This is a genomic window from Pseudomonas sp. USHLN015, from assembly GCF_037153275.1.
In the GTDB taxonomy this organism is placed as follows: domain Bacteria; phylum Pseudomonadota; class Gammaproteobacteria; order Pseudomonadales; family Pseudomonadaceae; genus Metapseudomonas; species Metapseudomonas tohonis.
Genome location: NZ_JBBCKP010000006.1, coordinates 225795 through 281711 on the forward strand (window position 1 = coordinate 225795; position 55917 = coordinate 281711).

The following is a 55917-nucleotide window of genomic DNA, read 5'->3' on the forward strand; positions in this document are numbered from 1 at the left end:
AAGGTCTTCGGCGCCATGCTCGACCCCAGCGCCGCCGACATCGACACCGACGCCCTGCACCAGGGTTACCTGCGTGGCATCCGCCGCAACTGCGGCAGCGTGCACACCGGCCATGAAGTGCGGGCCATCAGCCGCGAGGCGGACCTGTGGCGCGTCACCACCAGCCAGGGCGAGTTCACCGCGCCCGTGCTGGTCAACGCCGCCGGGGCCTGGTGCGACGGCCTCGCCACCCTCGCCGGCGTGCGCCCGCTGGGCCTGCAACCGAAACGCCGCGCAGCCTTCATCTTCGCCGCGCCGGAAGGCCTCGACAGCCATGCCTGGCCGGCGCTGGTGAGCCTGGACGAATCCTTCTACTTCAAGCCCGACGCCGGCATGCTGCTGGGCTCGCCGGCCAACGCCGACCCGGTGGACGCCCACGACGTGCAGCCCGAGGAGCTGGACATCGCCCTGGGCATCTACCAGATCGAGGAGCACACCCACATGAGCATCCGCCGCCCCGCCCGGACCTGGGCCGGGCTGCGCTCGTTCTTCGCCGACGGCGACCTGGTGGCCGGCTACGACGACCAGGCGCCGGGCTTCTTCTGGGTCGCAGGCCAGGGCGGCTACGGCATCCAGACCTCGGCCGCCATGGGCGAGGCCAGTGCCAGCCTGATCCTGCGCCAGCCGCTGCCGGAACACCTGGGCCGCTTCGGCCTGAGTGCGGCGATGCTCTCCCCGGCCCGCCTCAGGTGACGCCTGGCGCGCTTTGCGCCACACTCGCCCGGCCGCGCCAAGGGGGCGCGGCCAAGCCTTTGCGGAGCCTTCCATGACGCCTCGTCCCGATCCGGCATTCGACAACTTCCGGGCCATAGCCGACGGCATCGCCACCCTGTTCTTCCCCCACGCCGAGGTGGTGGTGCATGACCTGCGCACGCAGAAGGTCGCCTACATCGCCAACAACATCTCCAAGCGCAGCATCGGCGACGACGCAGCCCTGGAAGACATGCTCGAGGATGGCGGCGAGGAGCGGAACATCGGCCCCTACGAGAAGCTCAACTGGGACGGGCAGAAGATCCGCTCCGTCAGCACCGTGCTGCAGGACGCCAGGGGCAAGCCGCTGGCAGTGCTGTGCATCAACCTCAACATCTCGCTGTTCGAGAGCGCCAAGGCGGCCCTGGACCTGTTCCTCGCCCCGGGCAAGCTGATCCCCCAGCCCGACGCGCTGTTCCGCGACGACTGGCAGGAACGCATCAACACCTTCCTGCACAACTGGATGCGCCAGCGCCAGCTCGGCCTCAACCTGCTCAGCCGCGAGCACAAGCGCGAGCTGGTCCTGGCCCTGCACGCCGAGGGCGCCTTCAAGGGCAAGAGCGCGGCCAACTACGTCGCCAACGTCCTCAACATGGGCCGCGCCACCGTCTACAAGCACCTGCGCGAACTGAAGGAAGAACCCGAAAACGAGATGTAGGGGGGGCGAATTCATTCGCCCAGCGGTGCCGCGCACCGCCCACTCCAGGCGATCTCGAAACTGCCGGGTTGCACCCGACCTACGGCCCACACCCTGTGGGAGCGAATTCATTCGCGATCGGGCTCACCGGCAAACGTTGGGCCTCGCTGCGCTCGGCGCCAACCTACGGGCGCTCCTCACGCCGGAAACCCGGGCGGCACATCGCACCGCCCCGCTCCACCTCAATCCCCGTAGATGTCGAAGTCGAAGTACTTGGCCTGGATCTTCTGGTAGGTGCCATTGGCGCGCAGGGCGGTGATGGCCGCATCCAGCTTGTCGCGCAGCTCGGTATCGCCCTTGCGCACGGCGATGCCGGCGCCCTCGCCGAAGTAGTGCGGGTCCTTCAGCACCGGGCCGACGAACTCGTAGTCCTTGCCGTTATCCGTCTTGAGGAAGCCCTCGTTGAGCGGGAAGGCGTCGGCCAGCACGGCATCCAGGCGCCCGGAGAGCAGGTCCAGGTAGATCTCGTTCTGGGTGCTGTAGCGCACCACCTTCACGCCCTTGGGCTCGAGCACCTCGGTGGCGAAACGGTCGGTGGTGGTGGAACGCTGGGTGCCGACGGTCTTGCCCACCAGCTGGGCGAAGTCATCGCTCACTGCACTGCCCTTCTTCATCGCCAGGCGCGCGGGGCTGTAATAGTACTTGTGGGTGAAATCCACCGACTTGCGACGCTCGTCGGTGATGGTCATGGACGACAGGATGGCATCCACCTTCTTCACCTTCAGCGAGGGGATCAGGCCATCGAACTCCTGTTCGATCCACTGGCACTTGACCTTCATCTCCTCGCACAGCGCATTGCCGATGTCGTAGTCGAACCCCTCGATCTGCCCTGCCGGGGTCTTGTAGGCGAACGGCGGATAGGCGGCCTCGATCCCCAGGCGCAGGGGCTTGTCGGCGGCGAACAGGCTGGATGCCACGAGGCTCAAGGCGATACCGCCGAGCAGTACGATTTTCTTCATGGTGCGACTCCCGCGATGCATAGCTGGGCCCGCCAGGACGGTGGGCCGGTTCGTGTGGGCGTTGATGGAGGGCAGAGAAGCGCAGCCGGAAGGACTCCAGCCGCCGAGTGGACCGCGATCGAGAAAGGTAGCGTGCATGGCGCAGCCCTGTTTTGTACTTATTTGTCCACTCTGGACTTATCCGTACAAATCGTCAATCGCCGTCCAGCTCATTTCCACGCCCAGAAGGCCGCGCCGATCCAACGCAAATGACCCGCGTCAGCACGCGGGAGCGCAGCGGCAACTAGTCTGGAATCAGGCCCCGGACGCAATGGAGAACGGCATGGACAACGTGCACATCATGATCGGCCTGCTCGTCGCGGGCTTCCTCATGCTCGGCATCGGCTTCAGCAACCGCGAGAGGGAATGGGGGGTCTGGTTGACAGGCCTGGGCACGGCCTCGATGTTCGCGCCCATCCTGTTGAAGATGTACATCGAGCTGGGCTGAGCCCTCGGGCTACGACCAACGAAAGCATGTAGTAACATATCTACATTTCTTCGGAGGACGATTCCCATGCCTACCACCCTCTCCAGCCGCGAGTTCAACCAAGACACCAGCGGCGCCAAGAAGGCAGCCCTGTCCGGCCCGGTATTCATAACGGATCGCGGCAGGCCCTCCCACGTACTGATGAGCATCGAGGACTACCAGGCCCTCGCCGGTCATCAGGCGAGCATCGTCGAGTTGCTGGCCATGCCCGCCGACGCCGAGGTGGAGTTCGACCCGCCCCGCGCCCAGATCAATCACAAGCCGGCGGACCTCGACTGATGTTCCTGCTCGATACCAATGTCGTCTCCGAGCTGCGCAAGGCCCGCCAGGGCCGTGCCGATCCCGGCGTGATCACCTGGTCCGGTTCGGTGAACGCCAAGACGCTCTACCTTTCGGCCATCAGCCTGATGGAACTGGAAACCGGTGTGCTGGGCATCGAGCGCAAGGATGCCACCCAGGGTGCGCTGCTGCGTACCTGGCTGAACCAGCAGGTGCTGCCCGGTTTCGCCGGCCGGGTACTCGCAGTGGACGCCACCGTCGCGCTGGCCTGTGCGCGCCTGCATGTGCCGGACCGGAAAAGCGAGCGGGATGCGCTGATCGCCGCCACCGCCCTGGTCCATGGACTGACAGTGGTGACGCGCAACCTTGCGGACTTCGAAGGCACCGGCGTGCCGTTGATCAATCCCTGGAGCCAGGGCTGATGTAACTCAGCCTTCCCAGCGCCTCGCCGCCGCCTGGTCGCTGCAGCGCCCTTCGACCCAGCGCGGGCCTTCGGCGGTGTCTTCCTTCTTCCAGAAGGGGGCGCGGGTCTTGAGGTAGTCCATGATGAAGTTGCAGGCGTCGAACGCCGCCTGGCGGTGGGCGCTGGCGGTGCCGACGAAGACGATCGGCTCGCCCGGTTCCAGGCGTCCGATGCGGTGGAGGATGTCGACCTTGAGCAGCGGCCAGCGCTGCCGCGCCTCCGTGGCGATCTTCTCCAGGGCCTTCTCGGTCATGCCCGGGTAGTGTTCGAGGAACATCCCGGAAACATCCTGGCCCTCGTTGAAGTCGCGCACATAGCCGACGAAGCCGACCACCGCGCCGACGCCGACGTTGGCCGCATGCAGGGCGTTCAGCTCGGTGCCGGGGTCGAAGGCCGCGACCTGTACGCGAATGCCCATGCTCAGCCCCCGGTCACGGTGGGGAAGAAGGCGACCTCGTCGCCATCGGCCAGCGCCTCGTCGAGGCTGCACAGCTCCTGGTTGCGGGCGCACATCAGGTTCTGCTCGTCGAGCACCTCCCACACGCCGCCACGGCCCAGCAGGCGGCGGCGCAGGTCATCCAGCTTCGCGAACGCCGGGTCCCAGGCGAGCTGCTCGCCATCGAGGCCGAGCGCTTCACGGTAACGGGCGAAATACTGCACGCGAATCATCTTCACTCCCCGGCCTGGTAATGGCCGCTCTTGCCGCCGAGCTTTTCCAGCAGGCGGACGCTTTCGATGGTCATGCCGCGATCCACCGCCTTGCACATGTCGTAGAGGGTCAGGGCGGCGACGCTGGCGGCGGTCAGCGCTTCCATTTCCACCCCGGTCTGCCCGGCCAGCTTGCAGCGGGCGACGATGCGCACCGCGTCGTCGCCCTCGGCGCTGAGTTCGACCTTGACGCTGGTGAGCATCAGCGGGTGGCACAGGGGGATCAGGTCCGAGGTCTTCTTCGCCGCCTGGATGCCGGCGATGCGCGCCACGGCGAACACGTCGCCCTTGGGGTGGCCGCCGGACTGGATCATGGCGAGGGTTTCGGGGCGCATGCGCACCCGCGCTTCGGCCGTCGCCTCACGGGCGGTCACCGCTTTTTCGGTGACGTCGACCATGCTGGCGCGGCCTTGGGAATCGAGATGGGTCAACACGGCTTGGCTCCTCTGGCGGGCACCACGAAAGGGCCCGCAGGAAGCGGATTGTATACAAATCCCAGGATTATCGAAGGCCTTTCGCCGGGCGGATCGCTCCGCCCGGCGGCCGTTCGTCACATGTGGGTTTCGGCGTATTCCGCCAGCACCGAGCGGGGCACGCCCTGCAGGGTGATGTGCACGCCATGGGGGAAGTCCTTGAAGCGCTCGGTGAGGTAGGTCAGGCCGGAGCTGGGTGCGGACAGGTAGGGGGTGTCGATCTGCGCCAGGTTGCCCAGGCAGATCACCTTCGAGCCGGTGCCGGCACGGGTGATGATGGTCTTCATCTGGTGCGGCGTGAGGTTCTGGCACTCGTCGATCAGGATCAGGCTCTGCTGGAAGCTGCGCCCGCGTATGTAGTTGAGGGATTTGAACTGCAGCGGCACCTTGCTGAGGATGTAGTCGACGCTGCCGTGGGTGCTCTCGTCGTCCATGTGCAGGGCTTCGAGGTTGTCGGTGATGGCGCCCAGCCAGGGCTCCATCTTCTCGGCCTCGGTGCCGGGCAGGAAGCCGATCTCCTGGTCCAGCCCCTGCACGCTGCGGGTGGCGATGATGCGCCGGTAGCGCTTGCTGACCATGGTCTGCTCGATGGCCGCCGCCAGCGCCAGGATGGTCTTGCCGGAACCCGCCGCGCCCGAGAGGTTGACCAGGTGGATGTCCGGGTCGAGCAAGGCGAACAGCGCCAGGGCCTGGTAGATGTCACGCGGGCGCAGGCCCCAGGCTTCCTGGTGCAGCAAGGGTTCCTGGTGCAGGTCGAGGATCAGCAGCTCATCGGCCTTGATGCCCTTGATCCAGCCGACGAAACCCTGCTCGTCGACGATGAACTCGTTGACGTGGACCGCCGGCAGGTTGTCGGTGAGTTGCACGCGATGCCAGGTGCGGCCGTGGTCCTGGCGGGTCTCCACCTTGCTCACGCGGTCCCAGAAGGAGCCCGGCATGGTGTGGTAGCCACGGGAGAGCAGTGAGACATCATCGACCAGTTGGTCGGTGTGGTAATCCTCCGAATCGATGCCACAGGCACGCGCCTTCAGGCGCATGTTGATGTCCTTGGTCACCAGCACCACGGCCATGCCCGGGCGGCGTGTCTTCAATTCCACCAGTTGGTTGATGATCTTGTTGTCGTTCAGGTCTTCGGGCAGCCAGGTGATGGGGGCTGCGCTCTTGCTCATGAGTATCGAGAGGAAGCCGCAGGGGCCGCTCTTTTCCCGCTGGATAGGTACGCCGTGCTCCACCTGCTCGGGCGTCGCTCCGCCCAGGATCTTGTCGATCAGCCGGATGGCCTGGCGGCATTCGGCGGCTACGCCTTGCTTGCCCGTCTTCAGCTTGTCGAGTTCCTCCAGCACGGTCATGGGGATGGCCACGTGGTGTTCTTCGAAGTTCAGGAGGGCGTTGGGATCGTGGATCAGAACGTTGGTATCGAGGGCGTAGAGGGTTGGAGCGGTGGGGCGGGCGCGTCCGTGATCATCCATACTCGGTCACCTTCTTGTCGGTCCGGGCGACGGAATGCCATGACGGCTCTCCGCCGAGGAAGGACCACCGTCCCCATCTGGCCGGGTCATGCCGGTCGCCAAGGGAGCCCGAGAAGCAGAGGTGAGGGCCTGGGGCCGCCACCTGTCTTCAGGATTCGGCGGTCTGATTCGTTAATAACCCAATACGGATGACAGAAAAAAGTACTTTTTCACCGCCGGCCGCTTTTTTTTCCAGGCGACGAAAAACCCTTGGCGCCATCCCTGGCCGTCGCTAAAGTCGAAAGTCCTGTCACCGCTCTTCCCGCGTTCCGACCGCCCCGGTCACCCTTCCCTACCGATACGCCCGACAATCTTCCCAGGTCAGCCCCGCCGCGCCGGTTTGCGCGTGCAGCCAGGGCACCGCCGTCTGCGCCTTGGCGTGGATGTCGTGGAAGAGGATGACGCCACGCCGCCACAGCAGCATCAGGCTGAGCACGCGCTGGCCGGCCACGTCGCCGCTGATGCGGGCGTTCCAGTCCTGGGAATCGATGTTCCACAGCGCCACGCGCAGCCCCTGCCCGGCGAAGAAGGCGCCGCTGTCGGCCTGGCGCTGGCCATAGGGCGGGCGGAACAGTGGAACGGCCTTGTCCGGCAGCGCCTTGCCCAGCAGCGCCTGCACGCGTGTCACCGAGTCCTGCCACTGATCCCAGCTGGCGTGGGACTTGTGCTCCCAACCGTGGGAGGCTACGCACTGGCCGGCATAGAGCGCGTTCAGCGCCTCGGGCGAGGTCTTCTGCAGGCGCGCCTGCAGGCTCTGGCCGAGGACGAAGAAGGTGCCGTTGACGCCGTTCTCCCGCAGCCAGGTGGTGATGCGGTCGCTGTGGCCGCCCACCGGCGCCGGGCCATCGTCGAAGGTCAGCAGGAAGTGCCGGTCCGCCAGCTCCTCGCCGTTGCGCTCCTGCGCGGAGAACAGGCCGATCTCGCTGCTGATCCGGGGGAACAGCGCGGCCAGGCGCATCTCCTCGTCGAGGTAGACCTGGTGGAAGCGGCGACTGGCCTCGGCCCAGGCGAAGAAAGGCGAATCCGGCGCCACATCGAAGTGCTTCGCCTGCTCGCGCAGCGCAGCCTCGTCGCTCGCCGGCGGGCAGAAGGGGCTGGCCGCCGAGCAGCCCTGGCTGGCCAGCCGATAGTTATCCACAAGGCGCGCCCAGAAATGCCTGCGCACCGTATCGATCCCGTCGAGGTTGACCGCCTTCAGGTCCAGGCGCCGCTGCCAGGCGCCGGCATCCAGCGTCTCGCTCTGCAGCAGGGCCTGGGCGAACACCAGGATCTCCGCCCGCGAGGCATCGTCGAAGGCCGCCGGGCTGTCCAGCGCGGCGGGCCAGGTGCTGCGGTCGAGGGTGGCGACCGCCCGAGGGCCGGCGGCCTGCGCCACGCCTGCGCCAAGGGCCAGGACGAGCCCCAGGGAAATGACTCTGAACATGAACCTGCACTCCAATGAAAAACGCGCCCCGGAGGGCGCGCTGGTGTCGGGGAAGATCAGTGGCGATCCTGGACCCGCTGGATCGCCTTGTCGTACACCGGGTTGGCCTTCTGCTCCTTGGCCAGGTGGTAATGGCGCAGGGCGTCGTCGAACTGCTCGGCCTCTTCATAGATGCGCGCGATGTTGTAGTAGGAGCTGGCACGCACGGTGGCCGCGCTGGCACCGCTGGCCAGGGCGATGGCCTTGCGGTTGGCCCAGATGGCCTCGGCGGTGCGGCCGGCCTTCTGGTAGGCCAGGCCCAGGTTGCTATAGGCCTGGCCGAAGTTGGCATTGAGCTCGATGGCCTGGCGATAGAGGTCGATGGCCTGGTCCAGCTTGCCGTCGTGGTAGGCGGCTTCGCCCTGCTTGTTCAGCGCCTTCGCGTCGCCCTGGGCGGCCTGGGTCACGGCCTGGGCGGCCACGTCCTGGCCATTGCCCAGCAGCGGCTCGATGTCGCCGAGCACGTAGTTGGCGTCCTCGGCCTTGCTGCCTTCGAGGGTGTTGATGTCCTGGAAGTCGCCGTTTCCGGACAGGCGGAACACCTTCCACAGGTTGCCGCGCTGGTCCTTCGGCACGTAGTAGGTGCGCACCAGGGACTGGCCGACATAGACGAAGACCTTGGCCTGGCTGGCCGACAGCGCCTTGGACGACGGGTTGTTGATGTTGGTGAAGTCATGCACCGCGTACACATAGCTCTCGCCAAAGCGCTTCTTGTGCAGGGTGATGGTTTCCGGGCCGAAGCTGTCGGTGTCGTCCACGTCCAGGTCGGCGTCGGTGCCCTCCTTGGCGTCGAAATAGATGTGGTTGCCGGGGAAGGCGATGTGCGAATCGAGGTCCGCCGGGGTCTCGCCCCAGCTCAGCACGATGCGCATGCCGTCCAGGTCCTGCATCACCGGGCTCACCGCATAGGTCATGCCCTTGCACGGGCACTTGGCGACGAGGTTGGAATAACCGGGCTTCTTGATGATCAGCAGGCTGTCGGCGTCGTCGGCGAAGGCGCTGTCCAGCGTCACCTGGCCCTGGGCGTTTGTCTTGCCGCTAGCGGTCTGCGCGCCGTTCTTCTGCACCAGCACCTCGGCGCCTTCGATCTTCTGGTCCTTGACCACGGCGCTGAGCACTTCGATGGGCAACTGCTCGGCCTGGGCCAGGACGGCACCGGAACCCAGCAGCAGGGATAGGGCGATTCTCGAGAGGGTCTTCACTGCGACCTCCTTGTCAAAGTGGATGAGAGGGGACCGGCGCACATGCCGGGCGCCGCACTATAGCGCAACGCCCCGGGCGCCGGATGTGATGCGTGGCAACCGGGCGAGGGAAATGGCTCGGACAGCGGAGGGCTTGAAGCCCCCCTGCGGCAGAGCCGCCTGTCTATGCCGCGGCCCCCTACAGAAAGCCTGCGCGCAGCGAGACACCGCCCCCTGCGGGACGCACCGACAGCGTCAATCGTCCCCATAGGTGGAGCCCACCGCTGCAAATCCCTAGAATCGCCGCATTCCCGTAGGAGACGATTCGATGCTACTGGTGATTTCCCCCGCCAAGACCCTGGACTACGAAACCCCGCCGGTGACCCCGCGCCACACCCTGCCCCAGCACCTGGACCACGCCCAGGAGCTGATCCAGCAACTGCGCGCCCTGGCCCCGAGCGACATCGCCGAGCTCATGCATCTTTCCGACAAGCTCGCCGGCCTCAACGCCGCGCGCTATGGCAGCTGGCACCCGGCGTTCACCCCCGAGAACGCCAAGCAGGCGCTGCTGGCCTTCAAGGGCGACGTCTATACCGGGCTCGACGCCGAGAGCTTCGCCGAGGCGGACTTCGATTTCGCCCAGCGCCACCTGCGCATGCTCTCCGGCCTCTACGGCCTGCTGCGCCCACTGGACCTGATGCAGCCCTACCGCCTGGAGATGGGCACCAAGCTGGCCAACGCCCGGGGCAAGGACCTCTACGCCTTCTGGGGCGATCGCATCAGCACCTGGCTCAACCAGGCACTGGCCGAACAGGGCGACGACATCCTGCTCAACCTCGCCTCCAACGAATACTTCAGCTCGGTGAAGCGCAAGGCCCTCGATGCCCGCATCATCGACACCGAATTCAAGGACCTGAAGAACGGCCAGTACAAGATCATCAGCTTCTACGCCAAGAAGGCCCGCGGCCTCATGGCCCGCTACGTGATCAAGGAACGCCTGACCGACCCGCAAGGCCTGAAGGACTTCGACTACCAGGGCTATCGATACAGCGCCGAAGCCTCCTCGCCGGACAAGCTGGTATTCCTCCGCGACACCCCGCAGGACTGATTTCCCCGCCTCGTTTACCACCACAACCTGCCATTGGTTGGGCGGCTCCGCTGCGAGTCGTCCAATCGGCGAAGTTTCCTCCTCCCGCCACTTCTGCGCGCCGGCCCGGTGCCATCACCTTTGATCGCCGCTGGAACTAACGTACCGCCTGCCTCACAACGGGCCAGGGAACTTCCGCGCCGTTGTGTAAACAGCGCGCAGGCTCTAGCACGGGCGATAGGGAACTACCGCTGCACTTGCACCCATTAAATACAGGGAACTTTTTCGGCGCGTTGAAACACCCGAAGTTTGCCATCAAGGTGCAATTACAAATGCCCGTAGTCGATGAATTGCAACAAATCAAATTGATGACGAACGGTAGGAACTATCCGAAAACCCGAACACTCATAACCCCGACGCTTAATTCTTCACGCAATATTTCAGCGTGATTCCAAACTGCCCCCATGTATCGGAATGCTCCGAGGGGGAAGTTGTGCGCCAGAAACGAAACAGGCGAACTAAGAGGAGAAGTTGGACACAGGATCGACTGACAAGAACCAGGGACAAGAGCCAGTAAGGTAATCAGTCCAGGAAACCTTGGAGCCAGCGAATTCACAGGCTCCGCTTCAGGTACCCGCAGTTTCGGTGCCAGGTGTTTGTCATGCCTGCACGCAGCTGAAAGTTACGAATTGAATGTAACGGCTGCAAAACGGAAGTGGCGATTATGCCACCAATTAACAGCGTGCTAAATGGATGAGGTGAATGCGATGCGTATCAGCATCTTTGGTTTGGGCTATGTCGGTGCAGTATGTGCCGGTTGCCTGTCGGCTCGTGGTCATGAAGTTGTCGGTGTAGACGTCTCCACCACCAAGATCGACCTGATCAACAACGGGAAGTCCCCCATCGTCGAACCCGGGCTCGAAGAGCTCCTGCAGCAAGGCCGCAAGACCGGCCGCCTGCGCGGCACCACCGATGTCGCCGCCGCGGTCCGCGACACCGAAGTCTCCTTCATCTGCGTCGGCACCCCGAGCAAGAAGAACGGCGACCTGGAACTGGACTACATCGAAGGCGTCTGCCGCGAGATCGGTTTCGCCCTGCGCGACAAGTCCGAGCGCCACACCGTCGTCGTCCGCAGCACCGTGCTGCCGGGCACCGTGATGAACGTGGTCATCCCGATCATCGAGGACTGCTCCGGCAAGAAGGCCGGTGAAGACTTCGGCGTCGCGGTGAACCCCGAGTTCCTGCGCGAAAGCACCGCGATCAAGGACTACGACTTCCCGCCCATGACCGTCATCGGCGAACTGGACAAGGCCTCCGGCGACCTGCTGGAAACCCTGTACCGCGAACTCGACGCACCGATCATCCGCAAGGAAGTCCAGGTCGCCGAGATGATCAAGTACACCTGCAACGTCTGGCACGCCGCCAAGGTCACCTTCGCCAACGAGATCGGCAACATCGCCAAGGCGGTGGGTGTCGACGGCCGCGAAGTGATGGACGTGATCTGCCAGGACCACAAGCTCAACCTCTCCAAGTACTACATGCGCCCCGGCTTCGCCTTCGGCGGCTCCTGCCTGCCCAAGGACGTGCGCGCCCTGAACTACCGCGCCAGCTCCCTGGACGTCGAGGCCCCGCTGATCGGCTCGCTGATGCGCAGCAACGCCTACCAGGTGCAGAAGGCCTTCGACATCATCGCCGCCCAGGACAAGCGCAAGGTCGCCCTGCTCGGCCTGTCCTTCAAGGCCGGCACCGACGACCTGCGCGAGAGCCCCCTGGTCGAACTGGCCGAGATGCTCATCGGCAAGGGCTTCGACCTGCGCATCTACGACCGCAACGTCGAGTACGCACGCGTGCACGGCGCCAACAAGGACTACATCGAATCGAAGATTCCCCATGTGTCCTCCCTGCTCGATAGCGATTTCGACGGCGTGGTCGGCGATGCCGACGTCATCGTCCTCGGCAACCGTGACGAGCTCTTCGCTCCGCTGGCGCAACGGGCGCCCGAAGGCAAGCGCGTGATCGACCTGGTGGGCTTCATGCCCAAGGCGACCAACGCACAGGCCGAAGGCATCTGCTGGTAATCCCGGACACCAGCTTCTAAGCGCAACGCAAGTGATGAACCTCGGGTCGGCGAACAACAAGAAGCCGCGCCCACGCCCGGGGTTTGTCCGGCGCCAACGACGGAATGGATAAACGTATGGACAAGCTCAAGCTAAGCCTCAACGAGGCGGCGGGTTGGCTTTTCTACCTGACGGGCCTGGGGCTGCTCGCACTGGCCCTGCCCAAGTCGGTCTTCGACCCCGACTCCAAGCATTTCCTGCTGCTGATCGGCCTGGTCGGCATCTGGCGCTACTCCATGGGCGGCCTGCATTTCATCCGCGGCATGCTGTTCCTCTATGTGGTCTACCCGCACTACCGGCGCAAGGTCCGCAAGCTGGGCGAAGCGGCGGACCCGTCCCACGTGTTCCTGCTGGTGACGAGCTTTCGCATCGACGCGCTGACCACCGCCATGGTCTACCGCTCGGTGATCCAGGAAGCGATCGACTGCGGCTACCCCACCACCGTGGTGTGCTCGATCGTCGAGCTGTCCGATGAACTCCTGGTCAAGGGCCTGTGGGCGAAGATGAACCCGCCCCAGCACGTCACCCTCGACTTCGTGCGCATCCCCGGCACCGGCAAGCGCGATGGCCTGGCCTATGGCTTCCGTGCCATCTCCCGGCGCCTGCCGGACGAGAACGCCGTGGTCGCCGTGGTCGACGGCGACACCGTGCTCGCCGAAGGCGTGGTGAAGAAGACCGTGCCCTGGTTCAAGCTCTTCCCCAATGTCGGCGGCCTCACCACCAACGAGTTCTGCGAGGTGCGTGGCAGCTACATCATGTCCGAGTGGCACAAGCTGCGCTTCGCCCAGCGCCACATCAACATGTGCTCCATGGCGCTCTCCAAGCGGGTGCTGACCATGACCGGGCGCATGTCGGTGTTCCGCGCCAAGGTCGTGACCGACCCGGACTTCATCGCCGACGTGGAAAGCGACCACCTGGACCACTGGCGCCTCGGCCGCTTCCAGTTCCTCACCGGTGACGACAAGTCCAGCTGGTACAGCCTGATGCGCCTGGGCTACGACACCTTCTACGTGCCGGACGCGGCGATCAACACCGTCGAGCACCCGCCGGAGAAGAGCTTCATCAAGGCCAGCCGCAAGCTGATGTTCCGCTGGTACGGCAACAACCTGCGGCAGAACTCCCGGGCCCTGCGCCTGGGGCCGAGCCGCCTGGGCTGGTTTACCACCCTGGTGCTCAGCGACCAGCGCGTATCGATGTGGACCTGCCTGCTGGGCCTGGCCGTCGCCATCATCGCCAGCATCAAGTACAGCATCGCCTACCTGCTCGTGTACCTGCTGTGGATCGGTCTCACCCGCTTCATCCTCACCCTGCTGCTGAGCGTTTCAGGGCACCACATAGGGCCGGCCTACCCGCTGATCCTCTATTACAACCAGATCGTCGGCGCCCTGGTGAAGATCTACGTCTTCTTCCGCCTGGACCAGCAGTCCTGGACGCGCCAGAACACCAAGCTCAACCGTGATCTCGCCAGCTTCACGCGCTGGTTCAACACCTGGTCCTCACGCGCCATGACCTTCACCGCAACCAGCGTATTCGTCGCCACGCTGATGGCGTTCGTGTGACAGAACTTGAATAGGAAATCCAAGCCATGAATACAGCCGTCAACGTCAATGTGGTGCACGAATCCGAAGCCCAGCGCCAGCACGCCCGGGTCAAGATACCGGCCAAGATCCGCTACCTGGCCAACAACGAACGGGTCGAGCACCGCCTGCTCGACCTCTCCGCCGGTGGCTTCTCCTTCCAGACCGGGCCCAAGCACCGCGCTCAGGTCGGCGACTACCACCAGGGCCGCATGCTGTTCCAGCTGGACAGCCTGACCCTGGGCCTGGACGTCGAATTCCAGGTGCGCACCGTGGACCTGGACAGCGGCCGCGCCGGCTGCCAGTTCCACAGCCTCAAGCCGCGCGACATCGCCACCCTGCGCTACCTGATCAGCGCCCACCTGTCCGGTGAGGTGATCAGCGCCGGCGACATGCTCAACACCCTGCAGCGCGAGAACTTCACCAAGCCGCGCAAGAACGGTGGCAACGGTGGCGGCATGGGCGTGTTCGGCCGCCTCAAGGCGGTGACCTTCAGCGCCGGCCTGTTCCTCGTCGGCCTGGCCGCCTTCGGCTTCATCTTCAAGTCCCTGTACGGCCTGTACTTCGTGACCCACGCCGAGTCCGGCATGGTCGCCGTGCCCAGCATGCAGGTCACCATGCCCCGCGAAGGCACCGTGCAGAGCCTGATCGGCGGCGAAGGCACCACCGTGGACAAGGGCGCCCCCATCGCCTCCTTCTCCGCCACCATGCTGGAGATGCTCAAGGGCCACCTGACCGACGACCAGCTCACCCCGGCCAACGTCGAGGAACTGTTCGGCAAGCAGATGAAAGGCACCCTGACCAGCCCCTGCAACTGCAAGGTGGCGCGCCAGCTGGTCGCCGACGGCCAGTTCGCCGGCAAGGGCGACGTCATCTTCGAACTGGTGCCCCAGGACTTCGAAGCCACCGTCAGCGCCCGCTTCCCCTACCGCAACTTCGCCCAGGCCAAGCCCGGCGCCAGCGTCACCTTCCAGGTGGCCGGCGAAGACAGCCCGCGCCACGGCAAGATCATCAGCAGCAGCCTGATCGACAGCGGCCTGTCCTCCGACATCCGCGTGGTGATCCAGCCCGACCAGACCCTGGACAGCAAGCTCGCCGGCCAGCCGGTGGAAGTCAGCATCGATCGTGGCCCGTCCTTCGACTGGATGATCGACCGCGCCCTGGCGGCCGGTTTCTGAGGAGGGACCCGCAGTGGCGACATTCCCATCCCGTTACCTGATGCTCGGCGCCGCGGTCGCGCTGGCCGGCTGTGCCGGCCTGCCCGACCAACGCCTGGCCAACGAAGCGCTCAAGCGTGGCGACACCGCCACCGCCGAGCGCAACTACCGCCAGCTGGCGGACCTGGGCTACGTCAGTGCCCAGGTCGGCCTCGCCGACCTGCAGGTCAACAGCGGTGACCCGGAGCAGATGCGCCAGGCCGAGCAGATCTACCGCCAGGCCATGGACGAGTCCCCGCGCGCCAAGGCCCGCCTCGGCAAGCTGCTGGCGCGCAAGCCCGACGCCACCCCGGCCGAGCGCCAGGAAGCGGCCAAGCTGCTGGATGAAGCCTTCAAGGCCGGCGAGCCGAGCAGCCTGCTGCCCCTGGTGATGCTCTACCTGACCTTCCCGCAGGACTTCCCGGGCGTGAACGTGCAGCAGCGCATCGCCCAGTGGCGCGCCGACGGCCAGCCCGAAGCCGAGCTGGCGCAGATCCTCTTCTATCGGAGCCAGGGCACCTACGACCAGCACCTGGGCGAGATCGAGGACATCTGCAAGCGCACCCTGGGCCAGGCCGACGTCTGCTACGTCGAGCTCGCCACCGTGTACCAGAAGCAGGGCAAGGCCGAGGAACAGAAGGCCCTGGTCGCCCAGCTGATGAACGGCTACCACGCAGGCGTCATTCCCGCCCAGCGCGTGGACTCGGTGGCCCAGGTGCTGGCCGACGCCGAGCTCGGCGGCAAGCCCGACGAAGGCAAGGCCCAGGAAATGCTCGAAGAGATCGCCCCGGCCTACCCCGCCGCCTGGGTCAGCCTCGCCAAGCTGCTCTACGAGTACCCGGGCCTGGGCGACATCGACAAGATGATGGAGTACCTCGACCACGGCCGCGAAGCCGCACTGCCGCGCGCCGAGCTGCTGCTGGGCCGCCTCTACTACGAAGGCAAGCTGCTGCCGCAGGACCCGCGCAAGGCCGAGGAACACCTGATGAAGGCCGCGCCCACCGAGCCGGCCGCCAACTACCTGCTGGGGCAGATCTACGTCCGCGGCTACCTCGGCGACATCTACCCGGACAAGGCGCTGGACTACCTGCTGAGCGCCGCGCGCAGCGGCCAGATCAACGCCGACTTCGCCCTCGGCCAGATGTTCGCCCAGGGCAAGGGCATCCAGCCCAACCTGGTCAACGCCTACGTCTTCAGCCAGCTCGCGCTGCCCAAGAACACACCCCAGGCCACCGAACTGGCCCAGGCGGTGGAACAACAACTGCAGCCTGCGGAACGCGCCCGGGCCGAGCAGCTGCTGCGCGAGGAGCGTCAGCTCCGAGGCGCGGCCCTGCAGGACGCCGCCCAGATGCAAGCCATGCAGACCCCTTGAAGGAACCGCTATGAAATTCAATCTCTGGACGAACGCCAGCCTGGGCCTGGGCGTCACGCTGATCACCGCGAGCAGCGCCTTCGCCGTGCAGATGAGTGACAAGAACTTCGGCCTCGACATCAAGATCACCGCGCAGTCCGAAGACGACCGCGACCTCGGCACCCAGAAGGGCGGCGACGTCAACGGCATCGGTCTCGACCTGCGTCCCTGGGTCTACGGCCAGCGCGGCGAGTGGAGCGCCTTCGCCATGGGCCAGGCGGTGACCGCGACCGACATCGTCGAGACCGACACTATCGAATCCAGCGACATCGACAGCGAATCCAGCCAGAACAGCGACGGCCGCGAACCCGACAAGAGCTACCTCGCCCTGCGCGAATTCTGGGTCGACTACGCCGGCCTCACCGCCTACCCGGGCGAGCACCTGCGCTTCGGCCGCCAGCGCGTGCGCAGCGAAGAAGGCACCTGGTGGGACACCAACATCGAGGCCCTGCGCTGGACCTTCGACACCACCCTGCTGACCGCCAACGTCGGCGTCGCCGAGCGCTTCAGCGAGTACCGCACCGACATCGACGAACTGGCCCCCGAGGACAAGGACCGCCAGCACTTCTTCGGCGACGTCGCCACCCAGTGGATGCCCAACCACTGGGTCGGCCTCAAGCTCCACCACAGCCGTGACAACGGCAGCCTGCCCGACAACGGCGAAGTGGTGGACCCGCTGGACAAGCGCTACACCGGCGACCTCACCTGGCTCGGCATCAATGCCGACAACGGCTTCTTCGACCGCCGCTCGCCCGAGACCCTCAACTACTGGGCCCAGGCCACCTGGCTCACCGGCGACATCGACGAACTGAACCAGACCGTGGTCGGCAACGACCGACTCGCCAACGGCTCGCGCAACGTCGACGTCGACGCCTGGGCGCTGGATCTCGGCCTGCGCTGGAACATCAACGACCAGTGGAAGGTCGGCGGTGCCTACGCCCGTGGCAGCGGCGGTGGCGACGACGACAGCTCCGAGCAGTTCCGCCAGACCGGCATGGAGAGCAACCGCTCCAACTTCACCGGCACCAACTCGCGCATGCACCGCTTCGGCGAAGCCTTCCGCGGCGAGCTGAGCAACCTCCAGGTGGGCACCGCCTTCGCCTCCTGGCAGCTGCGCGAAGACTACGACGCCAGTGTCGTCTACCACCGCTTCTGGCGTGTCGACGACAACCAGGACGTCGGCCAGGCCGGGATCATCGCCCCCCTGGAGGACGGCGAGAAGGACGTCGGCCAGGAGCTCGACTTCGTCGTCACCAAGTACTTCAAGCAGGGCCTGCTGCCGGCCTCGATGGCCGAGCACATGGACGACGCCTCCGCGCTGGTGCGTTTCCGTGGTGGCGTGTTCAAGCCGGGCGATGCCTATGGCAGCGGCACCGACTCGCTGATGCATCGCGCCTTCGTCGACTTCATCTGGCGCTTCTGAGGCCGCCATGCGCGAAGGGAGAACAGCCATGAGAAACCCCATCGGAACCCCACTGCCGCTCAGCGGAGTGGTACTTGGCGCGCTGCTCATCGCAGCGCCCTGGGCCCAGGCCGCCGAACCGGCCAAGGAGCTCAAGGAAACCAAGAACTACACCGTCACCAGCGCGCCGGTGGACCAGCTGCACCTGGACGCGCCCACGCTGCCCGACCTCTCCGGCTATACCGCCCAGGCGGTGGAAGCGAAGATCGACCGCTCGAAACAGGGCAAGGTCGTGGTGCGGCGCATGCTGCAACAGGACGCCCTGAAGGACTTCATCGGCGGCAACGAGCGCATGCGCGAATGGGTCACCCGCCAGCGCGGCATGCCCCAGGCGATCTTCATCGAGGGCGGCCACGTCACCCCCGCCGACATCGCCAGGGCCCTGCCCGACAGCCAGTTCAGCGAGACCGAGCCGGGCGTGTACATCGCCCGCCTGCCCGTGGTGGTGGCCCAGGACGCGAACCTCGAGATCGGCAAGGACACCAAGGACTTCCGCCTCTCCCAGGAGCGCGGCGCCTTCCTGGTCAACGACGGCAAGCTGTTCATCACCGGCACCCGGCTGACCGCCTGGCGCGAGCAGGACAAGACGCCGGCGACCTTCCGCACGCCCGACGAATTCCGCCCCTTCCTGGTCTCCTGGGGCGGCAGCGAGCTGTACATCGTCGGCAGCACCGTCACCAGCCTCGGCTACAACAACTCCAAGTCCTACGGCGTCTCCATCACCCAGTACACCCCCGGCATGCACGCGCGCCTCAAGCGCCCGGAACCCACCGGCTGGCTGGTGGATTCGGAGTTCGTCGACCACTGGTACGGCTTCTACTGCTACGAGGCCCGCGATGTGGTGATCAAGGGCAACACCTACCGCGACAACATCGTCTACGGCATCGACCCGCACGACCGTTCCCACGGCCTGATCATCGCCGAGAACACCGTGTTCGGGACCAAGAAGAAGCACGGAATCATCATCTCCCGCGAGGTGGACGACAGCTGGATCATCAACAACAAGACCTACGACAACAAACTCTCGGGCATCGTCATCGACCGTAACTCGGTCAACAACCTGGTGGCCTACAACGAGGTCTACCAGAACCATGCCGACGGCATCACCCTGTACGAGAGCTCCAACAACCTGTTGTGGGGCAACAAGATCGTCAACAACCAGCGCCACGGCATCCGCCTGCGCAACAGCGTGAACATCCGCCTGTACGAGAACCTCGCCATCGCCAACGGGCTGACCGGCGTGTACGGGCACATCAAGGACCTGTCCGATACCGACCGCGACATCGAGCTCGACCCCTTCGACACCAAGGTCTCGATGATCGTGGTCGGCGGCAAGCTCGCCGGTAACGGCTCCAGCCCGCTGTCCATCGACTCGCCGCTCTCCGTGGAGCTCTACCGCGTGGAGATGCTCGCCCCGAGCAAGTCCACCGGCATCAGCTTCGCCGGCGTGCTGGGCGAGAAACAGGAAGAAATCCTCGACCTCATGGTGCGTCGCAAGAAAGCGGTGCTCATCGACCCCGTCGAAAGCCAGGCCGAACTCCAGGATTGAGGCAACAGATCATGCACAAGAACAGCACCCGTTGGTTCGCCCCCTCCGCCCTGGCCGCCGCCCTGCTGGCCGGCGCCCACACCGCCCAGGCGGCCGAACCGCAGTACAGCGTGCAGCGCACCGGTCCGCTGTGCGCCACGGCGCAGAACCCGAACACCTACAACACCAAGTACCTGAGCTTCTTCACCGCCCTGGTGCAGGCCAAGGACGACTGGTTGTTCCGCTCGCGCAACGACCTGCGCACCGACTTCGGCACCACCCCCTACGGCTACAGCGAGTTCAAGCGCCTGCGTGACGCGCTCAAGGCCAAGGGCATCGAGCTGATGGTGGTCTACCAACCCACCCGCGGGCTGATCAACCGCGAGAAGCTGACCGATGAAGAAAAGGCCCGCTTCGACTTCGAGCTGGCGAAGAAGAACTACCTCAAGACGGTGGAAGACTTCCGCAAGACCGGCATCTGGGTCACCGACCTCTCGCCGCTGTTCGACGAGAAGGGCGTGGACACCGACTACTACTTCAAGGCCGACCACCACTGGACCCCCGCCGGCGCCGACCGCACCGCCAAGCTGGTGGCCGAGACGCTGAAGGAGATGCCCGGCTTCGCCGACATCCCCAAGAAGGAGTTCTCCAGCAAGGTCGTCGGCCTGCTGCCCAAGGCCGGCACCCTGCACAAGACCGCCGGCCAGCTGTGCGGCACCACCTACGCCACCCAGTACGTCGACCGCTACGAGACCGAAGCCTCGGGCGAGGCCGGCGGCGACAGCCTGTTCGGCGACGAGTCGAACCCGCAGATCGTCCTGGTGGGCACCAGTAACAGCGGCCCGGCGTACAACTTCGGCGGCTTCCTGCAGCAGCACAGCGGCGCCGAGGTGCTCAACATGGCGGTCAGCGGCGGCGGCTTCGACAGCGCCCTGCTGCAGTACATGAGCAGCAAGGAATTCCACGAGAACCCGCCGAAGATCATCGTCTGGGAATTCGCCACCCACTACGACATGGCGCAGAAGAGCTTCTACCGCCAGGCCGTGCCGCTGGTTGACAACGGCTGCGAAGGCCGGAAGGCGGTGATGCACAACAAGGTGAAGATGAAGCCCGGCGCCAACGAAGTCTTCGTCAACGGCCAGAACGCGCCGGTGAAAGACATCCGTAGTGGCGACTACCAGGTCGACCTGACCTTCAGCGACCCGTCCGTGCACGAGTCCAAGGCCACCATCTGGTACCTCAACGGCCGCCGCGAGAACTTCAAGATCGAGCAGAGCGACCGCGTCGACACCGGTGGTCGCTATGTCTTCGAACTGCGCGACGACCCCGATTGGCGGGACCTGAACGTCCTCGCCCTGGAAATCCACAGCCCCGAAGAGATGCCGGAGAACCTCAGCGTCGACGTGACCCTGTGCAAGCGACCCGGCAACGGCGGCGACACCCTCACGGCCAAGGCCGAGTGAGGAAGGAGGCCCCCATGAAGCATCCACTCAGCCTGCTCGCACCCTGCCTGCTCGGCGGCTGCCTGCTCGTCGGCCAGGCGAGTGCCGCCGACCTGGTGCCGCCACGCGGCTACTACGCACCGGTGGATATCGACGACAAGAAGCCCGAGGCCTGCAAGGCGCCGCCGCAGCCGTACACGGCCAAGCTCGACTTCCGCAGCAAGTACGAAGGCTCGGACAAGGCCCGCGCGACCCTCAACCCGGAAGCCGAGAAGGCCTTCCGCGAGAAGACCGCCGACATCACCGAGATGGAGCGCGGCGTCAACAAGATGGTCATGGTCTACATGCGCGAAGGGCAGCGTCCGCAGCTCGAATGCGCCCTGCAGTGGATGACCAGCTGGGCCCAGGCCAACGCCCTGCTCAGCACCGAGTACAACCACACCGGCAAGTCGATCCGCAAATGGGCGCTGGGCAGCCTGTCCTCCGCCTACCTGCGGCTGAAGTTCTCCGACAGCCACCCGCTGGACGCCTACAAGAGCCAGACCCAGGTCATCGAATCCTGGTTCTCGCGCCTGGCCGACCAGACGGTGCACGACTGGAGCGGCCTGCCGCTGAAGAAGATCAACAACCACTCCTACTGGGCCGCCTGGTCGGTGATGGCCACCGCCGTCGCCACCAACCGCCGCGACCTGTTCGACTGGTCGGTGGACCAGTTCCGCGTCGCCGCCAGCCAGGTCGACCAGGACGGCTTCCTGCCCAACGAGCTCAAGCGCCGGCAACGCGCCCTCGCCTACCACAACTACAGCCTGCCGCCGCTGGCGATGATCGCCGCGTTCGCCCAGGCCAACGGCGTGGACCTGCGCGAGGAGAACAACGGTGCCCTGCGCCGCCTCGGCGAGAAGGTCATCGCCGGCGTCGACGACCAGGAGCCCTTCGACGACAGGACCGGCGAGGACCAGGACATGGACGAACTGGGGAAACACGCCAAGTTCGCCTGGCTCGAGCCCTGGTGCGCCCTCTACGGCTGCAAGCCCGACACCGTGCAGTGGAAGGACTCCATGGGCCCCTACAAGACCTTCCGCCTGGGCGGCGACATCACCCAGGTCTTCCACCCGAAGAAGGAGGGCGGCAGCGGTAGCTGATGCAGCGCCCTCCCCTTCCGGGGAGCGCCTTGGGGAATCAACCGACCGCGCGGCAGACGCGGCGGCGCAAGGATTTGAACGCCACACCCTGGGGAGGGAATGGCGGGTCGCACACCGGGCTGGAACGTCCGGCGGCGACCCAGAAAGTTGACGTACAAGTGGAGAGACTCGGATGGTCTTTTCTTCAAACGTGTTCCTGTTCCTGTTCCTGCCGATCTTCCTCGGCTTGTACTACCTGGTCGGGACGCGCTATCGAAACCTGCTGCTGCTCGTCGCCAGCTACGTGTTCTACGCCTGGTGGCGGATCGACTTCCTCGCGCTGTTCGCGGCGGTCACGGTGTTCAACTACTGGATCGGCCTGCGCATAGGCGCCGCCGGGGTCCGCACGAAGACGGCGCAGAAATGGCTGATCCTCGGCGTGGTGGTCGACCTGTGCGTGCTGGGCTACTTCAAGTACGCCAACTTCGGTGTCGACAGCCTCAACGCAATCGTCACCTCGTTCGGCATGGAGCCCTTCGTCCTCACCCACATCCTGCTGCCGATCGGTATCTCGTTCTACATCTTCGAGTCCATCAGCTACATCATCGATGTGTACCGTGGCGACACCCCGGCGACCCACAACCTGATCGACTTCGCGGCCTTCGTGGCGATCTTCCCGCACCTGATCGCCGGCCCCGTGCTGCGCTTCCGCGACCTGGTCGACCAGTTCAACCACCGCACCCACACCGTCGACAAGTTCGCCGAGGGCTGCACCCGGTTCATGCAGGGCTTCATCAAGAAGGTCTTCATCGCCGACAGCATCGCGCCCATCGCCGACCACTGCTTCGCCCTCTCCGACCCGACCACGGGGGATGCCTGGCTCGGCGCGCTGGCCTACACCGCGCAGCTGTACTTCGACTTCTCCGGCTACAGCGACATGGCCATCGGCCTCGGCCTGATGATGGGCTTCCGCTTCATGGAGAACTTCAACCAGCCCTACATCAGCCAGTCCATCACCGAGTTCTGGCGGCGCTGGCACATCAGCCTCTCCACCTGGCTGCGCGACTACCTGTACATCAGCCTGGGCGGCAACCGCGGCACCACCTTCCAGACCTACCGCAACCTGTTCCTCACCATGTTGCTGGGCGGCCTGTGGCACGGCGCCAACTTCACCTACATCATCTGGGGCGCCTGGCACGGCATGTGGCTGGCGATCGAACGCGCCCTGGGCGTCGACGCCGCGCCGCGCGTGCTCAACCCGCTGCGCTGGGCCTTCACCTTCCTCCTGGTGGTGATCGGCTGGGTGATCTTCCGCGCCGAGAACCTCGACGTCGCCTGGCGCATGTACGCCGCCATGTTCAGCTTCGGCGAACTGGGCCTCTCCGAGCTCAACCGCGCCCAGCTGACCAGCCTGCAGATCGCCACCCTGGTGCTGGCCTACGTGGTGCTGGCCATCTTCGGCATCCGCCAGTTCTACACCAAGCCCCTGGCCGGTGCGCCCAAGGCCCGTGCCGAGGAACACATCGACGCCAACGGCCCGGCCACCGCCCAGCCGCGCACCCAGCAGGGCGGCGCCAATGACCCGGCGGCCATCGCCTACTCGCCGAGCGGCGGCCTGGTCTGGCAGCAGGCCTGGATGACCCAGCTGCCGATGCTGGCGACCCGCATCGCCCTGCTGGTGCTGTTCGCCGCCTCGATCCTGAAGCTCTCGGCGCAGAGCTTCTCCCCCTTCCTCTACTTCCAGTTCTGAGGAGCGCGACCATGAGCAGAACTGCCAACACCCTCTACATCGTCGTCTTCGCCGGCATGCTGCTGGCCCTGAGCCTGTGGTCCCTGCGCGGCATCGTCGGCTTCAGCGTCGCCAAGGAGACCACCGTGCTCAACGGCAAGCTGGCCCATGCCTTCGAGAAGCACTACGACGACCAATTCCCGATCAAGCAGATCGGCACCAACCTCTGGGCGCTGGTGGACTTCGGCCTGTTCGGCGAAGGCCGCCAGGGCGTGGTCATCGGCAAGGACGGCTGGCTGTTCTCCGACGAGGAGTTCGACCCCGTCGCCGACGGCAACCGCCACCTGCAGGAGAACCTGGCAATGATCCAGGGCGTGCGCGACGAGCTGGCCAACCGGGGCGTGACCCTGGTGCTGGCGATCGTGCCGTCCAAGTCGCGCCTGTACCCCGAGTACACCGGCGATGCCCGCCCCACCGCCCTGCGCCAGGACCTCTACGCCCAGTTCCGCGGTGCCGCGCGCAAGGCCGGGATCATCGCCCCGGACCTGCTCGGCACCCTGGAGCAGGCCAAGAGCGACGGCCAGGTCTTCCTGCGCACCGACACCCACTGGACGCCCCTGGGCGCCGAGGTGGTGGCCAACGCCCTGGGCGAGACCGTGCGCAGTGCGGCGCCGCTCTCGGGCGACGCCCAGGAGTACGTCACCGAGGCGGTGAAGAACGAGGACTACAAGGGCGACCTGACCCGCTTCCTGCCCCTGGACCCGATGTTCGAGAACCTGATGCCGGCCCCCGACAAATTGCAGAAACGCGAGACCCGGGCCGCGGTCGAAGGTGAGGCCAGCGGCGACTCCCTGTTCGCCGACAGCACCGTCCCGGTGGTGCTGGTGGGCACCAGCTACAGCGCCAACCAGAACTGGAACTTCGCCGGTGCGCTGCGCCAGTCGCTGCAACGCGACCTGGTCAACCACGCCGAGGACGGCCACGGCCCGATCCTGCCGATGCTCAAGTACCTCAAGAGCGACGAGCTGAAGAACGCCGCTCCGCAACTGGTGATCTGGGAATTCCCCGAGCGCTACCTGCCCATGCCCAACGACCTCAGCGAGTTCGACCCGCAGTGGATCGCCGAGCTGCGCAAGGGCGGCAACCCCGGCGAGCGCCTCGCGGCCACCGCCGCCAACTGAAACCCGGCAGTGAGGGCCCGCCCCGCGAGCCCTCGACGACTGTGGCCCCACCGGGCCATTTCAAGAAAGAAAGATGGAGGAACACCATGAACCGACAGAAGAAACGTAACTGGACGTCGTACGCCTGCGCCATCGCCCTGGGCCTCGCCGCCGTGCATGCACAGGCCGACGAAGGCGGGCTCTACGGGCCCCAGGCACCCAAGGGATCGGCCTTCGTCCGCGCCTACAACGCCGGCAGCAGCGAACTCAGCGTCAACGTCGGCAACACCGCGCTGAACGATGTCGCCCCGCTCGGCTCCAGCGACTTCAAGTTCCTGCCCGCAGGCAACTACAGCGCCCAGGTCGGCGCCACCAACCTGCCGGTGAAACTGGAAGCCGACCGCTACTACACCCTGGTCAACCAGCCGGGTGCCGAACCCAAGCTGGTGGAAGAGCCGCCCTTCAAGAACAAGCAGAAGGCGCTGCTGCGGGTGCAGAACCTCTCCGACGCCAAGCTCACCCTGAAGACCGCCGACGGCAAGACCGCCGTGGTCGAGGACGTGGCCGCCCAGGGCCGTGGCGAGCGCGAGATCAACCCGGTGAAGGTCAACCTCGCCCTGTTCGACGGCACCCGCAAGGTCAGTGACCTCAAGCCCGTCTCGCTGCAGCGCGGCGAAGTCGTCTGCCTCTACATCACCGGCAGCGGCGGCAAGCTCTCCCCGGTCTGGGTCAAGCGCCCGGCCGAATCCTGATGTACCCGGCCCGGGGCTCGCGCCCCGGGCGAACGCTTCGTACCCGCCGCACGAGACAGTGGGACTACAAGACAGAAATCAGTGATCGATGTGATGAGCAACCTATCCACAACCGATGAACGATTCTAGGAGATACACCCATGATTCCTGTGATCCTCTCTGGCGGTAGCGGCTCCCGACTCTGGCCCCTTTCGCGCAAGCAATACCCCAAGCAGTTCCTGGCCCTGACCGGTGACCACACCCTGTTCCAGCAGACCCTGGAACGCCTGAACTTCGACGGCATGCAGGCCCCGGTGCTGGTGGCCAACAAGGATCACCGCTTCATCGTCCAGGAGCAGCTGGACGCCATCAACGTCACCCCGCAGGCCATGCTGCTCGAACCCTTCGGCCGCAACACCGCGCCCGCCGTCGCCATCGCCGCCATGCAGCTGCTGGCCGAAGGCCGCGACGAGCTGATGCTGGTGATGCCGGCCGACCACGTGCTGGAAGACCAGCGCGCCTTCCAGCAGGCCCTGGCCCTGGCCACCATCGCCGCCGAGAAGGGCGAGATGGTGCTGTTCGGCGTGCCCGCCCTGCGCCCCGAGACCGGCTACGGCTACATCCGTGGCAAGGATTCGGCCGGCAGCCTGCCGGACGGCATCAGCCGCGTCGCCCAGTTCGTCGAGAAGCCCGATGCCGAGCGTGCCCAGCAGTACGTGGATTCCGGCGACTACTTCTGGAACAGCGGCATGTTCCTGTTCCGCGCCAGCCGCTTCCTCGACGAGCTCAAGCACCACGACGTGGACATCTACGACACCTGCCTGCTCGCCCTGGAGCGCAGCCAGCGCGACGGCACCACGGTGACCATCGACGCCGCCACCTTCGCCTGCTGCCCGGACAACTCCATCGACTACGCGGTGATGGAAAAGACCCAGCGCGCCTGCGTGGTACCGCTCTCCGCCGGCTGGAACGACGTCGGCAGCTGGAGCTCGATCTGGGAAGTGCACGAAAAGGACAAGGACGGCAACGTCACCAAGGGCGACGTGGTGGTGCACGACAGCCGCAACTGCCTGGTACACGGCAACGGCAAGCTGGTGTCGGTGATCGGCCTGGACGACATAGTCGTGGTCGAGACCAAGGACGCCATGATGATCTCCCACCGCGACAGCGTGCAGGACGTCAAGAAGCTGGTCAACGAACTGGACGCCCAGGGTCGCAGCGAGACCCAGAACCACTGCGCCGTGTACCGCCCCTGGGGCTCGTACGACTCGGTGGACATGGGCGGCCGCTTCCAGGTCAAGCACATCACCGTCAAGCCCGGCGCGCAGCTCTCGCTGCAGATGCACCACCACCGCGCCGAGCACTGGATCGTGGTATCCGGCACCGCCGAGGTGACCTGTGACGACAAGACCTTCCTGCTCACCGAGAATCAGTCGACCTACATCCCCATGACCTCGGTGCACCGCCTGACCAACCCCGGCAAGATCCCCCTGGAGATCATCGAGGTGCAGTCCGGCAGCTACCTGGGCGAGGACGACATCGAGCGCCTGGAAGACGTCTACGGCCGCAGCGACTCCGTCACCGTGAGCCATGTGACAGCACGCTGAGCCTCCTTCCCCCATCGGGAGGCCCATTCCCCCTGTGCCAGCGGGGGGAATGGCGTGCGCCAACCCAAGGGGGCCCCGCCGGGCCCCCGCGCCCGGCGCCTCCACCCAACCGCATCGCCCCGGCGTAATGCGCTAGCATTGAGCCCCTCCAATCCCCACGGGCGTCCCCATGCTGATCGGTGCGATCCTCACCCTGACCTGGCTGATCCTGGTCATCCGCCAACCCGCCAAGGCCCTGCCCATCTCGCTGGTCGCCGTGCTCGGCATCGGCCTGGTCGCCGCCTGGGTGCTCTGGGAAGAGCGCGTGGTGGACCGCCAGCTGGCCCTGCTCGACGTCCGCGTCGCCTACGCCCCCGACGCGTGCCCCGCCGACCGCCCGCTGCAGATCCGCGTGCACAACGGCAGCAGCACCACCCTGCTGGACCTCGCCTGGGTGATCCAGGCCTACCGCCCGGGCGACGCCATCAACCTCACCCAGTCGGCCTTCGATGCCGAACGCTCCCTCGGCCCGCCGCGCCTGCAGGCCGGCGCCGACTGGAGCCACTGCCTGCCCGTGCCGCCGCTGCGCAGCGGCTACCGCCCGCAAACCCTGGAGTTCCGCGCCGAGCGATTACATGGCAGATTCGCCGACTGATACGCGAACCGCCGTCCCGCCTCCATCACAACAAGACCAACAAGGAACCCAGCAATGAGCCAACCCGTCGCCCTCATCACCGGCTGCTCCAGTGGCATCGGCCGCGCCCTGGCCGATGCCTTCAAGCAGGCCGGCTACAGCGTCTGGGCCTGCGCGCGCAAGGCCAATGACGTCGACGCCCTGAACGTCGCCGGCTTCACCGGCGTGCAGCTGGACGTCAACGACGAGGCCGCGGTGGCGCAGCTGGGCGAGCGCCTGCAACGGGAGATCGGCCGCCTCGACGTGCTGGTCAACAACGCCGGCTACGGCGCCATGGGCCCGCTGCTCGACGGCGGCACCGACGCCCTGCGCCGGCAGTTCGAGACCAATGTCTTCTCCCTGATCGGCCTGACCCGCGCCTGCTTCCCCGTGCTGCGCGCCAGTCGCGGCCTGGTGGTCAACATCGGCAGCGTCTCCGGCGTGCTGGTCACCCCCTTCGCCGGCGCCTACTGCGCCTCCAAGGCCGCCGTGCACGCCCTCTCCGACGCCCTGCGCCTGGAACTCGCCCCCTTCGGCATCGACGTGATGGAAGTGCAACCCGGCGCCATCGCCTCCAGCTTCGGCGCCAACGCCAGCCGCGAGGCCGAGGCCGTGATCGCCGAAGGCTCGCCCTGGTGGCCGATCCGCGACGGCATCCGCGCCCGTGCCAAGGCCTCCCAGGACAACCCCACCCCCGCCACCGAATTCGCCCGCGACCTGCTCGCCGCCGCCCAGCGCCACCCGCGTCCACGCCTGCTGCGCCTGGGCAACGGCAGCCGTGCCCTGCCGCTGCTCGCCGCGCTGCTGCCCAAGGGCCTGCTGGAGTCGGTGCTGAAGAAGCGCTTCGGCCTCGACGTCGCCCTGGAGCGCCCGTGAACGACCCGCGCCCCGCCTTCCCGATGCGCTACGCCATCGGCGGCGTCGTGCTGGCGATGGCGCTCAACCTCGCCCTGCGCAGCCTGGTCAAGGTCGGCGGCCTGCTCGCCACCCTGATCATCGCCGGCGCCGTCGCCCTGCTGCTCGCCGGGGCCTTCCGCCTCATCCAGCGCCGCGCGCCCAGCCGCGACGAGGCCTGGCGCATCCTCCTCGGCTACGGCGCCCTGCTCGGCGTCCTCTACCTCGGCCTGCTCGGCATGATGACCCTGCAGGACCAACCCAGCCCCATGGCCGTCTTCCTGTTCTTCCTGCACTACCTCTGCTACCCCGTCCTCGCCTGGCTCACCCTCCCCCCCCGCCGCTGACCCCGCGCCGTTGGGCCTCGCTGCGCTCGGCGCCAATCTACGCCCACCTCTCCGCTCGGTCCTCACCGGTGTGTAGGGTGGATGCCGCTCTTCGCATCCACCAACGGGCTCTTCCCGAGCATCACGGCCTCAGGCTATAAACGCGACCTGCCGGCAAGCCCGTCGGTGGACAAGGAGCGGCAAAATGCAGGGAAGACTGACGGCGCTGGCGCTGGTGGCCGCGATGCTCGCGGGGTGCGATGCCATTGTCACAGTGGAAGGCACCATCGAACCCCGGTTGTTCGCGCGCTCCACATGCGAGTCCTTCATTCGAAACTCGACGGGGAAGTCATCCTCGTCAGAGATCCATGAGGCCACCTTTTACGACGGCATGATGGTGTCGCCATTCGGCTCCGACCTGTACACCGTCCGCGTCGACTGCAAGGCCCACGACGGCACGCTGCTGGCCAGCCGCCAGGAGATCGTGACCCTCGGTGACGACGCCTCGACGCTCTACATGGGCCTGATCAGCACGGAGCCACGCAAGGGACGGAGCCACGAGCCCAAGTGGGTCATCGCCGAGAAGGCACCGCCACCGCCGCCCGACCCCACCTGCCCTCGCCGTGAGTCACCGAGCGCCTACACCCAGGCATTCGCAGCCATCGAGCAACGCCTCGCCGAGGATGGCCAGCAGAAGGTCGCGATGAAGCGCCTGAACAGGCTGGCCCACCGTAATGGCTGGCTGCTGGTGGAGGCCGAATACGAGCGCCTTGGTCCCATGAGCTTCCTCCTCGAGCCCGCCGGCCAAGGCTACTCGGTGGCGAGCTATTACGTCGGCGCCACCCCGAAAGGCCAGCGCTACGCGCTGATCCATGAGCTGTTCCTGCGCGAAGCCCCCCAGGTGCCGCCCGACCTGCTCGCCTGCCTGCTGGACTGAGCTCTCCTCCAAGGCACGCCCCGTAGGTTGGCCCGGGCGGCGCTCCGCTGAGGCACGAAGCCGAACGCAGCGATCCCGCCCCCGCCCGTTGGGCCTCGCTGCGCTCGGCGCCAACCTACGTCCATCCCTCCACGGGCTTCACCGTTGCGTAGGGTGGGTGCCGCTCTTTGCATCCACCATGCGATGCCTGGTCAAGCACCGCTGGTGAGCCGACCCCACTAGAATCCTCCCTCTCACCAAAGGAACGGACACCATGCACCTGCGCCCCCTCGAACTGCCCCGCGATGCCAAAGCCCTGAGTGCCTTCGAGGCCGGCTACGACACCTCTGTCATCTACCGCGTGGAGCGGCAGGACCTGGCCTTTGCGCTGGTCGAGGAACGCCGCGCCCAGCCCTTTCGCAAGCGCTACGACGCCGGGGGGTTCGCCGAGGATGTGGAGGACGCGGACTTCACCGTCGCCGCCGAAGCTACGGACGGCAGCCTGGCCGGGTTCGCCTGCGTGCGACTGGACGAGTGGAACCGCAGCGCCGAGTTGAGCGCGCTGTTCGTCGCGCCGGCCTGCAAGGGCCGGGGACTGGGCCGGCGGTTGCTGGACCAGGCCACGGCGTTCGCCCGCAGCAGCGGCGCGCGCTGCCTGTGGCTGGAGACCCAGAGCAGCAACCACCCCGCCATCGGCTTCTACCTGAAATCCGGCTTCGCCTTCAGCGGCCTGAACACCGCGCTCTATGACCCGCGCGAGACCGCGCCCGAGGAAGTCGCACTGTTCTTCAGCCAGCCCCTGGAGACCTGAAAAACGTTGGAACCGTCGCCCTCCCCGCCTCACTAAAAAGAGAACTAGGGGGGATCCGATGGACTATCTCGACCTGCTGCAATGGCCGGCCATGCTGGTCACCGTGGCCGCCGCCTGGCTGATCGGCTCGAAGCAGCCGACACGACGCCACCTGGGTTTCTGGGTGTTCCTGGCCAGCAACGCGCTGTGGATAACCTGGGGCCTGCATGCCCAGGCCTGGGCGCTGATCGTGCTGCAACTGTGCCTGGCAGCGATGAACATGCGCGGGGCGAAGAAGGCCGACGAAGCGAGCTAGACGCTGCCTTCGCGCTCCACCGCCAGGATGCGCGCCACCCCGCGGGGGTGCGCCACGTGCTCGCAACCGGGCCCTGCATGGAACAGGTCGCCCACGCCCAGCAGCACCGCGTGTTCCTCGCCGCCCTCGCGGTAGCGCATCTCCACCTCGCCATCGAGCACCACGAAGACTTCGCTGCCGTCGTTGACGTGCCAGATGTACGGCTGGTCGGTCCAGTGCAGGCGCACCGTGGTGCCGTCGAGGTTGGCGATGTCCAGCGCGCCCCAGGCACGCTCGGCGGTGAACGCGCGACTGCGGACCACGCGCTGGCTCATGCGCGGCTCCCCAGGGGCGCGGCGGCCACCGGCGTCTTCGGCTTGCGGAACACCAGCAGGTTGCCGGCCATCACCAGTACCAGGCCGAGCAGCGCCGGGGCGGTCCAGGCATAGCCTTCGGCGAAGGCCGAGATGTTCAGCGCCACCACCGGGAACAGCACCGTGCAGTAGGCCGCGCGCTCCGGCCCCATGCGCCCCACCAGGGTCAGGTAGGCGGTGAAGCCGATCACCGAGCCGGGGATCGCCAGGTACAGCAGCGAGCCGACGTAGCGCGTGTTCCACTCCATGGCGAAGGGCGTGCCGCTGGCCAGGCACCCCAGGGCCAGCAGCGAGGCGCCGTAGAACATGCCCCAGGCATTGGTGGTCAGCGGCCGGTAGCCGGCCTTCTGCTGCAGGCTGGAGAGCATGTTGCCGGCGGAGAAGCACAGCGTGCCCAGCAGCGCCAGGCCGAGGCCCAGCCAGGTTTCGCGGCTGGCCTGGTGGCCGGCCAGTTCGGGCCAGAACAGCAGCGCCAGCCCGGCCAGGCCGAGCCCGCCGCCGGCCAGCACGTTGGCGGCGATGCGCTGGCCGAAGAACACCCGCGCATTCAGGGCGTTCCACAGGGTGGCGGTGGAGAACACCACGGCGATCAGCCCGCTGGGGATCCACTGGCTGGCGGTGTAGAAGCACATGAAGTTGACGCAGAACAGGCACAGACCCTGGGCCAGGCAGATCGCCTGCGCGCGGCCGTCGAGCTTCTGCAGGCGGCGGCTGAGCAACAGGATGGCGAACAGCACCACGGCGGCCAGGGCGAAGCGGTAGGCGATGGACACGGGGATCGCCACCTCGCCCATCTGCAGCTTGATGGCGATCCAGGTGGTGCCCCAGATCAGGACGGTGAGCAGGTACAGCGAGAGATTCATGGCGGTCATCCGGGCGGTGCGTCGTGTGGCCAGTCTCCCGCGCAGCCCGTCGGCGCGCTTGCAAAAACTTGCGCTTATCTGCGCCGCCCCGCTGCGTCGCGCGGGCGCCCGCGCTAGCATGAACACCCAAGCCCCGCGGTTGCCCCGAGCATGTCCTCACTCCTGCAGAACCAGGTCTTCCAGTCACTCGCCAGCTCGCCCCATGCCCGTCTTGAGCATGCCGCCGAACTGGGCGATGGCATGGGCGCGGCGCTGTGGAGCAACCACCACGACGCCCGCGACTACCAGGGCACCCGCCTGCACACGCTGTCGTGCTACCTGGCCGGCGGCACCGGCACCTTCCGCCGCGAGCGCCCGGACACCAAGGGCGCCCCCGACAAGCTGTGCATCCTCCCTGCCGGGCACGAGTCCTCCTGGGTGATCAACGGCGAGATCCGCCTGGCGCACCTGTACATCGCCCCGGCGCAATTCGCCCACGCCGCCGTGACCCTGCTGGACCGCGAACCGCGCGAGCTGGAGATGCGCGAAGCGACCTTCCTCGACGACGCCGAGCAGGCCGCACGCTTCCACCGCCTGATCCGCCTGGACTGGAACGAACCCGGCGAGCGCATGCTCACCAGCAGCCTCGCCCACGAGATGCTCGGCCACACCCTGCTCACCCAGGTCGGCCTGCGCCAGGGCCCGCAGCTCAAGGGCGGCCTCGCCCCGGCCGTGCGCAAGCGGCTGATGGACTACATCGACGAACACCTGGCCGAGCCGCTGAGCCTGGGCGAACTGGCGGCCTTCTCGGCGCTCTCGGAATACCACTTCGCGCGGATGTTCCGCGAAAGCTTCGGCCTGCCGCCGCACCAGTACGTCCTCGCCCGCCGCCTGGCCCACGCCCGCCACCTGCTGGCCCGCACCGCCCTGCCCCTGGGCGACGTCGCCCTCGCCTGCGGCTTCGCCAGCGCCAGCCACTTCAGCAACCGCTTCCGCAGCGCGGTCGGTGGTACGCCCGGTGAATACCGGGCAGCGATGGGGTGAGTGATGAGCCTCCTTGTGACACCGAGGTGATGGGTTTCGCGGGGCTCTACCCATCCTACGGGTGCCACGTAATACGGCGCGCGCATCGAAGAAGACGCCCCATCCACTGAGCGATGAAGGGACGCCGCCGGGCGAATGAATTCGCCCCTACAACGAGATCATTGCCCCCCGCATGCCGGCACGGCTTCGCAACGGCCGCCGGCCTTGGCTCCGGCACCCAGCGGCGCGGCCATGCGCGCATCGTCGGGAGCCAGTTGGCGGGCGCAGGCGCGGGCCTGCTCGGCCTGGCCCGGGCAGCCGCGTTCGGCCAGCAGCTCGGAGAGGTTGAACCAGCCCAGGGCGTAGTCCGGCTTGCGGGTGATGCTCTGGCGCAGGGCCTTCTCCGCGCCCTCGCGGTCGCCCTCGGTGTAGCGCGCGTTGGCCAGGGCGAACAACGGCAAGGGCTCGCGGTACCAGTGCCCGGAAGCCGTGAGATAGGCCCGTTCGGCACGCTCGCGCTGGCCGGTCTGTTCCAGGTCGCTGGCGCCCTGCATCCAGGCCTCCAGGCGCGGCTCGGCCGGCAGTTGCTCGGGGGGCAGGGTCACCACGGCCCAGCGCTCGGCGCGCGCCCAGGTGCGATCGAAACTGCGCAGGTCGGTGACCCAGCGCCGTGTGGTGGCCGAGCGCAGCACCAGCTCGTCCTTGGCGCGGTCGTAGCCGACCACCACCGCGAAGTGCCATTGCGGGTACCAGTCGAGGCCGAGGTTCTGCATCACCAGCACCGGGTTGCCCGCCGCCACCTGGGCCAGCAGGGCATCCAGGCTGTGTTGCAGCGGGTAGACCAGCATGCCGCTCTGCCGCGCTGCGGCCACCAGTTCCAGCTTGAGGCTGCCGCGCCGCTCGGGCAGGTAGACCTTGGGCACCAGCGCCTCCGGCGAGGTCGCCACGCCGCGGTGCACCAGCACCGTGGCCAGCGCCGCCGGGCCGCACTGGTAGTCCTCCTGCGGGTAGAAGGGCACGTCCGCCAGCTCGATGCGCTCGGGCAGCCGCTCGCTCTGCGGGGGCAGCAGCGGGCCGCTGGCGCAACCGGTGAGCAGTACGGCCAGGGCGAGGAGCCCCGGCCGCAGCACGCGCATCAACGGATGCACTTGATGAAGCTGAAGATGTCCGTGGCGCAGAGCATGTCGGTGATGATGAAGATCACCAGGAACAGCACGATGATGCCGACCACGCCGGCGCCGGCGGGCTCCTGCTGCAGCTGCTGGTTGAACTGCGCCAGCTCGGCCGGGGTGAGGCTGTTGATGCGCGCCTCCACCTGCTCGCGGGGCACGCCGTATTCCTGCAGCTTCTTCTGCACGTCCTGGTTGTCGAGCATGCCGCGCAGCTGCGCGCGGTCGACCTGTTGCTGCTGTTCCTGCAACGCCTGGGGCGTGCCGATCATGGCGGCCTGGGCCAGCGGCACCTGGGCGAAGAAGGTGAGTTGGCTGGCGACCAGCACGGCGGCGAGTCGGCGATGGGTGGCGGGACTGAGCATGGTGGTTCTCCTGGATCGAGTTGTTGTGATCGATTGACCCGCGCCTCGCTTCCCGGGTTCCACCCGCCGATTGCGCAACGGCCACGGCACAAATAGAATGCGAAGCATTCCTATTTGATCCATTCCCGAATCCCCCTTCCGGAGCCCTCCTTGACCAGCAGCCAGGCCGCCCCCGAGCAGGCGTTGCACAAGCTCTACAGCGACCACAGCGGCTGGCTCCGGCACTGGCTGCAACGCAAGCTCGGCTGCCCGCAGAGTGCCGCCGACTTGGCCCAGGACACCTTCCTCAAGGTGCTGCTGGGGCGCGAGGCGCACCGCATCCTCGAACCCCGGGCCTTCCTCACGACCCTCGCCAAGCGCGTGCTGGCCAACCACTACCGTCGCCAGGACATCGAGCGCGCCTACCTGCTGGCCCTCGCCGCGCTGCCGGAGGACGAGGCCCCCAGCGAGGAGGCCCGCGCCATCATCCTGGAGACCCTGGTGGAGCTGGACCGCCTGCTCGACGGCCTGCCGCCCCAGGCCAAGCAGGTCTTCCTGCTGGCCCAGGTGGACGGCTGCACCTACGCCGAGATCGCCGAGCAGCTCGGCCTCTCCCTCTCCAGCGTCAAGCGCTACATGGCCAAGGCCGCCGAGCGCTGCTACTTCGCGGAGTGCCTCTGATGGCCCTGCGCAAGAGCGGCGAGCCACGCATCGCCCCCGCCGTCGCCGCCCAGGCGGTGCAGTGGCTGGTGGAGCTGCAGGACGGCACGCCCTCGCGCCAGCGCCAGGACGACTGGCAACGCTGGCGCGCCGCCGACCCGGAGCACGAACGCGCCTGGCAGCGCATCGAGTCGGTCAACCGGGGCCTGCGCGGGTTGAACACGCCCACCGCCCTCGCCGCCCTGGATGCCCCGGCCTCACGCGGCCGGCGCGAGGCCCTGAAGCTGCTCACCCTGCTGGTGATCGCCGGTGGTGGCGCCCTGGCGATGCGGGACAGCGCCCCGATGCTGGCGCTACGCGCCGACCAGAGCACCGCCGTGGGCGAGCGCCGCCACCTGACCCTGGACGATGGCTCGACCCTGTCGCTGAACACCGACAGCGCGCTGGACATCCGCTTCGACGCCCGCCAGCGCCTGCTGCACCTGCGCCAGGGCGAGATGCTGGTGGACGCGGTGGACGAGGCACGCCCGCTGCGGGTGGAAACGCCCCAGGGTCTGGTCCTGCTCAACGGCGGTCGCCTCGCCGTGCGCCTGCAGGACAGCCGCAGCCAGGTCAGCCTGTTCGCCGGCGATGCCCAGGTGTTCAGCCATGGCCAGCGCCTGGCGTTGCACCCCGGCCAGCGCCTGGACCTGGACGCCCGTGGCAGCGGGGCGGCCCAGGCGGTGGACGAGAACAGCGTGGCCTGGATCAACGGCATGCTGGTGGCCAGTTCCATGCGCCTGGGCGACTTCCTCGCCGAACTCGGCCGCTACCGCCACGGGCGCATCGGCTGCGACCCGGCCATCGCCGACCTGCGCCTCTCCGGCACCTACCCGCTGGACCACACCGACAGCATCCTCGCCCTGCTGCCGCGCACCCTGCCGGTGGAGGTGCGCAGCGTCACCCGCTACTGGATCAGCGTGCACCCCAGGGCCGCCTCCTGAGCCGCGCACCGGCCCTGTGAAAAAAATCTCCACCGACCTGAACCTTTTTCCCGGCCTCGCGTGACAGGGAAGGCAGAACCCCCTTTCCCTCTCTCGACGAGTGCCGCCATGAACGCCGACCCGACCCTCCGCCGCTTCACCCGCACGCCCCTGGCCCGCGCCCTGCAACCGCTGCTGCTGGGCCTGAGCCTGGCCGCCGCAGGGCTGCCCACCGTCGCCGGCGCCCAGGATGCGGTGATCGGTGCCGACCAGCGCCAGGCCTTCGACATCCCGGCCGGCGCCCTGGAGCCCGCGCTCAACCGCTTCGGCCGCGAAGCCGGCGTGCTGCTGGCCTTCAGCCCGGAGCTGACCCAGGGCCGCAGCACCCAGGGCCTGAAGGGCGAGTTCGCCGTGGCCGAGGGCCTCGACCACCTGCTCGCCGGCAGCGGCCTGCGCGCCGAGTCCGCCGAAGGCGGCTTCAGCCTGCACACCGCCTCCGACGGCGCGACGCTGGAGATCGACCGCCAGGTGGTGATCGGCTCCCGCGCGCCGGTGAGCATCAGCGAGCTGCCGGGCACCGTGTGGGTAATCGACAGCCAGCAGCTGCAGGAGCAGACCAAGGCCGGCGTGCCTTTCAAGGAAGCCCTCGGCCAATTGATCCCCGGCATGGACATCGGTCCCCAGGGCCGCACCAACTACGGCCAGAACATGCGCGGCCGCAGCGCCCTGGTGATGATCGACGGCGTGTCGCTGAACAGCTCCCGGGGCATCAGCCGCCAGTTCGACTCCATCGACCCGTTCAACATCGAGCGCATCGAAGTGCTCTCCGGCGCCAGTGCCGTGTACGGCGGCGGCGCCACCGGCGGCATCATCAACATCGTCACCAAGCGCGCCGAGGCGGGCGAGGCGCGCTTCACCAGCGAAATCGGCGTGCGCAGCGGCTTCGAGACCCACCAGGACCACGACTGGCGCATGGCCCAGTCGGTCAGCGGCGGCAGCGAGCAGGTCAAGGGCCGCGTCTCGGTGGCCTACCAGAAGAACGGCGCCGCCTACGACGGCAACGGCGACCAGGTGATGCTCGACATCACCCAGACCGACCTGCAGTACAACCAGGCGGTGGACGTGATGGGCAGCCTGGACTTCGCCTTCGACAATGGCCAGACCCTGAACCTGGGCATGCAGTGGTACGACTCCGGCTACGACGGCGAGAAGGGCGTGAACCTGGGGCGCAACTTCCAGGGCCTGCGCGGCCAGACGCCCTTCGAGGTGGAAGGCGGCGCCAGCTTCGACCGCGAACCGCACACCGAGCGCCAGCAGTTCAACGCCACCTGGCACGTGCCGGAAGTGCTCGGCCACGACTTCTACCTGCAGGCCTACTACCGCAGCGAGGAAATGGCCTTCCAGCCCTACCCTTCCATCACCTTCGCCAGCGGTGCCATCGACGCCAACCGCTCCTACTATTCCGCCTCGCAGCAGGACACCGACTTCTTCGGCCTCAAGTCCGTGCTGGTCAAGGAATGGGACCGCGTCAGCCTGACCTACGGCGCCGACTTCGAGTGGGAGAGCTTCGACTCCGACCAGGCCCTGTTCAACCTCGATACCGCCGCCAACACCGGCGGGCTGGTGGCCGACGAGTACGCCCGCGTCGGCCGCTACCCGGGCATCGACACCGACAGCAAGTCGCTGTTCGCTCAGGCCAGCTGGAAGGCCACCGACGACCTGACCCTGTCCGCCGGGGTGCGCCACCAGCGCATCGGCAACGACGTCGGCTCCTTCGTCGCCGCCGCCCAGCAGATCCAGATCAGCAAGGGCAACGGCACCAGCGCCGACGCAGTGCCCGGCGGCTCGAAGGACTACCAGGTGGACCTCTACAACGTCGGCGCCGTCTACAAGCTGAGCAAGGCACAGCAGCTCTGGGCCAACTACTCCGAGGGCTTCGAGTTGCCCGACCCGGCCAAGTACTACGGCCAGGGCAGCTACACCCTGGTGGGCAACCACTGGACCCTGGGCCGCCACGTCAACGTCGAGGACTCGGCCCTGGACGGCATCAAGACCAAGCAGGTGGAGCTCGGCTGGCGCCACTACGCCGACGGCCTGGACGCCCAGCTGGCGGCCTTCTACGCCTGGTCGGACAAGAGCATCACCTACAACCGCACCACCCTGCTGGTGGAGCAGCTGGACAACAAGAAGCGCAACTACGGCCTCGAGGGCCAGGCCACCTACTGGCTGGACGACAACTGGCAGATCGGCACCAGCGCCCTGGCCATCCGCTCCCAGCAGAAGATCGCCCAGCGCTGGCAGAAGCAGGACGTCACCGCCGCCAGCCCGTCCAAGCTCACCGCCTTCGCCGGCTGGCAGGACGGCGAGACCAGCCTGCGCCTGCAGGCCGTGCGCAGCTTCAACCTCAGCGACGACGGCAACGTCCTGGCCAGCGGCACCTTCGACGGCAACGACCACAGGATCGACGGCTACACCACCTTCGACCTGCTGGGCAGCCAGGCGCTGCCGGTGGGCACGCTGAACTTCGGCATCCAGAACCTGCTGGACAAGGACTACACCACCGTCTGGGGCCAGCGCGCCCAGGTGTTCTACGGCACCAACGCCACCGCCGACCTGTTCGACTACCACGGCCGTGGCCGCACCTACAGCCTGAGCTACAGCGTCGAGTTCTGAGCCGCCTGGCACCGTACCCGGGCTGAAGCCCGGGCTACCCCCTCATCAGAGTCCTGACCGAACGACCCGGATTTGGCCGTTTGCGACAGGCGTCGTGAAACCGGCTTTCCGTTCGTCCAATGGGATCGAACTTTGCAGAGCCAGCCTCAGTCAATCGCTCCATGCGTCAACAACTCAGGTAGCTCGCCATGTACAACCCCTTTCAGATTCTGACCGACGCCTTCCAGGCCGATTACCGGGTCAACCTCAGCCTGGAGCGCCTGGACGGCAACATCATGCTCACCCTGGCCGATGAGACCGGCGTGGTCGCGCGGCGCATGATCAGCCCCGCGCAGCGCAACGATCCGAAGCGCCTGGAGCGGGTGATCGAAAGCATCCGTTTTGGCATCGCCATCGAAAAAGGGCACAACGTCGGGGAAATGCTCAGCGCGATGACGGGAGGCAAGGCCCTCCCCACGCTGGTCGAGCGCCAGCCCGGCCGAGTCACCGGCCCCCTCGCCGTCGGTATCTGAGCGCCCTCACGGGCGCTCGTGCTCAGGCTTCCTCTTCGCCACCGCGCGCCACCTGCAGGCGCCGCCTCGGGTTCACGCTGTCACTGGCCTCCGAGGGGAATCGCGACGAGGCGAAACGCACCACCAGGATCGACAACGCCAGCAGCAGGATCGCACCGCAGACATACACGATGCTCTCGTCGGGGCGGTTATGGTGCGAAACGTCGGAGATCAAGAGGCGCGTCAGCGCGGTGATCGCCACGTAGATCAGAAAGCGCACCGGCATGTGGTTGGTCTTGAAGTAGATCCCCACCATCGCCCCCAGCTCCAGGTAGATGAACAACAGCAGGATGTCATCCACCGTGATGTGCCCCTTCTCCACCATCCCCAGGAACGCCACCACCGCCGCCCAGGCGGTGATCCCGCCGATGGCGAACAGCGCCAGGTAGTGGAAGCTCTCCACCAGCAGGTTGCCCAGCGACTCGGCCAGCCCGTGCACGTTGCCGCGCAGCTCTTCAGCCCATTTGATTTTCACGATCCAGCTCCTCGGTACGTCTTGGGTGGCGATGGTGCATCACCGGGATGACGATCCGACCTTGCAGGATGAAGGCCAGCTGTCCCGGCCCAATGAGATGCGCGGGTGCGACCGGACGCCACGGGACAGGTTGTCGCAGGGGCCGACGAGCAGCAGGACGTTGTGGCTGGCATGGCCTATGAATGACATCTGTTGACGGAGAAATCCGACCCATATACTGTACGCACATCCAGTATCTTACAGACCGATTTCAAAGGTGAGAGGTGATGAATGGCCGTCGAAGTGGTGTACCGCAGCAGCCGCGACCCGGAGCGCTTGTTCATGGATAAAGCCGAAGCCGACCGTTACGACAAGATGCTCGAACTGGCCGAGTCCCTAGCCACTGTCCTGCACAAGGCCGTGCCTTCGCTGAGTGAACAGCAGGTCGAGGACCTGGGCATCTATATGGCGCGCAACCGCGACATCTTCGCCCGCGCCTTCAAGAACCAACCCGACGCCCTCGCCGAACTGGACGCCGTCCCCGCCGAGGAATGACCCGAACACCCCTCATTGCAGGCATGCCCGTCCTGCACCGAGCCCGCTGCCCCAGCGGGCTTTTTTTATGCTGCGCGAAAGAACGCGCGGGCAGCTTGCGCCGTTTGTTCAAGCGCCCGGTGGCCGCTCGCCGCCAAGCTGGAGGCTCGATATTCAGGAGCTTCCACCATGCGATCAGTGTTCGCCCGCCTCTACGCCCCCGGTTTTCTCTTCGGCTTCCTCGCCCTGGCCCTGTGGATGAGCGAGCGCCTGCCGCTACCCTGGCTGCTGGCACTGGTGCCGGTCGCCGTTGCCGCCTCCTTCATCGCGGAAGCCTCGATGCCCTATGAACGGGCATGGAACCGCAGCCACCACGACCGCCTGCGCGATGCCTTGCACGCCGTGGTCAACGAAGCGCTCAACTGCCTCGGCATCCTGGTGATCCCCCTGAGTGCGGCGCTACTCCCCGACGCCGGGCTCTGGCCCCATCACTGGCCGCTGGCGCTGCAACTGCTGGCCGCCATCATCGTCGCGGACCCGGGCATCACCCTCATGCACTACGCCAGCCATCGGGTGGGTTTCCTCTGGCGCCTGCACGCCGTGCACCACAGCGTGAAACGCATGTATGGCTTCAACGGCCTGATGAAGCACCCGCTGCACCTGGGCTGCGAGGCCCTGGCCGGCACCCTGCCGCTGTTGCTCCTGGGCATGCCCGAACAGGTCGCCGCCCTCCTCGCCCTGGCCATCACCCTGCAGCTGCTGCTCCAGCACAGCAATGTCGACATGCGCATCGGCGCCCTGCGCCACCTGTTCGCCTGGGCGCCGGTGCACCGCTTCCACCACATGAAGTACGGCCGCGCGGGCGACGTGAACTTCGCCCTGTTCCTCAGCATCTGGGACCGCCTGCTCGGCACCGCCTTCCACAGCGACTACCGCATGCACGGCGACGACCTGGGCATCGGCAGCCGCCCCGACTACCCCGACGCCTACCTCGCGCAACTGGCCGAACCCTTCCGCAAAAGCCCAGCCCAACACCCCAGCCCGGAAGTGCCGCAGGAATTGATGCGTTCATAGACCGCCGAACTCCACACAGGAGCCTGTAGGGGCTGTAGGGGCGACTTCAGTCGCCAAGGGCCGCGCAGCGGCCCCAATACCCCAAAAGCGGGCGAATGAATTCGCCCCTACACCGCTGCAGCCGGCAGCAATAGCGCTCCGCCGTGCCCTGTAGGGGCGACCTCCCTTAGGATGCGCATTCGTACACAGGGATGAACGATGCAAACACGAACCTACACACCCGCCTCGATTGCCAGGGCCTGCGCACGCTGGCTCTTCCGGCTGCTGCTCGTGCTACTGCTCATACCGGTGGGCGCCTACCTGGTCTTCGTGGTCACCCGTTTCCTGCCGGTCAAGTCGGAGCTGGATGCGAGCCTGGTGCCTTACCAGGGGCCGGCGCCGCACCTGCGGATGCTGAGGGGCCTCGTATGGGCAAACGTCCAGGGCAATCCCGCACGTCCCACCCCTGTTCATTGGTTGGATGGGCCGGACGCAAGGATCACCGGGCTGGTCGCACGTTTCATCACGGCCAAGGACGATCTCTACCGCTCCAGTCTGTGGCGCCATCTGGATGGCATCGCATGGCAACTGTCGCTGAATATCAGTTACGACCACGAGGCCATGGCGGCCCTGTGGAGTGCACAGGCCCTCTCACCTGCGGGAACGGGGCTGGAAGCGGCCGCCTTGCACTACTTCGAACGCCCTCTTCGCGAGCTGGGTTGCCATGACCTGGCGGCGTTGGTGGTGATGGTTCGCGCCCCCAGACGCTTCGTCCCAGGCTCGGAGGCTTCGGAGCGTCTCATCCACCGGACAGGCCTGGAGGCCGCCTGTGGACAACCGGTAACGGACAGCGCAGACGCATCGTAAAGCGGGTGAACCCCGCGAGCCCCATGATCACACCGCATGAAATCCCACCCTACGATTGCGCCGTTCCCCTGTAGGGGCGACTTCAGTCGCCAAGGGCAGCGCAGCGGCCCTCATGCCCAAAAGCGGGCGAATGAATTCGCCCCTACACCGATGCAACCGGCAGCAATGCGGCTCCGCCGTAGGGTGGGCCGGGCGGCGTTCCGCTTCAGCCCACCAACACAGCACCGCGTGGGCTGAAGCCCACCCTACGATTGCGCCGTGCCCTGCTGGGCGACTTCAGTCGCCCAGCAGGCGCAGTTGCAGGTTGCCGAGGTTGCGGTCGGCGCGGATGCCGAAGGTGGCGCGCATGGTGCGGGAGAAGTGCGCGGCGTCGGCGAAGCCGGCGCCATGGGCGGCCAGGGTGAGGGATTGGCCTTCCAGCGCCAGGCGCACGGCGAGGCGCAGCCGGCGCCAGAGCACCAGGCGGCGGACCGACAGGCCCACCTGCTCGCCGAACAGCCGCTCCAGCTGGCTCAGGGACAGGCAGGCGCGGCTGGCCAGGGCCTGGGCGCAGACCTTGTCGGCCAGCAGTTCGTCCACCTCGTCCAGGGCCCGTTGCAGGCGGGCGTCCAGCGTCGGGCGCGGCGCGGCGAGCAGGCGTTCGGCCAGGGCCTGCAGATCCGTACCGGCCTCGGCCACCAGCGCCAGCAATGCCTGCGGAGCGAAGGCCAGGGGTTCGGCATAGACGGCCAGCAGTGCCTGGCCAGGCAGGGCCAGCGCGTGCTCGCGCATGGATTCCACCAGCACCGCCTGGCCGCTCACCGACTCGCCCTCCACACGCAGATGAACCTGGGCCTCGCGGGCGAGGAGGACCTGATGGGCGTAATGGGCATGGGGACGGGTGTCGCCATTGGCGCCGTCGATCAGGCAGAAGTCGCGGGCCAGCCAGAGGGCGCCTTGCCAGGGGGACTCGATCATCGGGGACATGTTGTCGGTTACGGGGTGGATAGCTTCAGGGGGCGGAGCGCCGAGGGCAAGGGCCGGCGGCGATGTCAGGTTGATGCCGTCGATCACGGGGCCCTGTAGGGGCGACTTCAGTCGCCAACCGCGGCGAAGCGGCCCCTGCCCAAAAACGGGCGAATGAATTCGCCCCTACACCGGTGCAACCGGCAGCAATGGCGCTCCGTCGTAGGGTGGGCCGGGCGGCGCTCCGCTTCAGCCCACCAACACAGGCACCGCGTGGGCTGAAGCCCACCCTACGGAATGGTGTGCAGCGGCGGCTCGGCGATACGGGCCGACTTGAGGCGTTTTCCCACAGCGGGAAAGGACAATGCCCGAGGCGGGCCGATTGTTCGCTCAGTACCCCCTCCCTATCCTCCGGCGGTCGCGGTCAATCCCGCGACCGGGCGTTGACGGCCCGAAGAGATGGCGCATCGTGCCCACTGGCACATGTGGAAGGCGGCGTATGCCTTTTGTGCCTGCAAACCTCCACATAAGCTCAATGGCGGACTGCGCGGGGAGACCCTCAGGTCTGCCGGTCTACATCTCGCCGGTTCGTCAACCCCGCGTGGTCTGCCCCCCTTATCTTGACGAAACAGCCGGGCTAGGCAGGTCGCTTTTGTGGGAGCGGTTTCAACCGCGAAGGCCCGTGCGTCGGGCCTGATCGCGAATGAATTCGCTCCCACGGGGAAGACCCGTGCCGCTCGGTATTCGCCGGGCTACGGGCATGCCGCCTGCTGCGGGAGCGGTCTGGAGCCCCTTGGCCTAGTCGTCGTGGAAGCGCCGGGCGATCTCCTGGAACTGGGGGTGGATGCGGGCGAAGGCGTCGGTGATGTCCGGGTCGAAGTGATTACCCCGCCCCGCGAGGATGATCGGCACCACGTCCTCGTGGGGCATGGCGGCCTTGTAGCAGCGCTTGCTGATGAGCGCGTCGTACACGTCGGCCAGGGCCATCAGCCGCGCGGAAAGGGGGATATCGTCACCGGCCAGCCCGCTCGGGTAGCCGCTGCCGTCCCATTTCTCATGGTGGTGGCAGGCGATCTCCTTGGCCAGGCGCAGGAACTCCACTTCCACCCCCAGGGCCTCCTCGGCGTGGACGATGGCTTCCTTGCCCAGGATGGGGTGGTTCTTCATCTGGGCGAATTCCTCGGGCTCCAGCTTGCCGGGCTTGAGCAGGATCCGGTCCGGCACGCCGACCTTGCCGATGTCGTGCAGGGGGGCGGACTTGAACAGCAGGTCGATGGTCTTGGGCGTGAGTTCATCCTGGAAGCGCGGGTGGTCGCACAGCTCCTCCGCCAGCAGCTTCACGTAGTGCTGGGTGCGCAGGATGTGGTTGCCGGTCTCGTTGTCGCGGGTTTCGGCGAGGGAGGCGAGGGAGTGGATGGTGATGTTCTGGATCAGCTCGTTTTCCCGGGTGCGCCGCTCCACCTCCTGTTCGAGGTAGGCGTTCTGGTTGTAGAGCAGGTCCCGCGCGGTCTTCAGCTCCAGGTGGTTGCGCACCCGGGCGAGCACGATGGCGGGGGTGATGGGCTTGTGGATGTAGTCCACGGCGCCGAGGGCCAGCCCGTGGGCCTCGGCGCTCTCCTCCACCTGGGCGGTGAGGAAGATCACCGGCACGCCGCGCGCCTGGGGGATTTCCTGCAGCGCCTGCATCACCTGGTAGCCGTCCATGTGGGGCATCACCACGTCGAGGAGGATGAGGTCCACCCGGGTGCCCGAGGTGAGGATGTCCAGGGCCCGCTGGCCATTGATGGCGACCTTGACCCGGTAGTGGGGCCCCAGCAGGGCGCTGAGCAGTGAGAGGTTCTCCGGCGTGTCGTCGACCACCAGCAGGGTGGGTTTGCTGTCGGGATCCATCAGGTTGAGCATCGAAGGTGACCTCACTCCATATTGAACAGGTCGGGCCTGGCGGCCCGGAGCTGGTGCAGATGTGCCAGGGCATCGGTGAAGCGGAACTGCGTCATGGCCTCCGCCATGGCCGGCGCAGCCCCGCCCAAGGCATCGTCGAGCGATGGCCGGTGCTGCTGGAACAGGGCCAGGGCATCGGCGTCGTCATCGGCCAGCAGGGCCGTCAGCCGTGCCAGCAGGCCGGGCATGTCGGGTGCCTCCTGCCCGGCCGGGGTGGCGTCCTCCGCCGGCAGCAGCGCTTGCAGGCCCTCGGCCAGGCGCTGTTGCAGCTGCACGCCTTCCTCGGCCAGGGGCAGCAGGCCGCCAAGGTCTTGCTGTCCGGCCAGGGCGCCTTCGAGCCGGGCGGAGAGTTCCCGCAGCGACTCGGCGCCCAGGGTGGCGGCGATGCCCTTGAGGGTGTGGGCGTGACGGTGCGCCTCCTCCCGCTGGCCGGCCCGCAGGGCGGCGACCAGGTTCTGCATGGGCTGACTGCCCTGGCGGGCGAAGCTGCGCAGCAGGTCCTCGTACCACTGCCAGTTGTGCATCAGGCGCTGCAGCGCCGTCTCGGCGTTCAGGCCCAGCGCCTGCAGCGGCCCCAGCCAATGCGCCGGCGAGGCCGGTTCCGGGGCCGGCGGCTCGCTCGGCGCCTCGGCCTGGTGGGCGAAGTCGGGAAGCCAGCGCAGCAGGGCGGCATAGAGTTTCTCGGGGTCGATGGGCTTGGCGATGTGGTCGTTCATGCCGGCCTCCAGGCAGCGCTCGCGGTCGCCGGCCATGGCGTTGGCCGTCATCGCCAGGATCGGGATGCGCGCCCCACCCTGCTCGCGCTCGCGCAGGCAGCGGGTCGCGGCCAGCCCGTCCATCACCGGCATCTGCATGTCCATGAGGATCAGGTCGACGGGCACCTGGGCGGCCATCTCCACCGCAATGGCGCCGTTCTCGGCCACCACGACCTCGGCGCCGACCAGCCGCAGCAGCCCCTTGGCGACCTGCTGGTTCAGCTCGTTGTCCTCGGCCAGGAGAATCCTCGCGCCGTCGAAACGCTGGGGCACGGGCGGGCCGGCGCTGCGCTGCGGCAGGGAGGTCGCCTGCTGCCCGAACAGGCCGATGAGGGTGTCGAACAGCACGGAGGCGCACACCGGCTTGACCAGCACCCGGTCGAATCCGGCGCCTTCGGCCTCGCGGAACACCTGTTCGCGGCCGTAGCCGGTGACCATGATGCGGTAGGGCCGGCTGGTCATGCCGCGCGCGATGAGCCGGCGCCCGGTCTCGATGCCATCGAGCCCCGGCATGTGCCAGTCCAGCAGCACCACGTCGTAGGGGCGCCCGTCCTGCTCGGCGGCAGCGATCATCTGCAGCGCCTGCTGGCCCGACTCGGCCGTGTCCACGGCGAAGGTCATGCTGCCGAGCAGGGTGGCGAGGATGTTGCGCGCGCTGGCGCTGTCGTCCACCACCAGCATGCGCCGGCCGCGCAGGTCCAGGCTCGGCAGGTAGCGGGCTCGTCGCCGCCCCCGGCCGAGCCGGGCGGTGAACCAGAAGGTGCTGCCCTGGCCCGGCTCGCTGTGCACGCCCACCTCGCCCCCCATCAGTTCCGCCAGGCGCCGCGAGATGGCCAGGCCGAGGCCCGTGCCGCCGTATTTGCGGGTGGTGGAGGTGTCGGCCTGCTGGAAGGACTGGAACAGCCGCTGCTGCTGCTCCTGGCTCATGCCGATACCGGTGTCCTGTACGGAGAAATGCAGCAGGACCTCCTCCGGCCAGGTCTCCAGGCAGCACACCCTGACCAGGATTTCGCCCTGCTCGGTGAACTTGACCGCGTTGTTGGCGTAGTTGATCAGGATCTGCCCCAGGCGCAGCGGGTCGCCCTGCAACAGCGTGTCCAATCGATGGTCGATCTCGAACAGCAGTTCGATGCCCTTGGCCTCGGCCTTCTCTCCCACCAGGGTGGCGAGGTTCTCCAGCACGTGGTCGAGGTCGAACTCGATCCGCTCCAGGTCCAGCTTGCCGGCCTCGATCTTCGAGAAGTCGAGGATGTCGTTGATGATCCCCAGCAGGTGCTGGGCCGAGCGCTGGATCTTGCTGAGGTAGTCGAACTGCTGCGGGTCGAGGGGGCTCTGCAGGGCGAGGTGGGCCATGCCGAGGATGGCGTTCATCGGCGTGCGGATCTCGTGACTCATGTTGGCGAGGAAATCGCTCTTGGCCCGGGTGGCGCTTTCCGCCAGGACATAGGCCTGCTCCAGCTCCTGGTTCTTGGCCTGCATCAGGGCGAACAGTTCGTCGCGGGAAGGCTCGGCGAACTGCTGGCGCATGCGCTGTTGCAACTCGGCATCGGGCCAGCGCGGCAGCCGGCAGGACAGGGCGAGGCTGTTCTCCGCCAGGACGAGCAGGCGCACACCGCCCTGCACGGCCCCGTGCAGCGGGGGCTGCAGAGGCTGGTCAGCCGACAGGCAGAGCCCCAGCTCCTGGGTCCTGTCGTCCAGCCACAGTTGCAGGCGCAGGTTGGCTACGGTCGCCGCCAGTTGGCGCACCAGCTCGGAGGTGGTGCTCGCCAGCGGCGCCAGGAAGGTGGGGTGCGGGTCGATGCAGGCGAGCACCTGCGCGACCTTGCGCCGGGCCGCCAACGCGGCGGCCGGGCCATCGAGGGTGATGTCGCCGACCACGTGCCGCATCTAGGCGCCCTCGCCTGCCAGCACCCGCAGCACGATGCAACTCGCATCGTCGGTGCTGCGCCCGCTGTGGGTGATGACCTGGCGAGCCAGGGCCGCGGGATCGGCGCCCAGGTCGAGCAGGCCGTCGCGCAGGTTCAGCGTCTCGCTGACCCCGTCGGAATACAGCATCACGACATCCCCGGAATCGATCGGCTGGCGTTGCAGCAGAGGCGTGGGATAGCGCTCGCCGAGCACGCCATCGCGGGAGACGCCGCGCCAGGCCTCGCGGCCACGCAGGCAGATGCGGGTGTTGCCGATGCCGGCGTAGCTCAGCTCGCCGCGCTCGCCGTTGACCAGCGCCACGCCGGCCGCCGCGCCACGGGTGCCGATGCAGTGCTGGTGCAAAAGCTGCAGCAGGCGGGTGGGCTCCTGCTCAGGGGTCTGCTGCAAAACCGCCTCGAGGGCGCGGGCCAGTTGGTGGGCCGAGGCGCCATGGCCGCTGACGTCGATCAGCACCAGGCTCACCCCGTCCGGCCCCGCCCGCATGAAGGCCAGGTCACCGGAAACGCGCTCCGGGTGGCAGGGGCGGTTCTCGCTGGCCCATTCCAGTTGCAGGCCCTCCCGCCCCGCGCCCGGCACCGGCAGGGAGAGGCGCGCGGTATTAGGGGCGGGCCCCAGCCACTTGCGCGCCAGTACCTGCGTACCGCCCTCCGGCGGCAGGGTGATGGACAGCTCTGACATCATCCGGCGCACGCCGGGCAGCCCAAGTCCCAGGGTGCCCGAGGTGCTGTAGTGGTCCTGCACGGCCTTGTCCACGTCCGGGATGCCGGGGCCCTGGTCACGGGCGACGATGTCGATGCAGGGGCGCCCTTCGGCCTGGTTGAGGGCCAGCGTCACCTCGCCCTTCACCGCGTACTTGAGGATGTTGCTGCCAAGCTCGGACACCACGGTGGAGAGCATCGCGCGGTCGACCTCGGACAGGCCGGCAAGGAAGGGCAGCCGGCGCACCGACATCACCGCCAGGTGCAGGTCCACGTCGTGGCGCAACGGGTAGCGTGCCTCCCTGGCGTCCCGTTCCCCGGCCATGGCCTAGGCCGCTCCCTTGCAGCTGCGCGCGTGGGCCAGGGCGTCGTCCATGTCGATGAAGCAGCGCAACGGCCCGGGGTCGGCATCGACCAATGCGAGGAAGGCAGCGATCCCGGGATTCAGGCCGACCAGCAGGCAGTTCGCGCCGAGCAGGCGGCACACGTCGGCCACCTTGCGCACTTCCTTGAACTCGTGGTGGTCGAGCAGCGTGACCGCCGAGAAATCCAGCACCACGGCATGCTGGCGCCCCGAGAGCAGGCGTTGCGACAGCACCTGCGTGAAGCGCTGCATGCCCTCGTCGCCCAGGTCCGGGCGCATGCTGACGACGATGCAATCGGCGACGTCGGCGATGCCCAGGTCGTTGCTTTCCAGCTCCATGACCGCCTCCTAGAGCGCGGACCCGACTCGCTTGAGGGCGATCTCGAAGGCGTCGCGCAGGGTGGCGGTGGTGCGGATGTCGCCCACCGAGACGCCCAGCTCCACCATGGTCCGGGCGATGGCCGGGGAGACCCCGGAGATGATCGCCTCGCAGCCCATGAACTGGGTGGCCTTGGTGATCTTGATCAGCTGGTTGGCGACGCCGGTGTCCACCGTGGCGACGCCGGCGATGTCCAGCACGAAGACCCGGGCACGGGTCTCGGCGATCTTGGTCAGCGACTTGTTCATGACATCGGCGGTGCGCATGGAGTCGATGATGCCCACCAGCGGCAGGAGGAGGATGCCGTCCCAGATGGGGGTGACCGGGGTGGACATCTCCTGCAGCGACTTGTGCAGCTCCTCGCGCACCCGGGCGGCTTCCTCGGCCTCCTCCATCGCCTGCTTGAGGCGGCGGTTCTGCTCGACCTGGGCGGTGATGTCGGTGGCGAACTTGACGATCTTGCAGGGCTTGCGATCCAGGTCCAGCACCGGGTTGTAGGAGCCCTGGATCCAGACCTCGTGCCCGTCCTTGGCCACCCGGCAGAACTCGCCAGCCAGGTATTCGCCGCGCCGCAGGGTGTCCCAGAAGGCGCGGTAGTCCGCCGACTGGGCGTAGTCCGGGTCCACCAGGAGGCGGTGGTGCTGGCCCTTCAGTTCCTCCAGCTGGTAGCCCACGATCTCCAGGAAGCGCGGGTTGGCGTCGAGGATGGTGCCGTCCAGGGCGAACTCCACCTTGCCCATGACCCGGCTGAGAGCGTCGATCTGGCCTTCGAAGTTGGCGGCGAGCTGCTTCTGCTCGGTCAGGTCGATGGCGTATTCGACAATGCGCTGGGTGCGGCCCTCGGCATCGCGCAGCGGGCAACAGCCGCCACGCAGCCAGACGTCCCGCCCCTGGCTGTCGCGGTAGTGGAGCTCCCCTTCCCAGGCCTGGCCGTTGCGCAGGTTTTCCCAGAGCGCCTCGTAGGCGGCGGTGGTGCCCTCTTCCGGTGGCAGCAGGATGCGATGGTGCTGACCTTGCAGGTCGCCCAGGTCGTACCCCGTGATACGGAGGAAGTGTGGATTGGCGTCCAGTATCCGCCCGTCCGGGGAGACCTCCAGACGGGTCATCACCTGATCGACGGCGCCCAACTGGGCCTGAGCAAAGGCAAAAGCAGAAGCAGAGTCGAACTGATCAGAGGAAGCTTGAACGTCCATGGTCTCTCCGAAAGGAAGAGGTGTTGACTCAGGGCTACAGGAGTTATAGCCCAGCGGCAGCGATTGCGAGGGGGCAGCGCCGACCGCCCGACCGGCGCTTCGCCGGGGGTGATGGATCAGGCCCTGGATCGGGGCGCGCGGTGCTCGGTCGCCCCGTCCCTGGGGCGCGAGGGGTCAGGGTCAGGGTTGCTCCAGCGCCACCACCAGCGCCTTGAGGAAGCGCGCGGCCTCGCCACCGGTGACGGCGCGGTGGTCGAAGGTCAGCGACAGCGGCAGGATCGGGTGCACCGCCGGCTTGCCCTCCCAGGCCACCACTTCGTCGCGGATGCCACCCGCACCGATGATCGCCACCTGGGGCGGCACCACCACGGGGTTGGCGTAGCGGCCGAACAGGGTGCCGAAGTTGGACAGGGTGATAGTCGCGCCCATCATTTCCTGCGGCGGGATGGAGCGCGCCTGGACGTCCGCGCGCAGCCGCGCCATGCCGGCCTTGAGGTCTTCGGCGCTGCGCCCGCCGACATCCCGCAGCACCGGGACGAACAGGCCGTCGGGGGTGTCGACGGCGATGCCGAGGTCGAGCTTGTCGTGCCGGCGGATGGACAGCACGCGACCGTCGAACCAGCTGTTGAGGATGGGCTCCACCTCGCAGGCGGCGGCGATGGCCTTGCCGAGGCGGATCAACGGGTCGCGCGCCAGCGCCCAGCGGTGCAGGTCGGCGTCGCCGTAGATCGTCACCGGCACCACTTCGGCGTGGGAGCGGGCCATGTTGATCGCCATGCTGCGGCGCACCCCGCGCAGGCGTTCGCCACCGAAGCGGTCGCGGGCGCTCTGCGCGGCGGCCTCGACATCGGCCCGGGTGACCAGGCCTTGCGCGCCGCTGCCCTGCAAACCGGCCAGCTCGACGCCCAGCCGTTGCGCCAGCTGGCGCACCGCCGGGGTGGCGCGGGGGGCGAGGTGTTCGCGGGTGGAGGGGGCGGCGCCGACGAAGAAGGCATCGGCCCGGGCATCGCCACCGCCCTCCAGGCGGCCGACCACGGTCCCGGCGTCGCTGTCCTCGCCTTCGTAGGCCAGCAGCGGCTCGCCAACGTGGAGGATGTCGCCCTCGCGGCCGAACAGCTTGGCCACCACGCCGTCCTGGGGCGCGGGGATGTCCACCAGGGCCTTGGCGGTCTCCACCGAGACCACCAACTGGTCGGCGTGCACGCTGTCGCCGGCCTTGATGTGCCACTCGACGATCTCGGCCTCCTGCAGGCCTTCGCCGAGGTCGGGCAGTTTGAAATGCTTCATGGTCGTCTCCTCGGCTCGTCAGGCGTAGTCCAGCACCAGTTCACAGGCCGCGAGGATGTCCTCGGGGCTGGGGATGTAGAGCTGCTCCAGGCGGTAAAGGGGCGGCGGGATGTCCGGCGCGGTGACGCGCTGGATCGGCGCCTGCAGATCGAGCAATGCCCGTTCGTAGAGACTGGCGGCGATCTCCGCGCCCACCCCGCAGGAGCGCGGTGCCTCGTGCACGATCACGCAGCGCCCGGTCTTGCGCACCGAGGCTTCGAGGGTGTCGAGGTCCAGGGGCTTGATGCAGGCGACATCGATCACCTCGGCGCTGATGCCCTGCTCCTCCAGGCGCTGGGCGGCCTGCAGGGTCTCGTGGACGCTGGCGCCCCAGCTGACGAGGGTGATGTCGCTGCCCTCGCGCAGGGTGAAGCAGCTGTCCAGTGGCAGGCGCTGGCCGTCGTCCACCAGGGGTTGCGGGTTCATCCGGTACAGCCGCGTGGGTTCGAGGAAGACCACCGGGTCCGGGTCGTCGATGGCCGCCAGCAGCAGGCCGTAGGCGCGGGCCGGCGATGAGGGGATGACCACGCGCACGCCGGGGATCTGGGCGAAGATCGCCTCGGTGCTCTCGCTGTGGTGCTCCGGCGCGCGGATGCCGGCGCCCATGGGGCTGCGCAGCACCATGGAGCAGCCGAGGCGGCCCCGGGTGCGGTTGCGCATGCGGCTGGCGTGGGACACCAGGTGCTCCATGGCGGCGTAGATGAAGCCGAGGAACTGGATCTCCATCACCGGCTTCAGGCCCTGGGCGGCCATGCCGACGCAGAGCCCGGCGATCATGGTTTCCGCCAGCGGCGTGTCGATCACCCGCTTGAAGCCGAAGGCCTCGCGCAGGCCGAGGGTGGCACGGAACACGCCGCCGTTGACGCCGACGTCCTCGCCCAGCACGACGACGTTCTCGTCCTCTTGCATGGCGCGATGCAGGGCCAGGTTGACGGCCTCCAGCAGGGCGCGCCTTTCCAGGGTCACGGGCTTATTCATGGCGGTTCACCTCGCGGCGGGCGGCACGCTCCAGGAGCATTTCGCGCTGCTCGGACAGGGGTGCCGGCCAACTGGCATAGACATGGTCGATGACGGACTCCACCGGCTGGGTGCCGGCCGACTCGAAGCGTTCCACCGCCGCCTGGACTTCCTTCTGGCACTCGGCGATCAGCGCCTGCTCGCGGCCCTCGTCCCACACCGCATTGGCGGCGAGGTAGGCCTGCAGGCGCTTGATGGGTTCCTCCTGCCAGGCCTTCTTCACCTCGTCGGCGCTGCGGTAGCGGGTGGCGTCGTCGGCGGTGGTGTGGTCGCCCAGGCGGTAGCTGATGCATTCCAGCAGCAACGGGCCCTTGCCGTGGCGGGCCCGGTCCAGCGCCGCACGCATGCGGTCGTAGACGGCGAGCATGTCGTTGCCATCCACCTGCTCGCCGGGGAAGCCGGCGCCGATGGCCTTCTGCGCCAGGGTGGCGGCGCCGCACTGGATGCTGCGCGGCACCGAGATGGCCCACTGGTTGTTGTTGACCACGAAGACCATGGGCAGCTGCCAGGCACCGGCGACGTTGAGGGCTTCGAGGAAGTCGCCCTTGCTGGTTGCGCCGTCGCCGCAGGTGGTGACGGCGACACGGTGCTGGCCACGGATCTTGAACGCGGTGGCCACCCCGCAGGCATGCAGGGCCTGGGTGGCGATGGGCACGCAGAGCGGGAAGTCCTGCGCCACGGCCGGATCGGCATAGGCGCTGCCGCGTTCGTCGCCGCCCCAGTAGAGGAGGATTTCCTCCATGCGCACGCCGCGCATGAGCTGCACGGCGGTGTCGCGGTAGTAGGGCACCAGCACGTCCTCCTCGCGCATCAGGCTGCCGATGGCGACGCCGATCGCCTCCTGGCCGAGGGTCGGCGCGTAGGTGCCGATGCGGCCGGTGCGCTGCAGGGCCACGGCCTTCTGGTCGAACAGGCGGGTCAGGACCATCTGCCGATAGAGCCGGGTGAGCAGGTCGAGGTCGTCGGCCCAGGCGGGCAGCTCGCCGAGCAGGCGCCCCTCGGGGTCCAGGTGGCGCGTGTAGGGGATGTCGATCCGTGGGTTGTGCATGTCACTCCTCCTCACCTCGTGGGTGCTTCAAGGGTGGCGGCGTTCGTGGCGCCGCATGGGGGACGGCGGGCCGGATCACGGCCCTGGTCCCGGCTCCCGCGACGGGCGCGGGAGGCCCTGCTCAACGGTAGAGCAGGCGCTCCGCCAGGGCATCGGCGACGCGCGCGGGTGAGCGCTTGTCGGCCTGGGCGTGGGCGTAGATTTCGGTCAGGCGCTGACCGATGCGCGACAGGTGCGCGGTGATGGCGGGCAGCTCGTCACCCTTGTGCCTGAGGGCGACGTAGATGAGCCCGCCGGAATTGATCACGTAGTCGGGGGCGTAGAGGATGCCGCGGGCCTCCAGCCCGTCGGCGCTGTCGGCGCTGGCCAACTGGTTGTTCGCCGCTCCCGCCACCGCCGCGCAACGCAGCTGGGGGATGGTCTGCGGGTTGAGCACGCCACCCAGGCCACAGGGTGCGAGGATGTCGCAGGGCGTGGTGAGCAGCGCTTCGCTGGCCACCGGCTGGGCGCCTAACTGCTCCACCGCCAGTTGCACGCGGCCGGGGTCGAGGTCGCTGACCAGCAGCTCGGCGCCGGCCGCCACCAGTTGCTCGGCCAGGGCGAAGCCGACGTTGCCGAGCCCCTGGATGGCCACGCGCAGGCCTTCGAGGTCGTCGCTGCCGAGGCGCGCCCGGGCGCTGGCGCGGATGCCGGCGAACACGCCCATGGCGGTGTGCGGCGAGGGGTCGCCGGCGGAGCTGGTGCTGGTGACGTGGCGGGTCTGTTGGGCGATGCAATCCATGTCGGCGCTGGAGGTGCCGCTGTCCACCGCGGTGATGTAGCGCCCGCCCAGGGACTCGATCATGCGGCCGAAGGCTTCGAACAGCGCGGCGCGGTTATCCACATGGGCGGGGCGCATGATCACCGCCTTGCCACCGCCCTGCTCGAGGCCGGCGAGCGCGGCCTTGTAGCTCATGCCCTGGGCGAGGCGGATGGCGTCACGGATGGCGCTTTCTTCATTGGGGTAGGCCAGGTATCGGCAGCCACCCAGCGCCGGGCCGAGCCGGGTGTCGTGGATGGCGATGACGGCGCGGAGCCCGGTGACCGGGTCCTGGGCGAGGTGCAGCGCTTCGAGCCGCGCGGCCTCCATCATGCTGAACATGGCGAGCCCCTTGCTGACTTTAGGAGCCAGTATAGGCGTCAGCCGCCGCAGCGGGTCGCCGCCCGCCCACTGGACGAAAATCCAGGGGCCGGCTACAAACCTGAGGCGAACTGGAGATGTCTCATGACCCCCCGCCAACACTGCCTCGCCTGCCTTGAAGCCGACCCGCCCGCGACCCTGGAAGCGGCGTTCTGGATCGCCGCCGAGCATGACCCGGCGGTGAACCCGGCAACGCTGATGCGCGATGTCGCCGGCCTCGCCCAGCAGGTGGCCGCCGGCCTGCCGCAACTCCCGGCGATGGAGCTGGCGCAACCGCTGTTGCGCCGCCTGAGCGAGCTGGACTTCAACGAGGACGACGACCAGCCGCTGCGCCCCCGTGCCGCGCTGCTGGACCAGGTGTTGCTGCGCCACCGCGGGCAGCCGTTGTCCCTCGCCCTGCTGGCCCTGGAGCTGGCCCGGCGCCTGGACGTGCCGCTGGTGGGGGTGAACTTCCCCGGGCACTTCCTGTTGCGCGTGCCCGGTGCCGATCACCTGCTCGATCCCTGCGGCGGCCGCCGCCTCTACACCCGCGACTGCCGCGAGCTGCTGC

At 67.4% G+C, this 55917-nt stretch carries 55 protein-coding genes (2 of these 55 running past the window's edge); 33 read left to right on the plus strand and 22 right to left on the minus strand.

Annotated features, from left to right (window positions below; all coding sequences use genetic code 11):
* Together WFQ67_RS14160 and WFQ67_RS14165 are read left to right on the plus strand one after the other, a co-directional pair.
* Positions 1 to 732 carry the 3' portion of an NAD(P)/FAD-dependent oxidoreductase gene (locus WFQ67_RS14160; protein WP_337057242.1) on the plus strand. Its footprint begins 393 nt before the window's first position, so 732 of the gene's 1125 nt are visible here — the last part of the coding sequence; its start codon lies beyond the left edge, outside the window; the stop codon is at positions 730 to 732.
* A gap of 73 nt (positions 733 to 805) precedes the next feature.
* Complete coding sequence (locus WFQ67_RS14165; protein WP_213626156.1) at positions 806 to 1447, plus strand: helix-turn-helix transcriptional regulator; 642 nt, start codon at positions 806 to 808, stop codon at positions 1445 to 1447.
* Between the two features lie 221 nt (positions 1448 to 1668).
* On the opposite strand, the gene WFQ67_RS14170 is transcribed toward WFQ67_RS14165, so the two are convergent.
* Positions 1669 to 2445, minus strand: a complete 777-nt coding sequence (locus WFQ67_RS14170; RefSeq protein ID WP_337057243.1) for an ABC transporter substrate-binding protein — start codon at positions 2443 to 2445, stop codon at positions 1669 to 1671.
* Positions 2446 to 2767: 322 nt separating this feature from the next.
* On the opposite strand from WFQ67_RS14170, the gene WFQ67_RS14175 reads away from it, so the two are divergent.
* The 3 genes from WFQ67_RS14175 (at position 2768) to WFQ67_RS14185 (ending at position 3672) form a co-directional block, all read left to right on the plus strand.
* Entirely contained in the window at positions 2768 to 2932 is a 165-nt protein-coding gene (locus tag WFQ67_RS14175) for a hypothetical protein (RefSeq protein WP_173172795.1), read from the plus strand.
* A gap of 66 nt (positions 2933 to 2998) precedes the next feature.
* Complete coding sequence (locus tag WFQ67_RS14180; RefSeq protein WP_213626158.1) at positions 2999 to 3250, plus strand: type II toxin-antitoxin system Phd/YefM family antitoxin; 252 nt, start codon at positions 2999 to 3001, stop codon at positions 3248 to 3250.
* Positions 3250 to 3672, plus strand: a complete 423-nt coding sequence (locus tag WFQ67_RS14185; RefSeq protein ID WP_337057246.1) for a type II toxin-antitoxin system VapC family toxin — start codon at positions 3250 to 3252, stop codon at positions 3670 to 3672. Before WFQ67_RS14180 ends, WFQ67_RS14185 begins: the two co-directional genes overlap by 1 nt.
* A 6-nt stretch (positions 3673 to 3678) precedes the next feature.
* Here the strand turns inward: WFQ67_RS14185 and moaE are convergent, their stop codons facing one another.
* The 6 genes from moaE to WFQ67_RS14215 all read right to left on the minus strand — a co-directional run bounded on the left by moaE (position 3679) and on the right by WFQ67_RS14215 (position 9048).
* Complete coding sequence (gene moaE / locus WFQ67_RS14190) at positions 3679 to 4131, minus strand: molybdopterin synthase catalytic subunit MoaE (RefSeq protein ID WP_337057249.1); 453 nt, start codon at positions 4129 to 4131, stop codon at positions 3679 to 3681.
* Between the two features lie 2 nt (positions 4132 to 4133).
* Complete coding sequence (locus WFQ67_RS14195) at positions 4134 to 4382, minus strand: MoaD/ThiS family protein (protein WP_213626160.1); 249 nt, start codon at positions 4380 to 4382, stop codon at positions 4134 to 4136.
* 2 nt (positions 4383 to 4384) lie between these two features.
* The gene (moaC, locus tag WFQ67_RS14200; RefSeq protein ID WP_173172785.1) at positions 4385 to 4855 is read right to left on the minus strand and encodes a cyclic pyranopterin monophosphate synthase MoaC; all 471 of its coding nucleotides are present in this window, start codon (positions 4853 to 4855) and stop codon (positions 4385 to 4387) included.
* A gap of 116 nt (positions 4856 to 4971) precedes the next feature.
* Positions 4972 to 6363, minus strand: coding sequence for a PhoH family protein (locus WFQ67_RS14205; protein ID WP_213626162.1), 1392 nt, complete (start codon positions 6361 to 6363; stop codon positions 4972 to 4974).
* Between the two features lie 331 nt (positions 6364 to 6694).
* Positions 6695 to 7825, minus strand: a complete 1131-nt coding sequence (locus WFQ67_RS14210) for a polysaccharide deacetylase family protein (protein WP_213626163.1) — start codon at positions 7823 to 7825, stop codon at positions 6695 to 6697.
* 56 nt (positions 7826 to 7881) lie between these two features.
* Positions 7882 to 9048, minus strand: coding sequence for a tetratricopeptide repeat protein (locus WFQ67_RS14215; protein WP_337057363.1), 1167 nt, complete (start codon positions 9046 to 9048; stop codon positions 7882 to 7884).
* 325 nt (positions 9049 to 9373) lie between these two features.
* On the opposite strand from WFQ67_RS14215, the gene yaaA reads away from it, so the two are divergent.
* From yaaA to WFQ67_RS14310, 19 genes are all read left to right on the plus strand, one after another.
* A complete protein-coding gene (yaaA, locus tag WFQ67_RS14220; protein ID WP_337057252.1) occupies positions 9374 to 10153 on the plus strand; it encodes a peroxide stress protein YaaA in 780 nt (259 codons plus the stop codon).
* Positions 10154 to 10899: 746 nt separating this feature from the next.
* Positions 10900 to 12210 (plus strand): GDP-mannose 6-dehydrogenase, encoded by a 1311-nt coding sequence (gene algD, locus WFQ67_RS14225; RefSeq protein WP_213626165.1) that lies wholly within the window; start codon positions 10900 to 10902, stop codon positions 12208 to 12210.
* Positions 12211 to 12326: 116 nt separating this feature from the next.
* The gene (gene alg8 / locus WFQ67_RS14230) at positions 12327 to 13808 is read left to right on the plus strand and encodes a mannuronan synthase (protein ID WP_213626166.1); all 1482 of its coding nucleotides are present in this window, start codon (positions 12327 to 12329) and stop codon (positions 13806 to 13808) included.
* Positions 13809 to 13834: 26 nt separating this feature from the next.
* The gene (locus WFQ67_RS14235) at positions 13835 to 15004 is read left to right on the plus strand and encodes an alginate biosynthesis protein Alg44 (protein WP_337057253.1); all 1170 of its coding nucleotides are present in this window, start codon (positions 13835 to 13837) and stop codon (positions 15002 to 15004) included.
* 40 nt (positions 15005 to 15044) lie between these two features.
* Positions 15045 to 16394 (plus strand): alginate biosynthesis TPR repeat lipoprotein AlgK, encoded by a 1350-nt coding sequence (gene algK, locus WFQ67_RS14240; RefSeq protein ID WP_337057364.1) that lies wholly within the window; start codon positions 15045 to 15047, stop codon positions 16392 to 16394.
* A gap of 10 nt (positions 16395 to 16404) precedes the next feature.
* The gene (locus tag WFQ67_RS14245; RefSeq protein ID WP_337057255.1) at positions 16405 to 17856 is read left to right on the plus strand and encodes an alginate export family protein; all 1452 of its coding nucleotides are present in this window, start codon (positions 16405 to 16407) and stop codon (positions 17854 to 17856) included.
* A 28-nt stretch (positions 17857 to 17884) separates the two neighbouring features.
* On the plus strand, positions 17885 to 19444 hold the full coding sequence (algG, locus tag WFQ67_RS14250) for a mannuronan 5-epimerase AlgG (protein ID WP_285960848.1): 1560 nt from the start codon (positions 17885 to 17887) through the stop codon (positions 19442 to 19444).
* A gap of 11 nt (positions 19445 to 19455) precedes the next feature.
* Entirely contained in the window at positions 19456 to 20886 is a 1431-nt protein-coding gene (locus WFQ67_RS14255; protein WP_236206961.1) for an alginate O-acetyltransferase, read from the plus strand.
* A 14-nt stretch (positions 20887 to 20900) separates the two neighbouring features.
* Positions 20901 to 22007, plus strand: a complete 1107-nt coding sequence (locus WFQ67_RS14260; RefSeq protein ID WP_173172768.1) for a mannuronate-specific alginate lyase — start codon at positions 20901 to 20903, stop codon at positions 22005 to 22007.
* A 172-nt stretch (positions 22008 to 22179) separates the two neighbouring features.
* Positions 22180 to 23736, plus strand: coding sequence for an MBOAT family O-acyltransferase (locus tag WFQ67_RS14265; protein ID WP_173172765.1), 1557 nt, complete (start codon positions 22180 to 22182; stop codon positions 23734 to 23736).
* Positions 23737 to 23747: 11 nt separating this feature from the next.
* On the plus strand, positions 23748 to 24896 hold the full coding sequence (locus tag WFQ67_RS14270; RefSeq protein WP_213626170.1) for an alginate O-acetyltransferase: 1149 nt from the start codon (positions 23748 to 23750) through the stop codon (positions 24894 to 24896).
* Positions 24897 to 24982: 86 nt separating this feature from the next.
* A complete protein-coding gene (locus WFQ67_RS14275; RefSeq protein ID WP_173172761.1) occupies positions 24983 to 25627 on the plus strand; it encodes an alginate O-acetyltransferase AlgF in 645 nt (214 codons plus the stop codon).
* Between the two features lie 140 nt (positions 25628 to 25767).
* Positions 25768 to 27213, plus strand: a complete 1446-nt coding sequence (locus WFQ67_RS14280) for a mannose-1-phosphate guanylyltransferase/mannose-6-phosphate isomerase (RefSeq protein WP_213626171.1) — start codon at positions 25768 to 25770, stop codon at positions 27211 to 27213.
* A 169-nt stretch (positions 27214 to 27382) separates the two neighbouring features.
* Positions 27383 to 27847 carry a multidrug transporter gene (locus tag WFQ67_RS14285; protein ID WP_173172757.1) on the plus strand — a complete coding sequence of 155 codons (465 nt, stop codon included), beginning with the start codon at positions 27383 to 27385 and terminating at the stop codon, positions 27845 to 27847.
* Positions 27848 to 27901: 54 nt separating this feature from the next.
* A complete protein-coding gene (locus WFQ67_RS14290; RefSeq protein WP_213626172.1) occupies positions 27902 to 28741 on the plus strand; it encodes an SDR family oxidoreductase in 840 nt (279 codons plus the stop codon).
* A gap of 23 nt (positions 28742 to 28764) precedes the next feature.
* The gene (locus WFQ67_RS14295; RefSeq protein ID WP_337057366.1) at positions 28765 to 29106 is read left to right on the plus strand and encodes a hypothetical protein; all 342 of its coding nucleotides are present in this window, start codon (positions 28765 to 28767) and stop codon (positions 29104 to 29106) included.
* Positions 29107 to 29479: 373 nt separating this feature from the next.
* The gene (locus WFQ67_RS14300; protein WP_337057259.1) at positions 29480 to 30022 is read left to right on the plus strand and encodes a hypothetical protein; all 543 of its coding nucleotides are present in this window, start codon (positions 29480 to 29482) and stop codon (positions 30020 to 30022) included.
* A 253-nt stretch (positions 30023 to 30275) separates the two neighbouring features.
* The gene (locus WFQ67_RS14305; RefSeq protein WP_337057260.1) at positions 30276 to 30812 is read left to right on the plus strand and encodes a GNAT family N-acetyltransferase; all 537 of its coding nucleotides are present in this window, start codon (positions 30276 to 30278) and stop codon (positions 30810 to 30812) included.
* A 58-nt stretch (positions 30813 to 30870) separates the two neighbouring features.
* Positions 30871 to 31107, plus strand: a complete 237-nt coding sequence (locus WFQ67_RS14310) for a hypothetical protein (protein WP_213626175.1) — start codon at positions 30871 to 30873, stop codon at positions 31105 to 31107.
* Here WFQ67_RS14310 and WFQ67_RS14315 read toward each other — a convergent pair.
* Complete coding sequence (locus tag WFQ67_RS14315) at positions 31104 to 31421, minus strand: cupin (RefSeq protein ID WP_213626176.1); 318 nt, start codon at positions 31419 to 31421, stop codon at positions 31104 to 31106. The genes WFQ67_RS14310 and WFQ67_RS14315 overlap by 4 nt on opposite strands.
* Positions 31418 to 32323, minus strand: coding sequence for a DMT family transporter (locus WFQ67_RS14320; RefSeq protein WP_337057261.1), 906 nt, complete (start codon positions 32321 to 32323; stop codon positions 31418 to 31420). The genes WFQ67_RS14315 and WFQ67_RS14320 overlap by 4 nt, the downstream gene beginning before the upstream one ends.
* Before the next feature lie 150 nt (positions 32324 to 32473).
* Here WFQ67_RS14320 and WFQ67_RS14325 point away from each other — a divergent pair, with 150 nt between their 5' ends.
* Complete coding sequence (locus WFQ67_RS14325) at positions 32474 to 33346, plus strand: helix-turn-helix domain-containing protein (RefSeq protein ID WP_173172747.1); 873 nt, start codon at positions 32474 to 32476, stop codon at positions 33344 to 33346.
* A 158-nt stretch (positions 33347 to 33504) separates the two neighbouring features.
* Here the strand turns inward: WFQ67_RS14325 and WFQ67_RS14330 are convergent, their stop codons facing one another.
* Together WFQ67_RS14330 and WFQ67_RS14335 are read right to left on the minus strand one after the other, a co-directional pair.
* Positions 33505 to 34461: a PA2778 family cysteine peptidase gene (locus tag WFQ67_RS14330; protein ID WP_337057262.1), complete on the minus strand. Its 957-nt coding sequence runs from the start codon at positions 34459 to 34461 to the stop codon at positions 33505 to 33507.
* Entirely contained in the window at positions 34461 to 34859 is a 399-nt protein-coding gene (locus tag WFQ67_RS14335; RefSeq protein ID WP_173172743.1) for a PA2779 family protein, read from the minus strand. The genes WFQ67_RS14330 and WFQ67_RS14335 overlap by 1 nt, the downstream gene beginning before the upstream one ends.
* 150 nt (positions 34860 to 35009) lie before the next feature.
* Between WFQ67_RS14335 and WFQ67_RS14340 the strand changes: the two genes are divergently transcribed.
* The 4 genes from WFQ67_RS14340 (at position 35010) to WFQ67_RS14355 (ending at position 39645) form a co-directional block, all read left to right on the plus strand.
* Positions 35010 to 35519, plus strand: a complete 510-nt coding sequence (locus WFQ67_RS14340; RefSeq protein WP_213626178.1) for a sigma-70 family RNA polymerase sigma factor — start codon at positions 35010 to 35012, stop codon at positions 35517 to 35519.
* Positions 35519 to 36481, plus strand: a complete 963-nt coding sequence (locus WFQ67_RS14345; protein WP_213626179.1) for a FecR domain-containing protein — start codon at positions 35519 to 35521, stop codon at positions 36479 to 36481. Before WFQ67_RS14340 ends, WFQ67_RS14345 begins: the two co-directional genes overlap by 1 nt.
* Positions 36482 to 36589: 108 nt before the next feature.
* A complete protein-coding gene (locus WFQ67_RS14350) occupies positions 36590 to 39133 on the plus strand; it encodes a TonB-dependent receptor (RefSeq protein ID WP_244862937.1) in 2544 nt (847 codons plus the stop codon).
* A gap of 188 nt (positions 39134 to 39321) precedes the next feature.
* Complete coding sequence (locus tag WFQ67_RS14355) at positions 39322 to 39645, plus strand: DUF3509 domain-containing protein (RefSeq protein ID WP_111260067.1); 324 nt, start codon at positions 39322 to 39324, stop codon at positions 39643 to 39645.
* 22 nt (positions 39646 to 39667) lie between these two features.
* On the opposite strand, the gene WFQ67_RS14360 is transcribed toward WFQ67_RS14355, so the two are convergent.
* The gene (locus WFQ67_RS14360; RefSeq protein WP_173172735.1) at positions 39668 to 40159 is read right to left on the minus strand and encodes a phosphate-starvation-inducible protein PsiE; all 492 of its coding nucleotides are present in this window, start codon (positions 40157 to 40159) and stop codon (positions 39668 to 39670) included.
* 270 nt (positions 40160 to 40429) lie between these two features.
* Here WFQ67_RS14360 and WFQ67_RS14365 point away from each other — a divergent pair, with 270 nt between their 5' ends.
* The 3 genes from WFQ67_RS14365 (at position 40430) to WFQ67_RS14375 (ending at position 42592) form a co-directional block, all read left to right on the plus strand.
* Complete coding sequence (locus WFQ67_RS14365) at positions 40430 to 40693, plus strand: YebG family protein (protein WP_111260065.1); 264 nt, start codon at positions 40430 to 40432, stop codon at positions 40691 to 40693.
* A gap of 168 nt (positions 40694 to 40861) precedes the next feature.
* Positions 40862 to 41746 (plus strand): sterol desaturase family protein, encoded by an 885-nt coding sequence (locus tag WFQ67_RS14370; RefSeq protein WP_337057264.1) that lies wholly within the window; start codon positions 40862 to 40864, stop codon positions 41744 to 41746.
* A 198-nt stretch (positions 41747 to 41944) separates the two neighbouring features.
* Positions 41945 to 42592, plus strand: coding sequence for a transglycosylase domain-containing protein (locus WFQ67_RS14375; RefSeq protein ID WP_213626182.1), 648 nt, complete (start codon positions 41945 to 41947; stop codon positions 42590 to 42592).
* A gap of 276 nt (positions 42593 to 42868) precedes the next feature.
* Here the strand turns inward: WFQ67_RS14375 and WFQ67_RS14380 are convergent, their stop codons facing one another.
* The 10 genes from WFQ67_RS14380 to WFQ67_RS14425 all read right to left on the minus strand — a co-directional run bounded on the left by WFQ67_RS14380 (position 42869) and on the right by WFQ67_RS14425 (position 55328).
* Positions 42869 to 43549: an AraC family transcriptional regulator gene (locus WFQ67_RS14380; protein ID WP_337057367.1), complete on the minus strand. Its 681-nt coding sequence runs from the start codon at positions 43547 to 43549 to the stop codon at positions 42869 to 42871.
* 786 nt (positions 43550 to 44335) lie between these two features.
* Entirely contained in the window at positions 44336 to 45439 is a 1104-nt protein-coding gene (locus WFQ67_RS14385) for a response regulator (RefSeq protein WP_337057265.1), read from the minus strand.
* A gap of 11 nt (positions 45440 to 45450) precedes the next feature.
* A complete protein-coding gene (locus WFQ67_RS14390) occupies positions 45451 to 48120 on the minus strand; it encodes a hybrid sensor histidine kinase/response regulator (protein ID WP_337057266.1) in 2670 nt (889 codons plus the stop codon).
* A complete protein-coding gene (locus WFQ67_RS14395; protein ID WP_337057267.1) occupies positions 48121 to 49185 on the minus strand; it encodes an ATP-binding SpoIIE family protein phosphatase in 1065 nt (354 codons plus the stop codon).
* Positions 49186 to 49188: 3 nt separating this feature from the next.
* Positions 49189 to 49563, minus strand: coding sequence for a hypothetical protein (locus WFQ67_RS14400; RefSeq protein ID WP_337057268.1), 375 nt, complete (start codon positions 49561 to 49563; stop codon positions 49189 to 49191).
* A 9-nt stretch (positions 49564 to 49572) separates the two neighbouring features.
* The gene (locus WFQ67_RS14405) at positions 49573 to 50709 is read right to left on the minus strand and encodes a PAS domain-containing protein (protein ID WP_337057270.1); all 1137 of its coding nucleotides are present in this window, start codon (positions 50707 to 50709) and stop codon (positions 49573 to 49575) included.
* Positions 50710 to 50976: 267 nt separating this feature from the next.
* Positions 50977 to 52083, minus strand: a complete 1107-nt coding sequence (locus tag WFQ67_RS14410) for a dihydrolipoamide acetyltransferase family protein (RefSeq protein ID WP_337057271.1) — start codon at positions 52081 to 52083, stop codon at positions 50977 to 50979.
* Positions 52084 to 52101: 18 nt separating this feature from the next.
* Positions 52102 to 53100 carry an alpha-ketoacid dehydrogenase subunit beta gene (locus tag WFQ67_RS14415; protein WP_213626189.1) on the minus strand — a complete coding sequence of 333 codons (999 nt, stop codon included), beginning with the start codon at positions 53098 to 53100 and terminating at the stop codon, positions 52102 to 52104.
* Positions 53093 to 54187, minus strand: a complete 1095-nt coding sequence (gene pdhA, locus WFQ67_RS14420; RefSeq protein WP_337057272.1) for a pyruvate dehydrogenase (acetyl-transferring) E1 component subunit alpha — start codon at positions 54185 to 54187, stop codon at positions 53093 to 53095. Before pdhA ends, WFQ67_RS14415 begins: the two co-directional genes overlap by 8 nt.
* Before the next feature lie 121 nt (positions 54188 to 54308).
* On the minus strand, positions 54309 to 55328 hold the full coding sequence (locus tag WFQ67_RS14425) for a Leu/Phe/Val dehydrogenase (protein ID WP_173172706.1): 1020 nt from the start codon (positions 55326 to 55328) through the stop codon (positions 54309 to 54311).
* Between the two features lie 123 nt (positions 55329 to 55451).
* Here WFQ67_RS14425 and WFQ67_RS14430 point away from each other — a divergent pair, with 123 nt between their 5' ends.
* Positions 55452 to 55917 carry the 5' portion of a SirB1 family protein gene (locus WFQ67_RS14430; RefSeq protein ID WP_337057273.1) on the plus strand. The gene runs 344 nt beyond the window's last position, so 466 of the gene's 810 nt are visible here — the first part of the coding sequence; it begins with the start codon at positions 55452 to 55454; the stop codon falls past the right edge of the window.

Coding starts and splice junctions, on each gene's coding strand:
- WFQ67_RS14375 (WP_213626182.1), top strand. CDS start 41,945: ATGCAAACACGAACCTACACACCCGCCTCGATTGCCAGGGCCTGCGCA.
- WFQ67_RS14255 (WP_236206961.1), top strand. CDS start 19,456: ATGCACAAGAACAGCACCCGTTGGTTCGCCCCCTCCGCCCTGGCCGCC.
- WFQ67_RS14345 (WP_213626179.1), top strand. CDS start 35,519: ATGGCCCTGCGCAAGAGCGGCGAGCCACGCATCGCCCCCGCCGTCGCC.
- WFQ67_RS14370 (WP_337057264.1), top strand. CDS start 40,862: ATGCGATCAGTGTTCGCCCGCCTCTACGCCCCCGGTTTTCTCTTCGGC.
- WFQ67_RS14185 (WP_337057246.1), top strand. CDS start 3,250: ATGTTCCTGCTCGATACCAATGTCGTCTCCGAGCTGCGCAAGGCCCGC.
- WFQ67_RS14400 (WP_337057268.1), bottom strand. CDS start 49,563: ATGGAGCTGGAAAGCAACGACCTGGGCATCGCCGACGTCGCCGATTGC.
- WFQ67_RS14365 (WP_111260065.1), top strand. CDS start 40,430: ATGGCCGTCGAAGTGGTGTACCGCAGCAGCCGCGACCCGGAGCGCTTG.
- WFQ67_RS14290 (WP_213626172.1), top strand. CDS start 27,902: ATGAGCCAACCCGTCGCCCTCATCACCGGCTGCTCCAGTGGCATCGGC.
- WFQ67_RS14205 (WP_213626162.1), bottom strand. CDS start 6,363: ATGGATGATCACGGACGCGCCCGCCCCACCGCTCCAACCCTCTACGCC.
- algK (WP_337057364.1), top strand. CDS start 15,045: ATGCTCGGCGCCGCGGTCGCGCTGGCCGGCTGTGCCGGCCTGCCCGAC.
- WFQ67_RS14405 (WP_337057270.1), bottom strand. CDS start 50,709: ATGACCCGTCTGGAGGTCTCCCCGGACGGGCGGATACTGGACGCCAAT.
- WFQ67_RS14210 (WP_213626163.1), bottom strand. CDS start 7,825: ATGTTCAGAGTCATTTCCCTGGGGCTCGTCCTGGCCCTTGGCGCAGGC.
- WFQ67_RS14330 (WP_337057262.1), bottom strand. CDS start 34,461: ATGCGCGTGCTGCGGCCGGGGCTCCTCGCCCTGGCCGTACTGCTCACC.
- WFQ67_RS14380 (WP_337057367.1), bottom strand. CDS start 43,549: ATGATCGAGTCCCCCTGGCAAGGCGCCCTCTGGCTGGCCCGCGACTTC.
- WFQ67_RS14270 (WP_213626170.1), top strand. CDS start 23,748: ATGAGCAGAACTGCCAACACCCTCTACATCGTCGTCTTCGCCGGCATG.
- WFQ67_RS14280 (WP_213626171.1), top strand. CDS start 25,768: ATGATTCCTGTGATCCTCTCTGGCGGTAGCGGCTCCCGACTCTGGCCC.
- WFQ67_RS14170 (WP_337057243.1), bottom strand. CDS start 2,445: ATGAAGAAAATCGTACTGCTCGGCGGTATCGCCTTGAGCCTCGTGGCA.
- moaE (WP_337057249.1), bottom strand. CDS start 4,131: ATGGGCATTCGCGTACAGGTCGCGGCCTTCGACCCCGGCACCGAGCTG.
- WFQ67_RS14425 (WP_173172706.1), bottom strand. CDS start 55,328: ATGTTCAGCATGATGGAGGCCGCGCGGCTCGAAGCGCTGCACCTCGCC.
- WFQ67_RS14355 (WP_111260067.1), top strand. CDS start 39,322: ATGTACAACCCCTTTCAGATTCTGACCGACGCCTTCCAGGCCGATTAC.
- yaaA (WP_337057252.1), top strand. CDS start 9,374: ATGCTACTGGTGATTTCCCCCGCCAAGACCCTGGACTACGAAACCCCG.
- WFQ67_RS14395 (WP_337057267.1), bottom strand. CDS start 49,185: ATGGCCGGGGAACGGGACGCCAGGGAGGCACGCTACCCGTTGCGCCAC.
- pdhA (WP_337057272.1), bottom strand. CDS start 54,187: ATGCACAACCCACGGATCGACATCCCCTACACGCGCCACCTGGACCCC.
- WFQ67_RS14335 (WP_173172743.1), bottom strand. CDS start 34,859: ATGCTCAGTCCCGCCACCCATCGCCGACTCGCCGCCGTGCTGGTCGCC.
- WFQ67_RS14350 (WP_244862937.1), top strand. CDS start 36,590: ATGAACGCCGACCCGACCCTCCGCCGCTTCACCCGCACGCCCCTGGCC.
- algD (WP_213626165.1), top strand. CDS start 10,900: ATGCGTATCAGCATCTTTGGTTTGGGCTATGTCGGTGCAGTATGTGCC.
- WFQ67_RS14315 (WP_213626176.1), bottom strand. CDS start 31,421: ATGAGCCAGCGCGTGGTCCGCAGTCGCGCGTTCACCGCCGAGCGTGCC.
- WFQ67_RS14260 (WP_173172768.1), top strand. CDS start 20,901: ATGAAGCATCCACTCAGCCTGCTCGCACCCTGCCTGCTCGGCGGCTGC.
- WFQ67_RS14300 (WP_337057259.1), top strand. CDS start 29,480: ATGGTGTCGCCATTCGGCTCCGACCTGTACACCGTCCGCGTCGACTGC.
- WFQ67_RS14275 (WP_173172761.1), top strand. CDS start 24,983: ATGAACCGACAGAAGAAACGTAACTGGACGTCGTACGCCTGCGCCATC.
- WFQ67_RS14310 (WP_213626175.1), top strand. CDS start 30,871: ATGGACTATCTCGACCTGCTGCAATGGCCGGCCATGCTGGTCACCGTG.
- algG (WP_285960848.1), top strand. CDS start 17,885: ATGAGAAACCCCATCGGAACCCCACTGCCGCTCAGCGGAGTGGTACTT.
- WFQ67_RS14235 (WP_337057253.1), top strand. CDS start 13,835: ATGAATACAGCCGTCAACGTCAATGTGGTGCACGAATCCGAAGCCCAG.
- WFQ67_RS14320 (WP_337057261.1), bottom strand. CDS start 32,323: ATGAATCTCTCGCTGTACCTGCTCACCGTCCTGATCTGGGGCACCACC.
- WFQ67_RS14245 (WP_337057255.1), top strand. CDS start 16,405: ATGAAATTCAATCTCTGGACGAACGCCAGCCTGGGCCTGGGCGTCACG.
- WFQ67_RS14390 (WP_337057266.1), bottom strand. CDS start 48,120: ATGCGGCACGTGGTCGGCGACATCACCCTCGATGGCCCGGCCGCCGCG.
- WFQ67_RS14385 (WP_337057265.1), bottom strand. CDS start 45,439: ATGCTCAACCTGATGGATCCCGACAGCAAACCCACCCTGCTGGTGGTC.
- WFQ67_RS14165 (WP_213626156.1), top strand. CDS start 806: ATGACGCCTCGTCCCGATCCGGCATTCGACAACTTCCGGGCCATAGCC.
- WFQ67_RS14180 (WP_213626158.1), top strand. CDS start 2,999: ATGCCTACCACCCTCTCCAGCCGCGAGTTCAACCAAGACACCAGCGGC.
- WFQ67_RS14305 (WP_337057260.1), top strand. CDS start 30,276: ATGCACCTGCGCCCCCTCGAACTGCCCCGCGATGCCAAAGCCCTGAGT.
- alg8 (WP_213626166.1), top strand. CDS start 12,327: ATGGACAAGCTCAAGCTAAGCCTCAACGAGGCGGCGGGTTGGCTTTTC.
- WFQ67_RS14415 (WP_213626189.1), bottom strand. CDS start 53,100: ATGAATAAGCCCGTGACCCTGGAAAGGCGCGCCCTGCTGGAGGCCGTC.
- WFQ67_RS14325 (WP_173172747.1), top strand. CDS start 32,474: ATGTCCTCACTCCTGCAGAACCAGGTCTTCCAGTCACTCGCCAGCTCG.
- WFQ67_RS14410 (WP_337057271.1), bottom strand. CDS start 52,083: ATGAAGCATTTCAAACTGCCCGACCTCGGCGAAGGCCTGCAGGAGGCC.
- WFQ67_RS14175 (WP_173172795.1), top strand. CDS start 2,768: ATGGACAACGTGCACATCATGATCGGCCTGCTCGTCGCGGGCTTCCTC.
- WFQ67_RS14195 (WP_213626160.1), bottom strand. CDS start 4,382: ATGATTCGCGTGCAGTATTTCGCCCGTTACCGTGAAGCGCTCGGCCTC.
- WFQ67_RS14265 (WP_173172765.1), top strand. CDS start 22,180: ATGGTCTTTTCTTCAAACGTGTTCCTGTTCCTGTTCCTGCCGATCTTC.
- WFQ67_RS14295 (WP_337057366.1), top strand. CDS start 28,765: ATGCGCTACGCCATCGGCGGCGTCGTGCTGGCGATGGCGCTCAACCTC.
- WFQ67_RS14285 (WP_173172757.1), top strand. CDS start 27,383: ATGCTGATCGGTGCGATCCTCACCCTGACCTGGCTGATCCTGGTCATC.